At 68.1% G+C, this 57376-nt stretch carries 48 protein-coding genes and 1 tRNA gene (1 of these 49 cut by a window edge); 17 read left to right on the top strand and 32 right to left on the bottom strand.

What is annotated here, in order from left to right; all coding sequences use genetic code 11:
* Positions 1-154: 154 nt before the first annotated feature.
* Positions 155-526, bottom strand: a complete 372-nt coding sequence (locus AB6807_RS24645; protein WP_371086589.1) for a hypothetical protein — start codon at positions 524-526, stop codon at positions 155-157.
* Positions 472-3054: an excinuclease ABC subunit A gene (locus tag AB6807_RS24640; protein ID WP_371086588.1), complete on the bottom strand. Its 2583-nt coding sequence runs from the start codon at positions 3052-3054 to the stop codon at positions 472-474. Before AB6807_RS24640 ends, AB6807_RS24645 begins: the two co-directional genes overlap by 55 nt.
* Positions 3055-3212: 158 nt before the next feature.
* Between AB6807_RS24640 and AB6807_RS24635 the strand changes: the two genes are divergently transcribed.
* On the top strand, positions 3213-3419 hold the full coding sequence (locus tag AB6807_RS24635; protein ID WP_116907133.1) for a hypothetical protein: 207 nt from the start codon (positions 3213-3215) through the stop codon (positions 3417-3419).
* A gap of 69 nt (positions 3420-3488) precedes the next feature.
* On the opposite strand, the gene AB6807_RS24630 is transcribed toward AB6807_RS24635, so the two are convergent.
* The 9 genes from AB6807_RS24630 to AB6807_RS24590 all read right to left on the bottom strand — a co-directional run bounded on the left by AB6807_RS24630 (position 3489) and on the right by AB6807_RS24590 (position 21889).
* Positions 3489-3812: a cell envelope biogenesis protein TolA gene (locus tag AB6807_RS24630; protein WP_371086587.1), complete on the bottom strand. Its 324-nt coding sequence runs from the start codon at positions 3810-3812 to the stop codon at positions 3489-3491.
* Between the two features lie 142 nt (positions 3813-3954).
* Complete coding sequence (locus AB6807_RS24625) at positions 3955-9180, bottom strand: malto-oligosyltrehalose synthase (protein ID WP_371086586.1); 5226 nt, start codon at positions 9178-9180, stop codon at positions 3955-3957.
* On the bottom strand, positions 9173-11077 hold the full coding sequence (treZ, locus tag AB6807_RS24620; protein WP_371086585.1) for a malto-oligosyltrehalose trehalohydrolase: 1905 nt from the start codon (positions 11075-11077) through the stop codon (positions 9173-9175). The genes AB6807_RS24625 and treZ overlap by 8 nt, the downstream gene beginning before the upstream one ends.
* Positions 11074-13236, bottom strand: coding sequence for a glycogen debranching protein GlgX (glgX, locus tag AB6807_RS24615; protein ID WP_371086584.1), 2163 nt, complete (start codon positions 13234-13236; stop codon positions 11074-11076). The genes treZ and glgX overlap by 4 nt, the downstream gene beginning before the upstream one ends.
* Positions 13237-13300: 64 nt before the next feature.
* Positions 13301-14071, bottom strand: coding sequence for a hypothetical protein (locus tag AB6807_RS24610; protein ID WP_116907129.1), 771 nt, complete (start codon positions 14069-14071; stop codon positions 13301-13303).
* Positions 14072-14098: 27 nt separating this feature from the next.
* Positions 14099-17464, bottom strand: coding sequence for a maltose alpha-D-glucosyltransferase (treS, locus tag AB6807_RS24605; protein WP_371086583.1), 3366 nt, complete (start codon positions 17462-17464; stop codon positions 14099-14101).
* 14 nt (positions 17465-17478) lie between these two features.
* Positions 17479-19530 carry an alpha-1,4-glucan--maltose-1-phosphate maltosyltransferase gene (locus AB6807_RS24600; RefSeq protein WP_371086582.1) on the bottom strand — a complete coding sequence of 684 codons (2052 nt, stop codon included), beginning with the start codon at positions 19528-19530 and terminating at the stop codon, positions 17479-17481.
* On the bottom strand, positions 19527-21443 hold the full coding sequence (gene glgB, locus AB6807_RS24595; RefSeq protein ID WP_371086581.1) for a 1,4-alpha-glucan branching protein GlgB: 1917 nt from the start codon (positions 21441-21443) through the stop codon (positions 19527-19529). The genes AB6807_RS24600 and glgB overlap by 4 nt, the downstream gene beginning before the upstream one ends.
* Positions 21444-21622: 179 nt before the next feature.
* Positions 21623-21889, bottom strand: coding sequence for a hypothetical protein (locus tag AB6807_RS24590; RefSeq protein ID WP_116907125.1), 267 nt, complete (start codon positions 21887-21889; stop codon positions 21623-21625).
* 300 nt (positions 21890-22189) lie between these two features.
* On the opposite strand from AB6807_RS24590, the gene AB6807_RS24585 reads away from it, so the two are divergent.
* Positions 22190-23842, top strand: a complete 1653-nt coding sequence (locus AB6807_RS24585; RefSeq protein ID WP_371086580.1) for a hypothetical protein — start codon at positions 22190-22192, stop codon at positions 23840-23842.
* Between the two features lie 103 nt (positions 23843-23945).
* On the top strand, positions 23946-24575 hold the full coding sequence (locus tag AB6807_RS24580; RefSeq protein ID WP_371086579.1) for a LysE family translocator: 630 nt from the start codon (positions 23946-23948) through the stop codon (positions 24573-24575).
* On the opposite strand, the gene AB6807_RS24575 is transcribed toward AB6807_RS24580, so the two are convergent.
* Positions 24576-24779: a hypothetical protein gene (locus AB6807_RS24575; RefSeq protein WP_132748687.1), complete on the bottom strand. Its 204-nt coding sequence runs from the start codon at positions 24777-24779 to the stop codon at positions 24576-24578.
* Positions 24780-25239: 460 nt separating this feature from the next.
* Between AB6807_RS24575 and AB6807_RS24570 the strand changes: the two genes are divergently transcribed.
* A complete protein-coding gene (locus AB6807_RS24570; RefSeq protein ID WP_116907121.1) occupies positions 25240-25740 on the top strand; it encodes a pyridoxamine 5'-phosphate oxidase family protein in 501 nt (166 codons plus the stop codon).
* A gap of 17 nt (positions 25741-25757) precedes the next feature.
* On the top strand, positions 25758-28064 hold the full coding sequence (locus tag AB6807_RS24565; RefSeq protein WP_371086578.1) for a hypothetical protein: 2307 nt from the start codon (positions 25758-25760) through the stop codon (positions 28062-28064).
* Here AB6807_RS24565 and AB6807_RS24560 read toward each other — a convergent pair.
* Both AB6807_RS24560 and AB6807_RS24555 read right to left on the bottom strand, forming a co-directional pair.
* Positions 28024-28245 carry a hypothetical protein gene (locus AB6807_RS24560; RefSeq protein WP_371086577.1) on the bottom strand — a complete coding sequence of 74 codons (222 nt, stop codon included), beginning with the start codon at positions 28243-28245 and terminating at the stop codon, positions 28024-28026. The two genes, AB6807_RS24565 and AB6807_RS24560, sit on opposite strands and share 41 nt — an antisense overlap.
* A gap of 187 nt (positions 28246-28432) precedes the next feature.
* Positions 28433-28666: a hypothetical protein gene (locus tag AB6807_RS24555; RefSeq protein WP_371086576.1), complete on the bottom strand. Its 234-nt coding sequence runs from the start codon at positions 28664-28666 to the stop codon at positions 28433-28435.
* Positions 28667-28920: 254 nt separating this feature from the next.
* On the opposite strand from AB6807_RS24555, the gene AB6807_RS24550 reads away from it, so the two are divergent.
* The 6 genes from AB6807_RS24550 to AB6807_RS24525 all read left to right on the top strand — a co-directional run bounded on the left by AB6807_RS24550 (position 28921) and on the right by AB6807_RS24525 (position 33097).
* Positions 28921-29193, top strand: coding sequence for a hypothetical protein (locus tag AB6807_RS24550; protein WP_116907119.1), 273 nt, complete (start codon positions 28921-28923; stop codon positions 29191-29193).
* 67 nt (positions 29194-29260) lie between these two features.
* Positions 29261-29794: a hypothetical protein gene (locus AB6807_RS24545; protein WP_371086575.1), complete on the top strand. Its 534-nt coding sequence runs from the start codon at positions 29261-29263 to the stop codon at positions 29792-29794.
* A 58-nt stretch (positions 29795-29852) separates the two neighbouring features.
* Positions 29853-30698 (top strand): 3-deoxy-8-phosphooctulonate synthase, encoded by an 846-nt coding sequence (gene kdsA / locus AB6807_RS24540; RefSeq protein WP_116907117.1) that lies wholly within the window; start codon positions 29853-29855, stop codon positions 30696-30698.
* Positions 30699-30847: 149 nt separating this feature from the next.
* Positions 30848-31225: a hypothetical protein gene (locus tag AB6807_RS24535; RefSeq protein ID WP_371086574.1), complete on the top strand. Its 378-nt coding sequence runs from the start codon at positions 30848-30850 to the stop codon at positions 31223-31225.
* 80 nt (positions 31226-31305) lie between these two features.
* Entirely contained in the window at positions 31306-32274 is a 969-nt protein-coding gene (locus AB6807_RS24530; protein ID WP_371086573.1) for a S1C family serine protease, read from the top strand.
* A gap of 193 nt (positions 32275-32467) precedes the next feature.
* The gene (locus AB6807_RS24525; RefSeq protein WP_116907114.1) at positions 32468-33097 is read left to right on the top strand and encodes a DUF4337 domain-containing protein; all 630 of its coding nucleotides are present in this window, start codon (positions 32468-32470) and stop codon (positions 33095-33097) included.
* A gap of 75 nt (positions 33098-33172) precedes the next feature.
* Here the strand turns inward: AB6807_RS24525 and AB6807_RS24520 are convergent, their stop codons facing one another.
* Together AB6807_RS24520 and AB6807_RS24515 are read right to left on the bottom strand one after the other, a co-directional pair.
* A complete protein-coding gene (locus tag AB6807_RS24520; protein ID WP_116907113.1) occupies positions 33173-33757 on the bottom strand; it encodes a lipocalin family protein in 585 nt (194 codons plus the stop codon).
* Positions 33758-33887: 130 nt separating this feature from the next.
* Complete coding sequence (locus AB6807_RS24515) at positions 33888-35450, bottom strand: diguanylate cyclase domain-containing protein (RefSeq protein ID WP_371086572.1); 1563 nt, start codon at positions 35448-35450, stop codon at positions 33888-33890.
* 286 nt (positions 35451-35736) lie between these two features.
* Between AB6807_RS24515 and AB6807_RS24510 the strand changes: the two genes are divergently transcribed.
* Complete coding sequence (locus AB6807_RS24510) at positions 35737-36303, top strand: thioredoxin family protein (protein WP_371086571.1); 567 nt, start codon at positions 35737-35739, stop codon at positions 36301-36303.
* 171 nt (positions 36304-36474) lie between these two features.
* On the opposite strand, the gene AB6807_RS24505 is transcribed toward AB6807_RS24510, so the two are convergent.
* Entirely contained in the window at positions 36475-37215 is a 741-nt protein-coding gene (locus AB6807_RS24505) for a response regulator (protein ID WP_116907111.1), read from the bottom strand.
* 256 nt (positions 37216-37471) lie between these two features.
* On the opposite strand from AB6807_RS24505, the gene AB6807_RS24500 reads away from it, so the two are divergent.
* Positions 37472-38851, top strand: coding sequence for an ATP-binding protein (locus AB6807_RS24500; protein ID WP_371086570.1), 1380 nt, complete (start codon positions 37472-37474; stop codon positions 38849-38851).
* 159 nt (positions 38852-39010) lie between these two features.
* On the top strand, positions 39011-40798 hold the full coding sequence (locus tag AB6807_RS24495; RefSeq protein WP_371086569.1) for a cytochrome c biogenesis protein DipZ: 1788 nt from the start codon (positions 39011-39013) through the stop codon (positions 40796-40798).
* Between the two features lie 30 nt (positions 40799-40828).
* Here the strand turns inward: AB6807_RS24495 and AB6807_RS24490 are convergent, their stop codons facing one another.
* The 14 genes from AB6807_RS24490 to AB6807_RS24425 form a co-directional block, all read right to left on the bottom strand.
* Positions 40829-42298, bottom strand: a complete 1470-nt coding sequence (locus AB6807_RS24490) for an HD domain-containing phosphohydrolase (protein WP_371086568.1) — start codon at positions 42296-42298, stop codon at positions 40829-40831.
* A 77-nt stretch (positions 42299-42375) separates the two neighbouring features.
* Positions 42376-43167, bottom strand: coding sequence for an alpha/beta fold hydrolase (locus AB6807_RS24485; protein WP_371086567.1), 792 nt, complete (start codon positions 43165-43167; stop codon positions 42376-42378).
* 879 nt (positions 43168-44046) lie between these two features.
* Entirely contained in the window at positions 44047-44355 is a 309-nt protein-coding gene (locus AB6807_RS24480) for a hypothetical protein (protein ID WP_371086566.1), read from the bottom strand.
* Between the two features lie 53 nt (positions 44356-44408).
* Positions 44409-44485, bottom strand: a tRNA-Pro gene (locus tag AB6807_RS24475).
* Between the two features lie 20 nt (positions 44486-44505).
* On the bottom strand, positions 44506-44976 hold the full coding sequence (locus AB6807_RS24470; protein ID WP_371086565.1) for a MerR family transcriptional regulator: 471 nt from the start codon (positions 44974-44976) through the stop codon (positions 44506-44508).
* Positions 44977-45040: 64 nt separating this feature from the next.
* Complete coding sequence (locus tag AB6807_RS24465; RefSeq protein WP_116907106.1) at positions 45041-45412, bottom strand: integration host factor subunit alpha; 372 nt, start codon at positions 45410-45412, stop codon at positions 45041-45043.
* A 5-nt stretch (positions 45413-45417) separates the two neighbouring features.
* Positions 45418-47859, bottom strand: a complete 2442-nt coding sequence (gene pheT, locus AB6807_RS24460) for a phenylalanine--tRNA ligase subunit beta (RefSeq protein ID WP_371086564.1) — start codon at positions 47857-47859, stop codon at positions 45418-45420.
* A 38-nt stretch (positions 47860-47897) separates the two neighbouring features.
* Positions 47898-48974 carry a phenylalanine--tRNA ligase subunit alpha gene (gene pheS, locus AB6807_RS24455; RefSeq protein ID WP_116907104.1) on the bottom strand — a complete coding sequence of 359 codons (1077 nt, stop codon included), beginning with the start codon at positions 48972-48974 and terminating at the stop codon, positions 47898-47900.
* A gap of 112 nt (positions 48975-49086) precedes the next feature.
* A complete protein-coding gene (gene rplT, locus AB6807_RS24450) occupies positions 49087-49446 on the bottom strand; it encodes a 50S ribosomal protein L20 (protein ID WP_007832499.1) in 360 nt (119 codons plus the stop codon).
* A gap of 24 nt (positions 49447-49470) precedes the next feature.
* On the bottom strand, positions 49471-49674 hold the full coding sequence (gene rpmI / locus AB6807_RS24445) for a 50S ribosomal protein L35 (RefSeq protein WP_007832497.1): 204 nt from the start codon (positions 49672-49674) through the stop codon (positions 49471-49473).
* Between the two features lie 155 nt (positions 49675-49829).
* Positions 49830-50453, bottom strand: a complete 624-nt coding sequence (gene infC / locus AB6807_RS24440; RefSeq protein ID WP_116907103.1) for a translation initiation factor IF-3 — start codon at positions 50451-50453, stop codon at positions 49830-49832.
* A gap of 101 nt (positions 50454-50554) precedes the next feature.
* Positions 50555-52462, bottom strand: coding sequence for a threonine--tRNA ligase (thrS, locus tag AB6807_RS24435; RefSeq protein ID WP_116907102.1), 1908 nt, complete (start codon positions 52460-52462; stop codon positions 50555-50557).
* Positions 52463-52820: 358 nt separating this feature from the next.
* Positions 52821-54152 (bottom strand): isocitrate lyase, encoded by a 1332-nt coding sequence (gene aceA / locus AB6807_RS24430; RefSeq protein WP_116907807.1) that lies wholly within the window; start codon positions 54150-54152, stop codon positions 52821-52823.
* A 206-nt stretch (positions 54153-54358) separates the two neighbouring features.
* Positions 54359-54775: a gamma-glutamylcyclotransferase gene (locus tag AB6807_RS24425; RefSeq protein WP_371086563.1), complete on the bottom strand. Its 417-nt coding sequence runs from the start codon at positions 54773-54775 to the stop codon at positions 54359-54361.
* Positions 54776-54814: 39 nt separating this feature from the next.
* Here AB6807_RS24425 and AB6807_RS24420 point away from each other — a divergent pair, with 39 nt between their 5' ends.
* Both AB6807_RS24420 and AB6807_RS24415 read left to right on the top strand, forming a co-directional pair.
* The gene (locus AB6807_RS24420) at positions 54815-55747 is read left to right on the top strand and encodes a DMT family transporter (protein ID WP_371086562.1); all 933 of its coding nucleotides are present in this window, start codon (positions 54815-54817) and stop codon (positions 55745-55747) included.
* Positions 55748-55902: 155 nt separating this feature from the next.
* A complete protein-coding gene (locus tag AB6807_RS24415) occupies positions 55903-56370 on the top strand; it encodes an SWIB/MDM2 domain-containing protein (protein WP_116907099.1) in 468 nt (155 codons plus the stop codon).
* Between the two features lie 76 nt (positions 56371-56446).
* Here AB6807_RS24415 and AB6807_RS24410 read toward each other — a convergent pair whose 3' ends face one another.
* The gene (locus AB6807_RS24410) at positions 56447-57190 is read right to left on the bottom strand and encodes a helix-turn-helix transcriptional regulator (protein WP_371086561.1); all 744 of its coding nucleotides are present in this window, start codon (positions 57188-57190) and stop codon (positions 56447-56449) included.
* Between the two features lie 103 nt (positions 57191-57293).
* Between AB6807_RS24410 and AB6807_RS24405 the strand changes: the two genes are divergently transcribed.
* A protein-coding gene (locus AB6807_RS24405) for a hypothetical protein (protein ID WP_116907097.1) crosses the window boundary here: on the top strand, positions 57294-57376 show its start. 199 nt of this gene lie beyond the right edge of the window; only the first 83 of its 282 coding nucleotides appear in the window; it begins with the start codon at positions 57294-57296; the stop codon falls past the right edge of the window.

Genomic DNA, 57376 nt, shown 5'->3' with positions numbered 1-57376 from the left:
CAGCCAATACCGCCTATTGAAAAACCAAACTCGCACCGCCGCTTGCGGATTGGAGAAGTCCCGGTAAAAGGAGGAGGCCGCAGGCCGGGGGACATTCGCGGAGGGGAGTACCCGGCGGCCTGTTCACACGCCCTGAACAGCCCCGCAAAACACATCAACCAGCAGTGCCCTCGGTCCCTCCAGCAGGAGACGAACACCCCTCCGTCCCGTTCGCCCCATTCGCCCCATTCGCGCGCTTGTCGAGCGCATAGCGCAGCGCCGCCTGCAGCGCAGGCCACCCCGCGAACGCGAGCGCGTTGTTGAAAGAGTCCCACCGCGCGCCCAGCGCTTTCATGCGTTGCGACAGCTCGGGGTCGCAGCCCACCAGCGCGGGGCGTGCGTGGCCGTGTCGGGGCACGGCCTCCACCAGCGTGCAGCCCAGTTGGCTCGCCAGTTGTGCGGTTGCTTCGTTGCCTTGACGAGGTCGGCGGATCATCGGTTTTCCTTTCGCAAGAGGGTTGAAGAAGGTCGGTTCGGTTCTGTCCATTCGCGCAGGTAGGGCGCGGTGCGGCTGCCCGCGGCCCTTGCCACCTCGCGCGGCGTGCCCGCCGCCACGATGCGGCCGCCCTCGCCGCCCGCGCCCGGGCCCATGTCGATCACCCAGTCGCACGCGGCCACCCAGCGCATCTCGTGTTCCACCACGATCACCGTGTTGCCCGCGTCGACCAGGCCGTTGAGTTGCACCATCAGCTTGTCCATGTCGGCCGGGTGCAGGCCCGTGGTCGGCTCGTCGAGCACGTACAGCGTGTCGCCACGCTGCGCGCGCTGCAGCTCGGTGGCCAGCTTGATGCGCTGCGCCTCGCCGCCCGACAGCTCCGTGGCCGGCTGCCCCAGCCGCAGGTAGCCCAGGCCGATGGCGCGCAGCAGGCGCAGCGGCCGCTCGATGGCGTCGTCGGTCTCGAAGAAGGCATGCGCCTCGTCGACGGTCAGCCCCAGCACGTCGGCGATCGTCTTGCCGCGCAAGCTCACCTTCAGTGTCTGCGGGTTGAAGCGCGACCCATGGCACGTGGGGCACGGCGCGTACACGCTCGGCATGAACAACAGCTCCACGCTCACGAAGCCCTCGCCCTCGCAGGCCGGGCAACGCCCCTTGGCCACGTTGAACGAGAAGCGCCCGGCGTCGAACTTCTTCGCGCGCGCCGCCGGCGTCTGCGCGAACAGCTTGCGCACATGGTCGAACAGGCCCGTGTAGGTTGCCAGGTTGGAGCGCGGCGTGCGGCCAATGGGCTTCTGGTCGACGCGCACCAGGCGGCGGATGCCGTCCATGCCCTGCACGATGCGCCCCGCCGTGCGCTGCGCCACCACCGGCGCCGACGATGCTTCCTCTTCAGCCGCCTCGGCCTCGGGCGGCTCGTGTCCCAGGTGCGCCGACACCAGCTCCACCAGCGCCTGCGTCACCAGGCTCGACTTGCCCGAGCCCGACACACCGGTCACGGCCGTCAGCACGCCGAGCGGAAACGCCGCGGCCAGCCTGTCGAGGTTGTTGCGCGAAATGCCCGCCAGCTTCAACCAGCCGGTGGGCGAGCGCGGCGCGGCCGAAGGCGGCACCGCCTCGCCGAACAGGTAGTTCGCCGTGTGCGACCCCTTCACCCCGCGCAGCCCCTCGGGCGGCCCGCTGTAGAGCACCACGCCGCCCTTCTCGCCCGCCTCGGGCCCCACGTCGACCAGCCAGTCGGCGCGCCGCATCAGCGACAGGTCGTGCTCCACCACGAACAGCGAATTGCCCGAGCGCTTGAGCATTTCCAGCGCCACCACCAGCGCTTCGCCGTCGGCCGGGTGCAGCCCGGCGGAAGGTTCGTCGAGCACGTACACCACGCCGAAGAGGTTGGAGCGGATCTGCGTGGCCAGCCGCAGGCGCTGCAGCTCGCCCGGCGACAAGGTGGGCGTGCGCCGGTCGAGCGACAGGTAGCCCAGCCCCAGGTCGAGCAGCGTGCCCACGCGCTCCAGGAAGTCGTGCGTCAGGCGCTGCGCGGCGATGCGTTTTTCTTCCGACTGGCGCGGCAGCTTGCCGGCCGCGATGGGCGCCAGCACGCGCGACAGCTCGCCCAACGGCATCTGCGCGATCTCGCCGATGTCGTGGCCGGCCACGCGCACCGACAGCGCCTCTTTTTTCAGCCGCTTGCCCTTGCACGACGGGCACAGCGCGCCCACCATGAAGCGCGACACGCGGTTCTTCATGAGCGCGCTCTGCGTGGTCGCGAAGGTGTGCAGCACGTACTTGCGCGCGCCGGTGAAGGTGCCCTGGTAGCTGGGCTCCATCTTGCTGCGCAGCGCGGCGCGCGTCTCGGCGGGCGTGAAGCCTGCATACACCGGCACCGTCGGCTGCTCGTCGGTGAACAGGATCCAGTCGCGGGTTTTCTTCGGCAGCTCGCGCCAGGGCTTGTCGACGTCGTGGCCCAGCGTGACCAGGATGTCGCGCAGGTTCTGCCCGTGCCATGCCGGCGGCCATGCGGCCACGGCGCGCTCGCGGATGCTGAGCGAGTCGTCTGGCACCATCGATTGCTCGGTCACCTCGAAGACGCGGCCCAGCCCGTGGCAGGCCGGGCATGCGCCCTGCGGCGTGTTGGGAGAAAAGTCTTCCGCGTACAGCAAGGGCTGCCGCGCCGGATAGTCGCCAGCGCGCGAATAGAGCATGCGCAACAGGTTCGACAGCGTGGTCACGCTGCCCACCGACGAGCGAGCGCTCGGCGTGCCGCGCTGCTGCTGCAGCGCCACCGCGGGCGGCAGGCCCTCGATGCTGTCGAAGGCCGGCACGCCGACCTGGTCGATGAGCCGGCGCGCATACGGCGCCACCGATTCGAAGTAGCGCCGCTGCGCCTCGGCATACAGCGTGCCGAACGCCAGCGACGATTTGCCCGAGCCCGAGATGCCGCTGAATACCACCAGCGCATCGCGCGGAATGTCGACGTCCACGCCCTTCAGGTTGTGCTCGCGCGCCCCGCGCACGCGCACGAAGCGGTGGATGGAGTGGCTGTCTTCCTGCTTGTGTGTGTTGTGTGTGTCGCTGGCGCCCATGGTCGGGGCAGCGTAGGTGAGCGGGCGCTGCGCAACGGTCGTCTTGCAGCACGGCGCGCTGTAGGAAAGAACGAAAGATGAAAAGAGGGAAGGCCACGGCAGCGTGCCGTCGCTGCGGGCCTACAGACAAGCGGCCCGCTTTGCGCCATGTTGAAGCCATGACACACCCCATCGAACTCACCATCGAGGAGCCGCTGCCGGGAGCCTTTGTCTGGCAGCTGCTCGAAACCGACGAACAGGGCACGCACCCGCGCGTGCTCAACAAGGCGTACGACGCGGCGGAGAGCTACGAGCTCGCGCTGTCGGCGGGCCAGCGCGCGCTGAAAAGCGCGATACGCGACCGCGCCCCTTCCAACCGAGGTTGACGCCCGCGGCCCGCGCCGCGAACGTCCACCACCGTCAAAGCAGCGGAAGAGCCTCCGGAAGAGCCCCGATCACTTGGGCGTGCCGCCGGGCACCGGCTTCGGCTTGCCGGGGCGGCGCTCGTCGCGCGTCTCGGCGCGGGCTTCGCCGGCCACGGCAGCGCGGTCGTTGCCGATGGCGCCGCCTTCAGGCGTCTTGCCTTCGTCGCCGGCCTGCGGCTTCACCATGCCGGGTGCGCGGCGGTCCTTGCGGGCCTCGCCTGCGCGCTCGGACTTGCCGGTCGCGTAGCCCGGCGTGTTGGGCGGCACGTTGGCACCGGGTGGGTTCGACTGGGCGAAGGCGCCGGTGGCGGCCATGAGGCCGGTGACGATCAGTGCGGGCACAAGTTTCTTCATCGAAAGCTCCTGGGTAGATAGAGAGGGGGCAGGGAGGGGTGGGTTGGAGAAACGAAAGCAGACCTCGCAGGGTCACTGCGCCCACCTCCGCGCTACGTAGGAGATCGTCGCGTCCGCATAGGCGCAAATCACGACGTCAGCTTCACGACGCGGGCTTCACCACGCTGAACGCGGCCCACGGCACATGGCGCAGCGCGGTGGCCAGTTCCAGCCCACCAGCGCCCGCGGTGAAGCGCTCGCCGGTCAGCACGTTCTCCAGCACCGCACCTTCCAGCCCCGCGGGCAAGCGCACCGTGGTGCCGCGCCAGGCATCGCCTTGCGGCAGGACCGGCGCCGGGCTTTCGCCCGGGCACAGGCCGACGAACAGCCGCCCCGCCACCACCACCAGCGCCTGGTCCTCGTGCTGCCGCGCGAAGGCCACCACGTGCCGCGCCAGCGCGCCTTCGGCCGCCAGCCCTTCGTAGCTGCCTTCGCGGAACAGCGCGGGCTGCGCGCGCCGCAGCGACAGCAGCCGCCAGATGAACCACAGCTTCGCGCGGCCGTCGTGCGGCGCCGCGGCCAGGGCGCGGACCTGCGCGGCAAGGCCTTCAGGATCACCATGGCCACCCTGGCCACTCTTTCCAGTCCGATCGGCCATGTGCTTCAACGCATGCAGCTGCCCCTGCCGCAGCGCGTAGTCCACCGGCCGCCGGTTGTCGGGGTCGACCAGGCTCAGCTCGATCAGCTCGCTGCCCTGGTACAGGTCGGGCACGCCCGGCGAGGCGTACTTCAGCAGCGTGAGCGTGAGCCCGTTCCACGCACCGAACCACGAAAGCCGGTCGGCCAGCCGCTGGATGTCCGACAGGCAGGCGCCCTCTTCCATGTTGGCGACGATGGCGCGCACGTAGCCTTCCAGCGCGGCCTCGTACTCGGCGTCGGGCTGGGTCCAGCGGGTGCGCAGCTTGGCCTCGCGCGCGGCCTTCTGCATGTACTCCCAGATGCGGTCGGCAAAGGCGGGCGCGGTGGCTTCGTCGAGCCCGCCTGAACCGCCGGACCCCGTGAAGGGCAGCGTGCCCAGCAGCGTCTGGTACAGCAGGTACTCGTCGGCGCGCGAGGGCGCGTCGTCGCACTCCAGCTTGCGGCGCGTGTCGCGGCACAGGCCGTGCCAGCGCGTGAGCGCCAGCACCCATTCGTTGGGCATTTCGGAGAGCACGTCGATGCGGTTGCGCACGTCTTCCGAGCGCTTGTTGTCATGCGTCGAAGTCGCCAGCATGGTGTGCGGCCAGCGCAGCGCGCGGTCGGTGCTCAGCGCATGGAACTCGTCCACGCCGATGCCGAAGCGGTCGGGCTCGCCGCCCACCTCGTTGAGCGAGCTGAGCGGAAAGTAGCGGTAGAAGGCCGTGTCTTCCACGCCCTTGGCCGTGACCGGCGCGCTGAACTGCTGGAAGCGCACCGCAAAGCGGCGCACCCGCTCGGCCAGCGCCGGTGGCGCGCCCTCCACCGCCACGCCGCGCAGCGCGCGCCGCAGGAAGCCGAAGACCGAGCGGTCGGCGTCGCTGCTCTGGCGCTCTGCCGCGGCCGTGGCCTCGTCGATGAAGCGCTCGTCCTGCGCGGAAGGCGCATCGATGATGTAGGTGCGGTACACCGGCATGCAGGCCGCGACGTCGGCCAGCGCGCGGCGCAGCGCATTCAGCGTGTAGTCGCGCGTGCGGCGGTCGGCGCGCGCAATGCGCAGCAGCTCGCTCGACAGCATGTTCAGCTCCGACGACAGCGCGTTGCGCATCACCTCGCGCCGCCCCGCCTGCGACAGCGCATGAAAGCTCTGCACCTCGCCCGTGAACCGGCGCCACGCATGGCCGATGGTCTCTTCGGCCGTGGTGTCGACCAGCACGCCGTTGGCCACGTTGGCGAACCGGTAGCCGGTGGTGCCGTGCACGTGCCAGCCCTCGGGCACCTCCTCGTCGTTGGCCGCGATCTTCTCGGCGACCACGTACAGCGGGCGCGCCGGCCGGCCCTGCGCGTCGTGCGCGGGCAGCACCAGCCCGGCGCGGCGCGCGTAGCCCTGCTGCAGCTTCTCGAAGTAGCGCGCGGGGTCGTACAGGCCGTCGGGGTGGTCGATGCGCAGGCCGTCCACCTTGCCCGCGGCGGCCAGGTCGAGCGCGAACGACTGCGTGGCCTCGAACACGTCGTCGCGCTCCATGCGCACCGCCGCCAGGTCGTTGATGTCGAAGAAGCGCCGGTAGTTGATTTCGTCGGCCGCCACGCGCCAGTACGCCAGCCGGTACGCCTGCGCCTCGACGAGCGCATGCAGTGCATCTCGCGCCGCCGGCGTGGCCAGGTTGAACTCGGCCACGGCCGCGGCCAGCGCCCCGGCGACCGTGGGGTGCCGCTGCGCGAGCCGCGCCAGCCGGGCCTTGAGCAGTTCCTTGTCGCGCGCGCGCTCGGCCCGCGCCTCGGGCTCGGTGGCGTCGCGCCCCGGCAGGTGGCCGAAGGCGGTGGCCACGCTCGCGAGGCTGGCGGCGGCGTCGGTCGATTCGTCGAGCTGCGCCAGCGCGCGCGCCAGCACCGCCGGATAGCGCTCGGGCGCCAGCGGAAAACGGTGGTCGAAGTACATCAGCGCGAAGCCGCCGGCCTCGGGCTCGAAGTGCAGCACCAGCTCGCCGCTGGCCAGCACCTCGCCGTAGTGGCCGCCCAGAACGGGCAGCAGCACCTTGCCGGTGAGCTCGACGTTCAGCGGCTGCCAGTCGATGTCGAAGTGCTGCGCGTAGAGCGAGGCCGGGCCGTTTTCCAGCACGTCCATCCACCACGCGTTGTCGGCGCCGAACACGCCCATGTGGTTGGGCACCATGTCCAGCAGCTGGCCCATGCCGTGCGACTGCAGCGCATCGACGAAGCGCGCAAAGCCTTCTTCGCCGCCCAGCTCGGGGTTGACCTCGTCGTGCGCCACCACGTCGTAGCCGTGCATGCTGCCGGCGCGGGCGCGCTGGATGGGCGAGCAGTACACGTGGCTCACGCCCAGCTCGGCCAGGTAAGGGAGCACGCGAATGGCGTCGTCGAAGCCGAAGTCCTTGTGGAACTGCAGCCGGTAGGTGGCGCGCGGCACGGTGGCCTGCACGTCTTGCGGCGCGAGCACACCGGTGGCCGAGCGCAGCCCCGGGCGCACCGCGCGCAGCTTCGCGGCAATGCCCTGCATGCGCTCGCCCTCGGCCAGCGCACGCGACGCCACTGGCAGCTTGCGCCGCCAGTTGGGCTGCTCGCTCACGGTGCCGGGCATGTTGGCCTGCTCGACCACGCCGGCGGCGTCTTCGAGCTGCACCATCATCAGCGCCGAGGGCGCGGCGCCCAGGTAGGCGTGCACCGCTTCAACGATGCGGGTCGAAGGCAGCGCCTGCCCCGCGGCCGCGGCCACCTCCTCGCGGCTGAGCAGCCCGCCGCGCTCGGCCGCGAGCATCAGCTGGATGCGCTCCTGCGCGCGGTCGAGCAGCTGCTTGTCGAACACGCGCTCGTCGGGGAACAGGCCCAGCTCGAGCCGCACGCGCAGGTCGTGGGCGGCCCACCAGCCCGCGAAGGTGGCCAGGTCGTGCGTGCTCACCGCCACCAGCGCGGCCGGCGGGTAGGCCTCGGGCGGCTTGAAGCCGCCGGCGTGGTGCTCGTGGTGCTGGCCGTCGAACTTCTCGAAGTACAGCAGACGGTAGGAGAGCACGTCGGCCTTGGCCAGCGCCTCGCGCACGGCGTCTTCCACCGTGCCCAGGTCTTCGCCCACCACCATGCAGCGGTGGCGGTGGCTTTCGATGGCGACGATGGCCAGCATCTCGTCCAGCGGGTAGTACACGTAGGCACCGTCGTGCGCGCCGCGGCCCGGCGGAATCCAGAACAGGCGCATGAGCCCCATCACGTGGTCGATGCGCAAGGCGCCCGCGCCGCGCATGCCGGCGCGCAGCGTGTGCATGAAGAAGCGGTAGCCGTCGGCGCGCAGGCTGTCGGGCCGCAGCGGCGGCAGGCCCCAGTTCTGGCCGGCGGGGTTGAACTCGTCGGGCGGCGCGCCGATGCTGGCGCCCGGCGCGAGCACGCCCTGCGCGGTCCAGGCGTCGGAGCCGGCGCGGTCGACCGACACCGCCAAATCCACGTACAGGCCGATGCCCATGCCCACCGCCTCGCAGCGCGCCGAGGCCTGCGCCAGCTGGCGCGCGGCCTGCCACTGCAGGAACTGGTGGAACTGCAGGCGCTGCGCATGCTGCACGGCAAAGGCCGTGACTTCGGCCGAGTCGGGGTCGCGGTACGCCACGGGCCACACGGGCCAGCCCCACAGGCCGCTGTCGGTGGCCAGGAAGTGCGCGTGCAGCGTTTCGAACAGCGCGTGCTGGCGCAACCCCTCGCCGCGCTCTGCCACGAAGGCCAAAAACGCCAGCCCGTCTTCGTCGGGCGCGGCCAGCTCGGGCAGGTGCGCTTCGCGAAAGTGCTCGAAGAGCAGCTCCAGCACCTCGAACTTGGCCGCCGCCACGCCGGGCAGGTCCACCAGCGCCTCGGCGCGCAGCGCGGCCAGGCGCGCCTGGAACGCGGGCGAGCGCACCAGGTGGCGCGCGGGCTCGCAATCGGCGAAGCCGTCGACCGCTTCCACGTCGATGTACAGCACGTTGAGCTGCTCGCGCGACGACGGGCTGTACGGGCTCGCATGCGCCGGGTTGGCCGGGAACAGCGCATGCAGCGGGTTGAGCCCGACGATGTCCGCGCCCTGCGCGGCCATGAGCGTGACCAGTTCGTCGAGGTCGCCGAAGTCGCCGATGCCCCAGTTGCGCGGCGAGCGCAGGCTGTAGAGCTGCACCGCCGGGCCCCACACGCGGCGGCCGTCGCGCACGGCCGGCGGGCGGTAGCAATGCCCCGGCGTGGCCAGCACCAGCGTCTCGCCGGGCAGGCCGTCGATGTGCAGGCGGTGGTAGCCGGCGGCCAGCGGCAGGCTCATGGGCAGCGTGCGTTCGCACAGCCATGCGCCGCCGTGCTCGGTGCGCGCGGTTTCGTGCAGCGCGTGCGCATCGGCCTCGCCCTGCTGCGTGAGGCCGGCTTCGTCGGTCAGTTGCCAGCGCAGCGTGCGCGTGGCCAGCGGCAGGCGCAACGGCACCTGCCAGTGCGCGTTGCCCGCGGGCACCACCGCCACCGGCGGCAATGCCTGCGCCCAGCGCGCGCGGTGCACGGCCTCGAGCGCACGGTGCGCGTCGGCGGCGCTGTCGATGCGCACGCCGAACTCCGCCAGCAGCGCGCGCAGGCTCTGCGTGCTGGCCTCGCGGCGGGTGCCGAAGGCGTCGTTGTAGGCGGTGGCGATGCCGTGGTGCTCGCACAGCGCCACCAGCGCGCCGGCCGCGTCGCGCAGGAAGGTTTCGTTCACGTCATTCACCGCGCGCGTCCTCCAGCGTGACGAACACAGCGCCGTGGTCGAGGCGCAGCGCAGCGTTGCCCTCACCGCTTTCTTCATGCACGCCGTGGCGGTAGACCACCGCGCCCGGCGAGCCGGCCAGCGGCGCGGTCTGCTGCCTGCCGAAATGCGCCAGCATGTGCAGGCGGGCCGAACCTGCACCTGCACTTGCACCTCCGGCCTGCGGGCCCAGGTCCCAATGCACGCGCAGCGTGTCGTTCTCGCAGAAGAACACGCCCGCGCCGGTCGAGCCGGCCAGCCGCGGCACGATCATCTTGTGGCGCAGCGCCAGCAGCTGCTGCACTTCGCTGAACTGCTCGAAGTGCGCGCGCGCGCCGCGCTCGCGCCAGTTGAGCTTGGACGCGAGAAAGGTCGCCTCCGCGTTCGGGTCGGGGATGCGCGCGCGCGCCGCCTCGTCCTTGAAGGCCGCGAAGCCGCCGAACTCCGAGCGCCGCCCGTTGGACACCGCCTCGGCCAGCTCGGGCCCGAAGTCGCAGAAGTACAGGAACGGCGTGGACGCCGCGAACTCGTCGCCCATGAACAGCATGGGCACGTGCGGCGACAGCAGCAGGCAGGCCATGGCCGCGCGCACGCGCACCGGGTCGCCCAGCGCATGGATGCGCTCGCCGAAGGCACGGTTGCCCACCTGGTCGTGCGTCTGCAGGAAAGAGACGAAGGCCTGCGACGGCAGCCGCGTGCTGGGCTCGCCGCGCCGCTCGCCGTTGCGGAACGCCGAGGGCTGCCCCTGGTAGATGAAGCCTTCGGCCAGCGACAGCGCCAGGCTGCACACGGGGTTGTCGGCGTAGTCGGCGTAGTAGCCGTCGCGCTCGCCGGTGGCCAGCACGTGCACCGCGTGGTGCAGGTCGTCGTTCCATTGCGCGGTGCCCGCCACGGGCAGGCCGTGGCCGTCGCGCGCGAGCATCGAGGCCTGGTTGGTGTCGTTCTCCAGCACCAGGTGCACATGGCGCTCGCGGCCCGGCCCGGCCAGCACGGCCTCGCGAATCTCCTGCACGATGTGCGGGTGCGAGCTGTCGCGAATGGCGTGGATGGCGTCCATGCGCAGGCCGTCGAAGCGGAACTCCTCGATCCAGTAGAGCGCGTTGTGCACGAAAAAGTCGCGCACCGTGCGCGCGCCCGGCCCGTCGAAGTTGATGGCCGCGCCCCAGGGCGTGCGGTGCTCCGGGTTGAAGAACTCGGGGCAGTAGCCGTGCAGGTAGTTGCCTTCGGGCCCGAAGTGGTTGTAGACCACGTCGACCAGCATCATCAGCCCCAGGCCGTGCGCCGCGTCGACCAGCGCCTTCAGCTCGTCGGGCGTGCCGTAGGACGCATCGGGCGCGAACTGCAGCACGCCGTCGTAGCCCCAGTTGCGCTTGCCCGGAAAGTCCGCGAGCGGCATCAGCTCCACCGCGGTCACGCCCAGCTCGGCCAGTTCGCCCAGCCGCTCGCGCGCGGCGTTGAAGGTGCCTTCGGCCGTGAAGGCGCCGATGTGCAGCTCGTACACCACCGCCTCTTCCCACGGGCGGCCGCGCCAGGCGGCGTCTTTCCATGCGTAGCGGCGCGGGTCGATGACCACGCTGGGGCCGTGCACGTCTTCGGGGTTGAAGCGCGAGGCCGGGTCGGGCACGGCGGAGCCGTCGGGCAGCTCGAAGCGGTAGCTGTCGCCGTGCGCCGCGCCGGCCAGGTCGAGGCGGTGCCAGCCTTCAGCGTCTCGCGCCATGCGGTGCGCGGCATGCTCGCCACCCGACGCGTCCAGCGGCCGGTGCGCGAGCAGCACCCGTTCCTGCGAGGGCGCCCACAGGGCGAAGGCGACGCCGCCGTCGTGCGCGGTGGCGCCGAAGGGCATCGAATGGGCGTGATGAGGATGGATCGACATGGTCATGGCCGTACGTCCGGCCGACTCAGCACGACGAGCGAGCGGCATTGAAGCGGGTAAGTGGGCTCGGCCCAGGCGGGCGCGAGTGCGGAGGCGTCTTCGGTGGTGGGCGGCGGCGAGGTGCTGGCGGTGTCCACCAGCAGGCGCCACGCGCCGTGCGGCATCGGCGGCAGGGTGAAGGCGATCTCGTCGTGGTGCGCGTTGAACAGCAGCAGAAAGTCGTCGTCGTGCTGCGTTTCGCCGCGCGGCCCGCGGTCGGCGATGCCGCCGCCGGGGATGTACATCGCCATGCAGCGGGCGTTCGTGTCGCTCCAGTCTTCGGTGCGCATTTCTTCGCCGTCGGGCTTGAGCCAGTGCACGTCGGTCACGGTCTCGCCCGCGGCCGGCTTGCCGGCGAAGAAGGTGCGCCGGCGGAACGACGGGTGCGCGCGGCGCAGCGCGATCATGCGTTCGACGAAGGTGGTGAGCGCAAGCCGCTCGGGCGTGGCCGACCAGTCGAGCCAGCCGAGCGCGTTGTCCTGGCAATACACGTTGTTGTTGCCCTGCTGCGTGTGGCCGCGCTCGTCGCCGGCCAGCAGCATGGGCACGCCCTGCGACAGCAGCAGCGTGGCCAGCAGGTTGCGCTTCTGGCGCTCGCGCAGGGTGACGACTTCGGGGTCTTCGGTGGGGCCTTCCACGCCGCAGTTCCACGACACGTTGTGGCTGTTGCCGTCGCGGTTGTCCTCGCCGTTGGCCTCGTTGTGCTTGTCGTTGTAGGACACCAGGTCGTGCAGCGTGAAGCCGTCGTGCGCCGTGACGAAGTTGATGCTGGCGCTGGGCTGCTTGCCCGACCAGCCGTACAGGTCCTCGGAGCCGGTCACGCGCTTGGCCATTTCGCCGATGAGGCCGCCGTCGCCCTTCCAGAAGCCGCGCATGCCGTCGCGGTACTGGTCGTTCCACTCGGCCCAGCCCAGCGGAAAGTTGCCCACCTGGTAGCCGCCGTGGCCCAGGTCCCACGGCTCGGCGATGAGCTTCACGCGGTTGAGCGTCGGGTCTTGCCGGATGGCGTCGAAGAAGCCGCCCAGGTTTTCCACCTTGCCGGCCTCGCGCGCCAGGGCCGAGGCCAGGTCGAAGCGGAAGCCGTCGACGTGCATTTCCTCGGCCCAGTAGCGCAGCGAGTCCATCACCAGCTGCAGCGCATGCGGGTGCTCCAGGTTCACGGTGTTGCCGCAGCCGGTGAAGTCGTCGTAGTAGCGGCGGTTGTCTGCGTTGGCGATGTAGTACGAGGCGTTGTCCACTCCGCGCATCGACAGCGTGGGCCCGAGCTGGTTGCCTTCGCAGGTGTGGTTGTAGACCACGTCCAGGATCACCTCGATGCCCGCGGAGTGCAGCGTCTTCACCATGGTCTTGAACTCCTTCACCTTGCCCGAGGCGCTGTAGCGCATCTCGGGAGCGAAGTAGGCCAGCGTGTTGTAGCCCCAGTAGTTCTGCAGCCCCTTCTCGGCCAGGTGGCGGTCGTTGAGGAAGCTGTGCACCGGCAGCAGCTCCACCGTGGTCACGCCCAGGCGCTTCAGGTAGTCGACCACCGGCGCGCAGCCCAGCGCGGCGTAGGTGCCGCGCAGCTCGGGCGGCACGTCGGGGTGGGTCATGGTGAAGCCGCGCACGTGCATCTCGTAGATGACCATGTCCTGCCACGGCACCGAGGGGCGGCGGTCGTCGCCCCAGGTGAAGGCGGTTTCGAGCACGCGGCCCTTGGGCATCAGCGGGGCGCTGTCGCGGCGGTCGAACGACAGGTCTTCGCGCTTGCTGCCCACGGTGTAGCCGTACAGCGCGTCGCCCCAGCGCAGGTCGCCCACCAGGTCCTTCGCATACGGGTCGACCAGCAGCTTGTGCGGGTTGAAGCGGTGCCCCTCCTCGGGCTTGTAGGGGCCGTGCACGCGGTAGCCGTAGGCCTGGCCGGGCCGGGCCTCGGGCAGGTAGCAGTGCCACACGCCGTCGGTGCGCTCGCGCAGCACGATGCGCTGCAGTTCGTGTCGCCCGCGCTCGTCGAACAGGCACAGCTCCACCTTCTGGGCGTGCTGGGAAAACAGCGCGAAGTTGACGCCCTCCCCGTCCCAGGTGGCGCCGCGGGGGTAAGGCTTGCCGGGCCAGATGGCCGTGATCGTCGGATTGGTTTTTCGTGTCATTCAGTGGCCAGGGCAATCACAGGCAGGCAGGCAGGCAAGGCAATCGGGGCGACGGTCGCCGCGCTCAGCGCGGCGGCCGGTCGTCGTAGCGCGGCGGTGGCGACACGGTGTTCGGCGCCACCGGGGGAACCACGGGCGTCTCCTTGACGACCCGCGTGTCCTTCACCACCACCTGGCGCGGCCACCAACGCTCGATCTGCGCCTTCGCCCAGTCCTTGCCGGCCAGGCCGAAGGCCAAAGCCAACGCAAAAACCACGCCCGCCAATATCACCAGGAAGCTTTCGCGCACGATGTCGCCGCCCACCTTGATCTGGTCGAGCGCAATGAGGATCACGAAGGCCATCACCGCGTACTGCGCCATCTTGGCGAACAGCATGGCGTCCTGCATCTTCACGCCGCGAAAGTAGCTGCCCACCGCGTCGCCCACGAACTTGGCGAAGTACGAGCCGAAGGCCAGCACCAGCAGGGCCACCGCCACGTTCGGCACGAACCACACGATGCGCCCCAGCAGGTCGGCGATGTAGCTCAGCCCCATGCCGTTGAAGGCGATGAGCAGCGACGCCAATATCACCAGCCAGTACGCCAGCACGCCGAACACGCTGCTGGTGTCGCCCTGCCAGCCGCCCTGGCGCAGGAAGTTGTCCAGCCCCGCGCGCTCGGTGAGCACGTTGAAGTTGATGGCGCGCAGCGCCTTGGTCACCGCGAAGCGCACCGCCTTGGCGATGACCCAGCCCACGACCACCACCACCAGCGCGATGAGCAGGCGCGGAATGAATGCCCCGACCTGGTAGAGGATGGCGCGCAGCGGCTCCAGGTGAATGCCGAAGTTTTCCATGATGAGTCTCTTCCGGTAAGTGGGGTATCAAGCGCGCGCGGGGCGAATCAGCGCCAGCACGCCGTGCAGCGGCACCTGCACCCAGTCGGTGCGGTTGTTCAGTTCGTAGCGCAGTTCGTACAGCGCCTTTTCCAGCTCGAACAGCGAGAGCAGTTCAGCGTCGAGCGGCGAGCCGCCGGCCGCATCGCCTGGCGCGGCGATGGCCTCGGCGTAGCCCTTCAGGAAGGCGTCGCGCGTGGCCTGCTCCCAGGCGATGGCCGGCGCGGCCAGCTTCTCGGCCTCGTCGGGGCTTTGCGCCACGCGCCGCAGCGCCGACCAGCGCGCGTAGTTGAACGAGCGCAGCATGCCCGCCACGTCGCGCAGCGGCGAGCTCTTGGCGCGCCGCTCCTCGAAGCTGCGCGCGGGCTCGCCCTCGAAGTCGATGATGATGAAGTCGTTGTCCTTCACCAGCACCTGGCCCAGGTGGTAGTCGCCGTGGTAGCGGCTCTTCAGCGCCGCCGCGCCACCGCCCTTGCCCTCGCCTTCCCCGACGAAGCGCCGCTCCGCGATGTTCGCGTGCAGCGCCTCGCCGGCCGCGAGCAGCGTGTGGGCGTCGGCCTGCGCGCCGGCCGGCAGCACGTCGATGCGATCGCGCAGCAGCGCCAGCGTGGCCGTGGCGTCGGTGGTGGCGTGCGTGCGGTAGCCCGCCACGTCGGTGGCCGACAGCGGCTCGGGATCGAAGGCGGCGGCACCGGTGCGGGTGGCCAGCGCGCGGTGCAGCTCGCCGGTGCGCCGGCCCAGCGTGGCCATCAGCGCGAGAAAGCCGCCGTGCACTGCCAGCACGTCGGGCGCCGCCGTGGCGCCGTCGGTGGTGGCCACGTCGCGCAGGAAGCGCTCCAGGTAGCCCAGCGTGTAGTCCCAGCCGTCGCCCTGGTTGGCGACGTAGCTCTGCACCATGGCCAGCGTCATGGTGCGGCCGTCGTTGCCGATGTACTCCAGCGCGCCCAGCACGGGCACGCAGTTGGGGTACTCCACCTCGGTGAGGAAGCGGCCCATTTCCAGCTCGGGGTTGATGCCCTGGCGCACGTGGCGGTAGCCCTTGAGGAACAGGGTTTCGTCCAGCGTCACGGCCGTGTTGCTGCTCACGCCGCTGGGGCGGCCGACCGGCAGTGCGCCGATGTCGATGTTCAGCGTGCCGAACGCGGCCGTGGGCTTGAACACCAGCTTGCCGTTGCCCGTGGCCAGCTCGGCCCCTTGCGAGATGGCGCGCACCAGTTCGCGGCAGAAGGCCTCGTCGTAGAAGGCGTCGCCCATCAGCCCGACCTGCGCCTGCTGGCGCACCTTGGCGAGCGCAGCCTGCGCCACGCCGGCCATGCGCTCCTCGTCGCGCTCTTCCCAGGCCAGCGCCAGCGGCATGAAGTAGGTGGCGCCGCCGGGCGGGCCGTCGAGCGCCAGCAGCGGCAGCATCCAGCTCTGGCCGTTGGCCTCCCACACGGCGTGGTCGACCATGCGCGCCCGCGCGATCGGCACGCCCTTGGAGGCGTACCAGCGCTGGATCTCGATGTGGCGCGGCAGCGTGTCCAGCTCGAACTGGTTGCGCATGCGCTCGGCCATGCCGATGCGCCACGGCATCACGCGGTCGCGGAAGAAGCTGGTCCAGCCGTCGAACAGCACCAGCGTGGGCCAGTCCTGCAGCGCCACGCCCTGGTCGTGCCAGCTGGGCGCGTCGGCCTCGGCCGTGAGCTTGAACCAGTAGAAGCCGTACGAAGACAGCGTGAGCAGGTAAGGCAGCTCGCCGATGGGCGGGAACGGCGCGCGCCCCAGCATCTCGATGGGCACGTGGCCCTTGAACTCCGACAGGTCGAGCTCCACCGGCTGCGCGGCGCGCGACAGATTGAACACCGCCAAAATCACGTCGCCGTCGTGCTCGCTCAGGTAGGCCAGGATCTTGCGGTTGCCCGGCTTCAGGAAGCGCCGCTTGCCGCGCCCGAAGGCGTGGCTGGTCTTGCGCACGGCCAGCATGCGCTTGGTCCAGTTCAGCAGCGAGCTGGCGTCGCGCGCCTGCGTTTCCACGTTGAGCGCCTCGTAGCCGTACATGGCGTCCATGATGGGCTGCAGGTACAGGCGCTGCGGGTCGGCGCGCGAGAAGCCGGCGTTGCGGTCGGGGCTCCACTGCATGGGCGTGCGCACGCCGTTGCGGTCGCCCACGAACACGTTGTCGCCCATGCCGATCTCGTCGCCGTAGTAGATGATGGGCGAGCCCGGCATCGACAGCAGCATGCCGTTCATGAGCTTCACGCGGTCGAGGTCGTTTTCCATCAGCGGCGCCAGCCGCCGCCGAATGCCCAGGTTGATGCGCGCGCGCGTGTCGGCCGCGTACATGGTGTACATGTAGTCGCGCTCCTTGCTGGTCACCATCTCGAGCGTGAGCTCGTCGTGGTTGCGCAGGAAGATGGCCCACTGGCAGCCTTCGGGAATGTCGGGCGTCTGCGCCATGATTTCCACGATGGGGTGGCGGTCTTCCTGCGCGATGGCCATGTACATGCGCGGCATGAGCGGAAAGTGATACGCCATGTGGCACTCGTCGCCGTCGCCGAAATACTCGCGCACGTCTTCGGGCCACATGTTGGCCTCGGCCAGCAGGAAGCGGTTCTTGTATTGCGCGTCGATGGCCGCGCGCAGCCGCTTGATGACCGCGTGCGTTTCCGGCAGGTTCTCGTTGCTGGTGCCGTCGCGCTCCACCAGGTAGGGAATGGCGTCGAGCCGGAAGCCGTCCACGCCCATGTCGAGCCAGAACTTCATCGTCTTCAGGATGGCTTCCATCACCGCCGGGTTGTCGAAGTTCAGGTCGGGCTGGTGGCTGAAGAAGCGGTGCCAGTAGTACTGCTTGGCCACCGGGTCCCAGGTCCAGTTCGACGTCTCGGTGTCGGTGAAGATGATGCGCGTGCCCTGGTAGATCTGGTCGGTGTCGCTCCACACGTAGAAGTTGCGCTCCGGCGAGCCGGGCGGCGCCAGCCGCGCGGCCTTGAACCACGGGTGGTCGCTCGACGTGTGGTTGATGACCAGCTCGGTGATCACGCGCAGGCCGCGCTTGTGGGCCTCGGCCATCATTTCGCGGAAGTCGGCCAGCGTGCCGTACTGCGGGTGCACGTCTTCGTACTCGGCGATGTCGTAGCCGTCGTCGCGCAGCGGAGACGGGTAGAAGGGCATCAGCCAGATGGTGTTGACGCCCAGGTCCTTCACGTAGTCGAGCTTGGCGGTCACCCCCTGAAAGTCGCCCATGCCGTCGTTGTTGGAGTCGAAGAAGGCCTTGACGTTGAGCTGGTAGATCACCGCATCGCGGTACCACAGCGGATCGTCGCTGTTGTCGATCTCGACGGTTTCAAGGGCAATGTGCGAGACGGGTGCATTCATGGGCGGGCGACCTCTCAAAGAAAGTAGTCGAAGTCGCGCTCGTCGCCATGGCGCCGACGGACCACGAAGATGTGCGCGGGTGCGGTGTGCGGGTCGAGCCGCACGTAATGCCAGTCGCCCTGCCAGATGAAGCGCTGACCGCTGAGCAGGTCGTGCATCTGGAAGGAACGCGAGGCCGGGCTCACGCCCACGCTGCCGGGCTCCAGCCCGACCCAGCCCGACTGCGGCGTGTGGGGGTCGAGGTTGACCACCGTGACCACCACGTTGCTGCCGTCGGCCGAGGTCTTGGCGTAGGCCAGCAGCTGCGGGTTGTCCACGTGCAGGAAGCGCAGCGTGCGGTCCCACTGCAGCGCGGGGTTCTCGCGGCGTATGCGGTTCACCCGCGCGATGAAGGGCGCCAGGCTCTCGGGGTCGTCGTGGTTCCAATGGCGCAGCTGGTACTTCTCGGAGTCGAGGTACTCCTCGCTGCCGTGCTCGCGCGGCAGGTGCTCGCGCAGCTCGTAGGCCGGCCCGTAGATGCCGTAGCTCGCCGACAGCGTGGCCGCCAGCACCAGCCGCGACATATACACCGACGCCTCGCCGCCCTGCAGCTGCTCGTGAAGGATGTCGGGCGTGTTGGGCCACACGTTGGGCCGGAAGTAGTCGATGCCGGGCGTGGTCGACAGCTCGGTGAAGTACTCGACCAGTTCCTCTTTGGTGTTGCGCCAGGTGAAGTAGGTGTAGCTCTGCGAGAAGCCGCCCTTGGCCAGCCGGTGCATCACCTTGGGCCGCGTGAAGGCCTCGGCCAGGAAGATGACCTCGGGGTGCGTGCGCTTGATTTCGGCGATCACCCACTCCCAGAACGGAAAGGCCTTGGTGTGCGGGTTGTCCACGCGGAAGATGCGCACGCCCTCGCCCACCCAGTGCTCGAACACGCTCTTCAGCTCGTTCCAGAGCCCGCGCCAGTCGTCGCTCTCGAAGTTGAAGGGGTAGATGTCCTGGTACTTCTTGGGCGGGTTCTCGGCGTACTGCACGCTGCCGTCGGGCCGCCATCGGAACCAGTCGGGGTGTTCCTTCACGTACGGGTGGTCGGGCGCGCACTGGAAGGCGATGTCCAGCGCGATCTCCAGGCCGTGCTCGGCCGCGCGCGCCAGCAGCTGGCGAAAGTCTTCGGGCGTGCCCAGCGCGGGCAGGATGTGCTTGTGGCCGCCTTCGGCCGCGCCGATGGCCCAGGGGCTGCCCACGTCGTCGGGTCCGCTCACCAGCTTGTTGTTCGGGCCCTTGCGCTGCACGCGGCCCACGGGGTGGATGGGCGGAAAGTACAGCACGTCGAAACCCATGGCGGCAATGGCCGGCAGGCGGGCTTCCACGTCCTTGAAGGTGCCGTGCACGCCGGGCTCGGAGCCGGCCGAGCGCGGGAACAACTCGTACCAGGTGCTGAAGCGCGCGCGCTCGCGGTCGGCCACCAGCGGCAGCTCGACCGGGTAGTGCGCCTCGTGGCGCCGGTCGGGGTGGCGGCGCGCGGTGTCGGCCAGCTCTTCGTCGAGCGCCAGGGCCTTGAGCGCCACGGCGTCGGCGCCGGGCGTGGCGGCCACGGCGTCGAGCTCGGTGGCCCAGCGCTGCAGCGCGGTCTTGTCGACGCCGTCGGCACGCCCGGCGGCCGCGGCGATTTCGAGCGCGCCCACCTGCGAGGCGATGCGCACGTCGTCGGGGTCGACGCGACGCGTCATCTCGCTGCGCCACGACTCGAAGGGGTCGACCCACGCCACCGCGGTGTACACGTAGCGCCCGAGCGCGGGCGGCGAAAACGCGGCCTCCCACACGTCGTTGCCCAGCGGCTTCATGGGCACTTCGCGGAACTCGGGCTGGTCGTGCGCGCGCCAGCGCAGCTGCACGCGCAGCACGTCGTGGCCGTCGGTGAAGCAGTGCGCGCGCACGCGCACGCGCTCGCCGGCCACGCACTTCACTGGGAAGCGGCCGTTGTCCACGGCGGGCAGCACGGCGTCGATCACGGCGCGCACGTTGCCGTGGTCGTCTGCGATGTCGGTCGCCACGGGGGCGTGGCGGGTGGCAAAGATGTTCTTCATGGTGTGGGCCGTTGCTCCAGGATCAGCGTCGAAAGGGGCGGCAGGGTCAGGCTCACCGACTGCATGCGGCCGTGCGATCGCACGGGAGCGGCCTCCACGCCGCCCAGGTTGCCCCAGCCCGCGCCACCGAATTCGGCCGCGTCGGTGTTGATGACTTCGCGCCAGAAGTTGCCGCCCAGCGTGCCTTTCAGCCCACCGGGCACGCCCAGCACGTAATTGGTGCGCGGCACCGGCGTCATGTTGCTCACCACCAGCAGCGGCGGGCTGCCGTCGGCGGACTTGCGCAGGAAGGCGAACACGCTCTTCTCTTCATCGTCCGCGGTGAGCCACTCGAAGCCCGCCGCGGAAAAGTCGAGCTGGTGCAGCGCGGGCTGCTCGCGGTACACGCGGTTGAGCTGCGCCACCAGCCGCTGCAGGCCGCCGTGGCCCGCCTGCTCGGTGACGAACCACTCGAGCTCGCCGTCGTGCGTCCACTCGCGCCGCTGGCCGAACTCGCCGCCCATGAACAGCAGCTTCTTGCCCGGGTGCGCCCACATGAAGCCGAACAGAGCGCGCAGGTTGGCGAACTGCTGCCAGTTGTCGCCCGGCATCTTGTTGACCAGCGAGCCCTTGCCGTGAACCACCTCGTCGTGCGAGAGCGGCAGCACGAAGTTCTCGTGAAAGGCGTACACCAGCGAGAAGGTCAGCTTGTGGTGGTGGTACTTGCGATTGACCGGGTCTTCCTTCATGTAGGCCAGGGTGTCGTGCATCCAGCCCATGTTCCATTTCTCGCCGAAGCCCAGGCCGTCCATGTCGGTGGGGCGGGACACGCGCGGCCACGCGGTCGACTCTTCGGCCACCGTGACGGTGTCGGGAAACTCGCGGTACACGGCGCGGTTGAGCGTCTGCAGGAAGTCGATGGCCTCCAGGTTCTCGCGCCCGCCGTGGCGGTTGGGAATCCACTCGCCGTGCTTGCGCGCGTAGTCGAGGTAGAGCATGGAGGCCACCGCGTCCACGCGCAGGCCGTCCAGGTGGTACAGGTCGAGCCAGAACAGGCCCGACGACACCAGGAAGCTGCGCACCTCGGGGCGGCCGTAGTTGAAGATGGCCGAACTCCACTCGGGGTGGAAGCCCTGGCGCGGGTCGGCATGCTCGTACAGGTGCGTGCCGTCGAAGTAGCCCAGCCCGTGCTCGTCGACCGGAAAGTGCGAGGGCACCCAGTCGAGCAGCACGCCGATGCCCTGCTGGTGCAGGTAGTCGACCATGTACATGAAGTCTTGCGGCGAGCCGTAGCGCGCGGTGGGCGCGAAGTAGCCGGTGGTCTGGTAGCCCCAGGAGCCGTAGAACGGGTGCTCGGTCACGGGCATGAGCTCCACATGCGTGAAGCCCATCTTCGTGACGTAGGCGCCGAGTTCGTGCGCCAGCTCGCGGTAGCTCAGGAACTGGCCGTCGTGCCGACGCCAGGAGCCCAGGTGCACTTCATAGACCGACTGCGGCGCGTCGAGCGCGTTGTGCGCGCCGCGCCGCGCCATCCACTCGTCATCGTTCCACTGGTACGACAGTTCGCAGATGCGCGACCCTGTGGCCGGCGGCAGCTCGGCGCTGAAGGCGACCGGGTCGGCCTTGTCGACGGCGTAGCCGCCGAAGCGCGAGCGAATGCGGTATTTGTAGGTCTGCCCGAGCGCGGCTTGCGGCACATGGCCTTGCCAGATGCCCGTGTGGTCGGGGCTGGGCGAGAGCGGGTCGGCGTCGCCGGACCAGTAGTTCCAGTCGCCCACCACCGAGACCGACTCGGCATTGGGCGCCCACACCGCAAAGTTCACGCCGCCACCCGGCTGCGGGTGCGCCCCGAGCAGGTCGTACAGGCGTGAATGGGTTCCTTCGTGGAAAAGGTAGGCGTCTCGCTCGCCTTGGAGTGAATGGTTCAGAGGCACCGGCGTTCCTTGATGTGAAGGCCAGCGACACGGCTGTTCAAGGAACGACTGCGTTGTTCGTCTGGCGGTGTCTCAATCTGCGGCGACACCGCGTGCCGTGGTTACGGTCTGCACCGACTTGGCTTGTCGGAGAGTTGCCCGAATGTCGGCTTCGGCTTCCTCGGCTTCTGGTGGCGGCCTCAGGCGTGCAGCGCGAAATCGTCGACCGTGAGCGTGATTGCCCGGCCCGGCTCGGCCCGGTAGCGCGCGATGGCCGCGGGCTCGATCACCGGGAAATGCCGGCGGCACACGTCCAGCAGGCGCTCGCCGACCTCGCGTTCGCCGAAACCGTCGTGCAGCGTGTGCTCGGAAATCTGCGCGATCACGCGCGGGCCGCCCGGGCCTTCGGGGTAGACGGCGAAGCGCACGCTCGCCGTGTCGAAGCAGTAGATGCCTTCGAAGTTCATCTGTCTTGTCTCCTGGCTTGTCGTGGTGTCATCCGCATGTCATTCGCATGTCATTCGCAGGTTCGGGGCGCTGTCGATGGGTTGGCAAATGGGTTGACATCGACCCGAACCGGGTCGGATTGAGCACGCGCGCCGCACCATTTGAGAGTGGACATTCGCGCATGCGCGTGCAGGAAATTTCCTACAGCCGACAGCGCCTGCGCTTGCACGCACAAGGCGTGTTGGCTTTGGTTACGCGGTGTGAATGCGGCGAAGATCGGGCCTCCAGATTTCCTGCTCTTCACCGGAGCCACCGTCTTGATGACTGAAGCGATCACGCGCGCCGCACTCCCCCTGGTCGCCGCGCTCCTGCTCGGCGCCTGCGCCTCGGGCACCACCGAGGCCCAGCGCCAGGCCGCGGCCAGCAAGCCCCCGCCCACCGACTGCACCGCCTGGGTGGGCACCGACCGCAACGCGAACATGGGGGGCTACCTGCTAGGGCAAGGTCCGAAGGGAACCGGCGCCAAGGTCTGCGTGCCGGTGCTCATGACGGCCAACCCCACGCCGGCCGGCTACGCGGGCGGCGACTACCACGTGAGCGAGTTCAGCGACGAGAAGCTCAAGGCCCGCTGGCGCGCCTGCAAGGAAGACGCGGCCTGCTTCAAGCGCATCGACGCGCAGATGCAGCGCTGGCTGCCGCCCAACAAGGAGCGCGCCACGCGCTCCACCGGCGTGGTCGACCCGTCGGGCAGGATCGACCCGGACGGCCAGGTCGACCTGAAGAAAATCCGCCGCCCCGCCTTCTTCGCCAAGGCGCCCTACCGCGAAGGCATCGCGGAGACCGACGCGCGCACCTCCATCGTCGAGTTCACCGTGCCGCGCGACACCTTCGAGCGCATCGACCTGAAGATGACCGGCGACATCAAGCTGCGCGGCTGGTACATCGAGGGCGCGGGCGTGAGCGACGGCAAGGGGAAGAAGACGCGCGCGCTGGTCATCATGGCGCCGGGCGGCGGCGGGCAGCTCACGGCCATCCAGCACCCCGACGAGGTGGCCTACCGCACCGACGCGAAGACGGGCAAGACCGTGCCCGTGAGCTTTCCCAACGCCACCACCGAGACCATGGGCCAGCGCTGGTGGCGCGAGAACCTGTACGCGCTGAACCAGGCCGGCTACGACGTGCTGGCCTACGACCGCCGCGGCGAGGGGCTGTCGGGCGGCTTCAGCGACACCAACACGCTGGAGCAAGGCGAGGACGTGTTCCGCGCGCTCACCGCGCTGGACACCGGGCGCGGGCTGCGCATTCTCACGCCGCAGGGCGAGCTGCTCGCGGGCGACGCCACGCGCGGCCGGCTGCTCGCGGGCATGCCGGCCAGCGAGATTCCGCTGGTGCTGGGCGGCTATTCGCGCGGCTCCATGTCCACCGCCTGGGCCATGACGCGCAACTACGTGGCGCAATGCAGTTTCGACATGCCCCAGCCCAGCTGCACGCCGCCCAAGGGGCTGCGCAACATTCGCGGCGCCATCCTGCTGTCGTCGTTCGCCAGCGGCGCGGGCTACGTGGGCGATTCGCCCGACCTGGCCGACCGCAACCTGTTCCTGGGCGGCATGGCGGCCGACCACCACATCGTTTTCTATCCCAACTCGTCGACGCTCGCGGGCATGGACCGCTGGCCCGCCGCCTTCTTCGGCAAGGGCCTGTGGGACCGCGCCGAGACGCTGGAGGGCACCGTGGCCGCCTACAACCGCATCCGCGGGCTGAAGGAGATCGTGGTGGCGCGCGGGCCGCATTCGATAGAGACCTGGCCCGAGTCCGACCGCGCCTACCTGCGCGAGCGCATGGTGGCGTACGCCAAGGCGCTGATCGTGGGCGGGCGCACCATTCCCGGCGCCAGGCCGTGGAAGGACTTCAGGTCGCTGGTGGCGACCACGCCGGATTCGTGGGAGGCGTCTTCGAAGCCCAAGGCGCCTTGAGCGGCATCCAGGAGGCCGGCTGGTGCATTCGGGCGGCGGCTTGCGTATCCTTGCGCACCCTGCTCCTGCCTTGTTGCTTCCATTGACTTGAAGGTCCGCCGCCATGTTTCCCACCGACGTACTCCTCGCCTACCTCGCCGCCTGCCTCGTGGTGGTGCTCGCGCCCGGTCCCGACAACATCCTGGCGATCAGCCGCGGGCTGAGCCAGGGCAAGGCGGCCGCGGCGCTGTCGTCCATCGGGGCGGGGCTGGGCATCATGTGCCACACCGTGGCCGCGGCGCTCGGGCTGTCGCTGGTCATCCAGGCGTCGCCGGTGGCGTTCTGGGCCGTCAAGGCCGTGGGTGGGGTGTACCTGCTGTGGCTGGGCTACAAGGCGCTGCGCTCGCGCAACCTGATTTCTTTCGAGCCGGGCGCGCACCAGTCGCTGCGCAAGGTGTTCTTCACCGGCCTGCTGTCGAACGTGCTCAACCCGAAGCCGGGCCTGTTCGTGCTGGCCTTCCTGCCGCAGTTCGTGAGCGCGGCCCGCGGCCCGGTGGCGGTGCAGATGCTGGTGTACGGCGCCATCTTCGCCGTGCTGACCGCGCTCATCTTCAGCGTGCTGGGCGCCTTCGCGTTCAGGCTGTCGGGCTGGCTGAAGCGCCACCCGCGCGTGGGCACCGGGCTGAACGTGGGCGCGGGGCTCACCTTCATCGGCGCCGGGCTGTCGGTGCTGGCGCTGCGGCAGCGCGCCTGATCAGTACTTTCTCGGGTTGTCGGGGCGGCGGTCGTAGCGGTCGGGTATGCCGTCGCCATCGCTGTCGCGGTTGACATCGCGGTTTCGCTCGTAGCGGTCCGGAATGCCGTTGTGGTCGCGGTCGCGGTTGCGCCGGTGGTCGTCGTGGCCGCAGCCCACCGCGAGGGTGGCGACGGCGATCATCAGGAAAAGGTGCTTCTTCAAGGTAAGGGCCGCGCGTGCGGCTGGGTGTGTCGGGCCGTCCAGTCTGCGGCGCGCGGCTGAAGGATCGCTGAGGGTTTGCTGAAGCCTTCGTGAACTGAATCGAACCGGTAGCGCGCAAAAAAGAACCCGGCGCCAAGCCGGGTTCAAGCCTCGTCGCTGTCACGCTCCGAGGCCCTCGCAAAAGGAAGAGGAACAAATACGAGGAACGGATGACCGTCGACCTCCAAGTTAACGCGCGCGCCGCACGCCGATGACATGGGATGCCGACTCCGCCGGACGGACAAGACCTACGGCAGCACGGGCCGTTGCGCGACCCGATGCACGCACAGGCCGCACCCCACCGCCGAACCTGTCGGCGCCGGACGACACGCCAGCGCGGTGTGTGTCCTCAAGCCCCTCGCGGACCTGCCCTTACGGTGAAACCTTCATCGCCAACCTCAACGCATCAGGAGCACCCGACATGACCGCCACCACCACCGACCAAAGCAAGCTCTGGGACCTCATCAAGGACACCCGCTTCGGCATGCTCACGCACCGCCACGACGACGGCCAGCTGCACAGCCACCCGCTGACCACGCAGAACAAGAACGGCGACGAGGCCGGCACGCTGTACTTCTTCGTGCCCAAGAACGGCGACATCGCGCGCCACGTGGCCACCGACCCGGTCGTGAACATCGCCTATGCCAACACCGACGACGACAGCTACGTGTCGGTATCGGGCCGCGCCGCGCTGCTGGAAGACCAGGCGAAGAAGGAAGCGCTGTTCACCAAGGCCGCGCAGGCCTGGTTCCCCAACGGCGCCACCGACCCCAACCTGGGCCTGCTGGCCGTGAGCGTGCTCGGCGCCGAGTACTGGGACGTGGACGACAGCAAGATGGTGCAGCTCTACAAGATGGCCAAGGCCGCCATCACCGGCGAGCCGCCCAAGAACCTGGGCGAGCACAAGAAGGTCGCGGTCTGAGCGGAGGGCCGCCGACGATGACGCAAGCGCCGAGCACCGCAACCCCACCGAAGGTCGCCGACCGCCGCCCGCTTCCCTCCACACCCTCCACACCTCCCCACCGCTGGCAGTTCATTCGCGCGGGCGGCACCGACCAGGTCGTGTTCCGCTCGGGCGAGGACATCGCCCGCATCGGTGAACTTGACCAGAAGCTGTGGGTGGCGCTCGCCTGCCCCACGCGCGGCATCGATTTCGATCCGCGCACGCTCGACCTGATCGACGCCGACCGCGACGGCCGCGTGCGGCCGCCCGAGGTGGTGGCGGCGTGCGAGTGGGTGTGCGCGCGGCTGCGCAACCCCGACGTGCTGCTCGAGGGCAGCGACGTGCTCACGCTGGACGAACTCGACGACGGCAACCCCGACGGCGCCCGGCTCCGCGAAGAAGCGCGCCGGCTGCTGCAGATACAGGGCAAGCCCGACGCAGCGACTCTGACGCTGGCCGACATCGCCGACCGCGGCGAGCTGCTGGCCGCCATGCGCTTCAACGGCGACGGCATCGTCACGCCCGACACCGCGCAGGACGACGCGGTGCGCGCCACCGTGGAGCAGGTCATGCACACGCACGGCAGCGTGCCCGACCGCCACAAGGCCACGCCCGGCATCGACCGCGCGCGGGCCGAAGCCTTCTTCGCCGAAGTGCAGGTCGCGCGCGACTGGCATGCGCAGGCCGACGCGGGCAACACCACGTTGATGCCGCTGGGCGACCCCACGCTGGCGGCGGCCGACGCCACGAACAAGGTGCAGGCCAAGCTCGACGACTTTTTCGCGCGCTGCCGCGTGGCGGCCTTCGACGTGCAGGCCGTGACCGCGCTCAACCCCTCGCCCAAGGCGTACGACGAGCTGGGCGCCAACAAGCTCGACCTGCAGGCCCAGCCCATTGCCGACCTGCCGCTGGCACCGGTGACGCCGCGCTGCGTGCTGCCGCTGCACGGCACCAGCCTGAACCCCGCCTGGGCCGACGCCATCGAGGCCTTCACCTTGCGCGCTGTGGAGCCGTTGCTGGGCGCGGGCGCACCTGCCGAGCTGGCCGAAGCCGACTGGCTCGCCATCAAGCGCATGCTCGCGCCGCTGCAGGCGCTGATGGCCAAGCGCCCCGACAACTGGGCCGCCGCGCTGCCGCTGGACAAGCTCGACGCCCTGCTGCAAACGCGCGAGCCGCTGCTGGCGCTCATCAAGGACGACGAGGCGGCCGAAGAACACAACGCGCTGCTGGTCGACCTGGAAAAACTCATTCGCCTGCAGCGCGACCTGGTGGTGCTGCTGAACAACTTCGTGTCGTTCAAGGCCTTCTACCGGCGCGAGGGCGCCATCTTCCAGGCCGGCACGCTGTACCTGGACGCCCGCAGCTGCGAGCTCACGGTGCAGGTGCAGGACACGGCCAAGCACGCCGTGCTCGCGGGCCTGGCCAAGACCTGCCTGGCGTACTGCGACTGCACGCGCCAGGGCGCGAAGATGAGCATCGTCGCGGCCTTCACCGCGGGCGATGTCGACTTTCTGTTCGTGGGCCGCAACGGCGTGTTCTACGACCGCCAGGGCCGCGACTGGGACGCCACCATCACCAAGCTGATCGAGAACCCGACCAGCGTGGCGCAGGCTTTTTTCGCGCCCTACAAGAAGTTCGTGCGCGTCATCGAGGAGCAGGTGGCCAAGCGCGCCGCCGCGCAGGAGGCCGCGGGCCAGGGCAGCCTCACCAGCCTGGCCACCAAGCTGACCACCGCCGACCAGGCCGCGGCGGCCGACGCCGCCAAGGTGCCGACCGCCGTGCCCCGCCCCGCGGGCCGTGTCGACGTGGGCACCGTCGCCGCCATCGGCGTGGCGCTGGGGAGCATCAGCGCGGTGCTGGTGGCCATCTTCGGAAAGTTCATCGACCTGGGGCAATGGATACCGGTGGCGCTGCTGGGCATCGTGCTGGCCATCTCGGGGCCGAGCATGCTCATTGCGTGGCTCAAGCTGCGCCAGCGCAGCCTGGGGCCGATCCTGGACGCGAGCGGCTGGGCCATCAACGGGCGCATGAAGGTGAATGTGCGGCTGGGCGGCATGCTCTCGCAGATGGCGCACGTGCCGCCGGGCGCCCGGCGCATCGCGCCCGACCCGTACCGCGACCGGCACGGCGCGACCGGCTTTGCCGCTGCGGCCGTGCTGGTGCTTGCGATGGCGGTGCTGGCGTGGCGCATGGACTGGCTGGACGATAGGCTGCCGACGGCGCTGCAGCATGGGCCTACGGCGGCGCTGTCTGCAACCGGCGCTAGCCATGCAGCAGCAATTCGGCCCGTCCCCGGGGCGTGATGAGCTTGACGACGGCGGGCAGGCGCCCTTCCGCGGCGTCGTCGTCGGTCAAGGCGGGCGGCAACACCGCCTCCACCATGCCCGCCGCCACCAGCACGGCGATGCTGTTGATCTCGCTCCTGTCGTTTACCAGCAAAGGAAGGCCGGCGTGTTCGATTTTGCGAAGGTAGTCGAGTGGCATACGGGCCTTTTTTGCATGCATGCCCCGAGGGCGCCCACCGAAACCCGGCGAGCAAGCCTTCCGGACTGCAACGACCAACGGCGCGCACCTTACGCCCCGAGCGGCCGTCGCTCGGTGCGTTAACGCACGTACCGCAAGCGAGCGTCGCGGAGCCGCTTTGTATTCGGGAAAGCACTGCGGCGTGCTGTCACAGCGACGCCTTCACCAGCGCGGCCCATTGCTCGAAGCTGTCGGCGGGCCAGTTGTTGTCCACCTTCAGCCGCTCCACCGCATAGGGGCGCGGCTTGCCGCCGTACCAGTTGAACCATGCGCTTCCCTCACCCGCCTCGCCCCTGGGCACGCAGGCGAGCGGCACATCGAACTCGTAGATCACGAATTCGGTGCCCGCAGGGAAGTCGGATCGCTCGGGGAGCTTGGCCATGTGCAGGGACGCCTTGTTCAATGGGTTGATGGGCTGATGGACTGATGGGTTGAGGTCGAAGGTAGCAGCACGCAGTCGCGCGGCGGGGATGTTTTCGGCATCTCTTCCGACAGGGCGCGCATGCGAAGCGCACTACATTTTTTACGAACCATTTGACCTTTGTTTCACCTTCGTTGCACACCCCGCGCATGAACTCATTTCGCTCGGCATCCCTCCTGAGATCCATCGCCCGTCCATCGCGACGCGAGCGCGTGATGGCTACCAAGGCCTTGCCCGATGCGCTCGCCCATTCGGAGCTGCACCACGGCGGTTGGGAAATTCACTACCGCGTGGAACCGGCCAGCGAAAAGTTCGCGGGCAGCGCGCGCATTCATTCGGGTGGCCATCCCGAGCCGCATTGCGAGCTGTCGATCTTCGAGCCGCAGTCGAACGCGCTGGCCTCCTTCGACCTGCTGCGCGAGCAGTGCCTGGCGTGGATCGAGGGGCGCGCTGAAAGCCCTTCGGCCCGATCGCTCTCGGCGGACTGAAGCACCGCCCAGGCAGGCTGCCCCGGCGCGTTTTCGGGGCGGACGCCAAAGGCGTGGAGAATGCGAGATGACTCCCTCCTCCCCCGCCTTTCTTTCCCCGGACCATATTGCGGTGCTGCGCGCCGTGGCCCGCATGGACCTGTCGCTCGGCACCGTCATCGGTCAGAGCCTGGGTCGGCCGGTGTCCGACGACCTGGCGGAGTTGCGGCTCCAGGGTCACGTCCGCGAGGTTTCCAGCCCGCGGCACGACGGCACGCCCGGCCACCTGTACACCATCACCACCAAGGGCCGCGACGCGCTGCAAGGCCGCGACGCGCTGCAAGGCCGCGACGAAGCACCGAGCAACGCCGCGCCCACCCCCACCCTGGGCCCCCGCCCGCCCCTGCGCCGCGAGACCTACACCGGCAGCGAGATGCGCCCCTTCACCGGCCGCGCGGGCTCGATGGACGCGCTGAAGTACCCCAGCCGGGTCGGCAACCAGCTGCGCTACCGCGACGACGGCACGCCACCGGCGAACACCGATGGCAAGGATGCCAAGGACGCCACGGACGACAGGGCCGGCAAGGACAAGAAAAACGAGCCGCCGCGCCGCAAAGGCTGAGCCGGCCGGGGGCTGCTGAAGCGGACGGACAATAGGGCCAAACAGCCTGGAGAAAACCTTGTCTACCGTCACCATCAGCCCCAACGTCAGCGTCAGCAACACAAGCCCCTTCGTTCTCTTCGGCGGGGTCAACGTGCTGGAGTCCCGCGACCTGGCCCTGCGCAGCGCCGAGGAATATGTGCGCGTCACGCAGAAGCTGGGCATTCCCTATGTCTTCAAGGGCAGCTTCGACAAGGCCAACCGCTCGTCGATCCACTCGTACCGCGGCCCGGGGCTGGACGAGGGCCTGAAGATCCTGCAGGCCGTGAAAGACAGCTTCGGCGTGCCGGTGCTCACCGACGTGCACGAAATTGCCCAGGCCGCCCCCGTGGCCGAGGTGGTCGACGTGCTGCAGCTGCCCGCCTTCCTGGCGCGCCAGACCGACCTGGTGGTGGCACTGGCCAAGACCGGCCGCGTCATCAACATCAAGAAGCCGCAGTTCCTGAGCCCCTCGCAAATGCTCAACATCGTCGAGAAGTTCAAGGAAGCGGGCAACGACCGGCTCATTCTTTGCGACCGCGGCACCTGCTTCGGCTACGACAACCTGGTGGTCGACATGCTGGGCTTCGGCGTGATGAAGAAGATCACGCAAGACCTGCCGGTGATCTTCGACGTGACCCACGCGCTGCAGCAGCGCGAAGCCGGCGCCGCGGCCTCCGGCGGGCGCCGCGAGCAGGTGGCCGACCTGGCGCGCGCCGGCATGGCCGTAGGCCTGGGCGGCCTCTTTCTGGAGGCCCACCCCGACCCGGCACAGGCCAAGTGCGACGGCCCCAGCGCCCTGCCGCTGGACAAGCTGGAACCCTTCCTGACCCAGCTGAAGGCGCTGGACGACCTGGTCAAGTCGTTCCCGGCATTGAAGATTTGAGCCGGTAGCCAAAAAAAGAATGGCTTCGTACTAAACATCTGGCCGGACTTTCCGATAGATCACTCAGGCGCCAAAACCCCGACACACAGCGGGACCGGCGCAGGCACCGCCCTCACGGCGCGGACGATCGAACAACGGAAAGGCCCGGCATGAACAGAGAAGCTTCGGCACTCGGACACGACTTCTCCAGGTGGGCGCGCCTGACCGAGAGCTACGCCAAGGAGGTCGAGGCGCTGCGCCGCGAGGAGCCCGGCGCGTCGATGCGGCTCATGCGCATCGCCCACGCGCTGATGCAGCACCAGGACCCGTTCAGCGCCAACCCGCCGGACTCCGAGCACATGCCGCTGCCGCTGCGCTTTGCACCGCCGAGGCCGCCCCGGTCTTCAGGGGCTGCCCGGCCCGGCGCCCCCGCGTGGAGCGGCCCGCTGCGCAAGGCGCTGAGCGGCTTCAGGGAGCGCCTGCGCAGCCGCGGGGAGGGCTCCGGACACGCAGACGCACAGGGCTCCCCCCCGTCACCACTGGCTTGAAAAGCCCGCGCGCCGCCGCCATTTCCCTGGAAACATTTCCCTGAAATCTTCTTCGGGACCCGGCGACTGAAAGGTGCTCCATGGGCGCGCGCGACGAATTCCTTCTCGACTCTTACTCGGCCACCGTCACACAGGTGGCCCACACGGCCAGCGCGGCGGTCGCGCACATCAAGGTCAAGAAACCGGGCCAGCGGGGTGCTGCCTCCGCCCAGGGCGCGGTGCACGGCAGCGGCTCGGGCTTTCTGTTCACGCCCGACGGCTTCACCCTCACCAACGCCCACGTGGTCGAAGGCGCGAGCGAGCTGCGCGCCGCCTTTGCCGACGGCACCGAAAGCATCGCGCGGCTGGTGGGCATCGACGCCTCCACCGACATCGCGGTGCTGCGCATCGAGTCGCACCCTGCGGCCTTCCTGCCGCTGGGCAGCTCGGCGGCGCTGCAGCCCGGCCAGGTGGCCGTGGCGGTGGGCAACCCGCTGGGCTTCGACTTCACCGTGACGGCCGGCATCGTCAGCGCGCTGGGCCGCAGCCTGCCCTCGCGCGGCGGCCGGATGATCGAGGATGTGATCCAGACCGACGTGGCGCTCAACCCCGGCAACTCCGGCGGCCCGCTGCTGGACAGCGCGGCCAACGTCATCGGCGTGAACACCGCCGTCATTCCCTCGGCCCAGGGCCTGAGCTTTGCCGTGGCCATCGACACCGCGCGCTGGGTGGCCGGCGAGCTGATGCGCCACGGCGCCGTGCGCCGTGGCAAGCTGGGCGTGCAGTGCGCCGCCGTGGCCCTGCCCCGGCGCTGGGTGCGCGAAAACGATTGGCCCGTGGCCACCGGCGTGCGGGTGGTCGAGGTGGTGGCCGGCTCGGCCGCCGCGCGCGACGGACTGCGCAGCGGCGACATCCTCGTGGGCTGCGACGGCACGCCGCTGGCGCAGCTGTCCGACCTGTTGAAGCGGCTGGCGGGCGAAGGCTATGGAAAGCCGCTGCTGCTGAAGCTGCTGCGGCCCGTGGCGGGCACGCTGACGCCGTTCTACCTGACGGTCACGCCCGGGGGCTGAGCTCTAAAGCAAAGAGGAAAGAGCGACCGAAGAGCGAGGGAAGACCGAGGGAAAGCGCTTAGGAGAACCCGCGCCGCGCTGTAGGCGCCTGGGTGTCGGCGAACGTTCATGAAGACCGGGCATGCTCACGCGCGCCCGACGCTTTTCTCCAGAGAGTCTGTCGACTCGCCCCTCCCGCTACCCAAAGGATTTCATGTCAGGACACGGCTTTCACGTGCACGGCCCGCACGACCACGAACTCGAACACGCCGCATCGGGCGGCCACGGCAACGACCACGGGCACGGCTCGGAAGACGCCGCGGCGCAGGGCGGCGGCATGAGCATGACCAGCAAGATCGCGGTGTGCACCGCGGTGATCGCCACCGTGGGCGCCATCTTCTCGTACATGGGCGGGGCCACGCAGGCCAACGCCGGCCTCTACAAGAACAACGCCGCCATCAAGAAGACCGAGGCGTCGAACCAGTGGAATTACTTCCAGTCGAAGAGCACCAAGCAGGCGCTGGCCGAGTTCGCGCGCGACACCGCCACCGACGACACCCGCCGCCAGGGCTGGCAGGTGAAGGTGGCGCGCTACGAGCAGGAAAAGACCGACATCCAGACCGCCGCGCGCAAGCTGGAAGACGAGTCGAACCGCTGGGACGCGCAGTCTGAAGAGCAGATGCACCAGCACCACCGCTGGGCGCAGGCGACCACCGTGCTGCAGGTGTCCATCGCGCTGGCCGCCATGGCGCTGCTCACCAAGAAGAAGTGGCTGGAGCGCGGCATGTTCGGCGTGGCCGCGGCCGGGCTGGCCATCGGCGTGCTGGCGGCGCTGCACATCTAGCACGGGCTGCGCGCAGCCACGCGAGAAGACGGACGCGCGGAGACGGACGCGAGCAGACGGACGCGGGGCTGCTTCCTACTTCCTGGCTGCGTCCGCGTCTTCCGGCCACTGCTGCGGCACGCGGCGCAGCTTGTCGACCGCGTAGCCCAGCGTCTTCAGCTGCGTGACCGCGGCCTGGTACACCGGCTCCGACACTGTCGGCGTGCGCGCCATGATCCAGGCGTAGTCGCGGTCGCTGCGGCCGATGATGGTCAGCTGGTAGTCGCGGTCGATGTCCACGATCACGTACTCCGCCTTGATGGGCCAGATGAACTGCATGCCCCATACCGCATTGCTGGTGCCGGGCACCACGGTGCCGGTGGGGTTCATGGTTTTCAGCGGGCCGTCGAAGCCGCCTTCGCGGTAGCGAAAGCGCGTGTCGATGCTGCCGTCGGGCTTCAGGCTGTACGACTCCACCGCGTTGAAGGCATCGCGCTCGGGCCGCGTGGGAATGTTGCCGATGACGTACCAGTCGCCCATGAAGCGTTGCAGGTCGACCTGCTTCACCGGCGTGATGGTGGGCGGCGACACGGCGCAGCCGGTCATCATGAAAGCGGCCGCCACGCCCAGCACCATGTGCAGCGGGGGGCTGGCAAGAAGGGTTCGCAGGGTACGGGTCATGTCCTCGGCTCCGGTGTTTTGAAAAGCCACCCTAGCGCGCCGACCCGCCGCGCCGCGTCGGACGGGACGCCTTGGAGCCGCTGCCAATACACCGGCCACGACCGGCCATTGCCCGCACCGACCGGCAACGCTACAGCGTCTGCCACCCCGACATCAACCGCCTGGCCGATCGCTCGCCCGCGACCACGTAGCTGCCGCGCCCGCCCTGCTTGGCCTGGTACATGGCCTTGTCGGCGGCGCCGAGCAGGGCCTGCGGGGTTTCGTCGCCGCTGCCCAGCGCGATGCCGATCGACACGCCGATGGAAATGCGCGAGTCGCGCAGCTGCAGCGGCACGGCAATGGCTTCGATGCAGCGCTGCGCCAGCGTCAGCGCGGCGCCCTGGGCCGGGTCTTCGAAGTCGGCGGCCAGCAGAACGAACTCGTCGCCGCCCATGCGCGCCACGGTGTCCGTCTCGCGCACCAGGCCGAGCAGGCGGCGCGCAATTTCCTGCAGGGCCTGGTCGCCGGCCTCGTGGCCCAGCGTGTCGTTGAGGTTCTTGAAGCCGTCCAGGTCAAGGTACAGCAGCGCCACCTGGCTCACGTTGCGCTTGGCGCGCACCAGCGTCTGCTGCAGCCGGTCGTCCAGCAGCTTGCGGTTGGGCAGGCCGGTGAGGCTGTCGTGGTGGGCCATGCGCGCCAGCGCCGCCTGGTTGTCGACCAGCTTGGCCAGCAGGCGGTTGAAGGCCTGCGTGAGGTGGCCGATTTCGTCGTTGCGCACCACCCGCAGCGGCGTGAGCGCGAGCTCGCCGCGGGTCATGCGGTCGGCCTGGTCGGCCGCGCGCAGCAGGGGCCGCAAGAGCCACACCAGCACCAGGCCGATCACCGCCAGCACGACCAGCACCGCGGGCGCGCGCTGCTGCAGGATGAAGCGCTGCATGCGCCCCACCGGCGCCAGCGCCTCCGCCACGGGCAGCCGCGCCACCACGAACCAGCCGGCGATGGGCACCGAGGCGATGGCCGAGATTTCGTCGATGCCCTTGGCGTTGCGCGTGGTGCCGCTGCCGCGGTAGCCCTCCATGGCGCGGTCGTGCAGCAGGTTCACGCCCACGGGCGGGGTCGAGGTGAGCGACATCGAGGTGTCCGTCGAGGCCACGAAGAGCCGGTCGCGCGGCGACACCACCAGGATGCCGCCGGCATGGCCGACGCGTCCGCGCTGCAGGTGTTCGAGCAGGCCGTCGGCGTCGAGGTCGGCGGTGCCGGCGAGCACGGCCATCACCTGGCCGTCGCCGCTGCGCACGGGCACGGCCATGGGCAGCACCGAATGGCCCGACACGGGCACCGCCTGCGGGCGCCCCAGGCTGGAGCGCCCGGCGAGCGCGCCGGCGAATTCCGAGCCGTCCACGGGCACGCGCCCTTGCCCGTCGAGCCGGTTGCCGGCCGCGTCGGTCACCTGCAGGCCAAGGGGGAACACGGGGCTGAGCGAACTGCGTTCCTCCAGCCAGGCGCGCAACGGCTCGGGCTGCGACAGCAGGCCCCGCGGCAGCGTGGCGGCCAGCCGGTCCAGGAAGAGCAGGCGTTCGCCCAGGTAGTTGTCGACGTCGCGGGCCACGTAGTCGGCCAGGGCCGTCTGTTGGGTGGCGACGGACTGCGTGAGGTCCGAGCGAAGGAAGCGGGTGAGCTGGAAGTAGCTCAGGGCCGTTCCCACCAACGCCATGAGAAGGCCCATCAGCATTAACCGAGCAACCAGGCTGTTGGCAGTTTTTCTGAATTTCACTCGGTTGAAACGTGGTGAGCCGGACAGGATGCGAACTTTAGCTTAACTGTCTGTCAGCCGGGGCGTCGGACCGGGATCCGGCTGTTTCGTGAAACGTAGTGTTCGCCCGGCGCCGCGCGGATACACAGGCATACGCAGTTCGCGCCGCGAGGGGGGCGTGCGTCGAAGAATCGGCCACGTTCACGCACCGATGAACACCCCCCACTCTTCTTCCGAAGGAACCCCCATGCGCTTTCGCTCCCCTGCCCTTTTCTTCGCCGTCGTGCTCACGGCGTCCGCCGCGGCCTTGACGATGTCGTTCGCCGCATCGCCGTGGGGTGGCGACATTGCCGCGGCCGACGCGCAGCCCGCGCCCGAGTTCCAGAACATCGACACGTGGCTCAACTCGCAGCCGCTGAAACTGCAGGAGCTGCGCGGCAAGGTGGTGCTGGTCGACTTCTGGACCTACACCTGCATCAACTGCCTCAACCACCTGCCCTACGTGAAAGACTGGAACGAAAAGTACAAGGACCAGGGGCTGGTCGTCGTCGGCGTGCACACGCCGGAGTTCGCGTACGAGAAGTCGACAAGGAACGTGAAGGACGCCATCCAGCGCCTGCAGATCAAGCATGCGGTCGCGCAGGACAACAGCTACGGCACATGGAAGGCGTTCAAGAACCAGTACTGGCCGGCGGTGTACCTGATCGACAAGCAGGGAAAGATCGTCTATTCGCACTTTGGCGAGGGCAGCTACGCCGCGACCGAGAAGAAGATCCAGGCGTTGCTTGCGGCGCCTTCTTCGAGCGGGTCTTGACGATGCATGGGCTGCTGTTCACACGCCCTGAGCAACAGCAACAACAGCAACAGCAAACGAAATGAAGAAACTCTGGTTCGCCCTGCTCTTCTTCGCAGGCGGAATCGCGCACGAAGTGCGCAACCCTGTCAGCTGCCAATGCATCACGACGCGCGCCAACGCGCGCCCGCGTCAGTCCAACGCTTCGACGGAAGACGCGAACACATAGCCCTCGCTGCGCACCGTCTTGATGTAGCGCGGCTCGCGCGCATCGTCGCGCAGGCGCTGGCGCAGCCGGCTCACCAGCAGGTCGATCGACCGCTCGAACAGCTCCGCCTCGCGGCCCTGCGTCAGGCTTAGCAACTGGTCGCGGCTCAACACCTTCTGCGGATGGTCGAGAAACACGCGCAGCAGCCGGTATTCGGCGCCGCTCAACGCCACCATCACGCCGCTGTCGTCCAGCAGGTGGCGCGCGGTGGTGTCCACCTGCCAGTCGCCGAAGGCCAGCATCGTGGCCGACTCGGTCGCGTGCATGTTCGGCGGCAGCATGCGCGTGCGACGCAGCACCGAACGCATGCGCGCCAGCAGCTCGCGGGCCGAGAACGGCTTGGCCAGGTAGTCGTCGGCGCCCATTTCCAGGCCCAGGATGCGATCGGCCTCCTCGCTGCGCGCCGTGAGCATCAGGATGGGCGTGGCCTTGTACTTGCCGGTGCGCAGGTCGCGGCACAGCGTGAGGCCGTCTTCGCCCGGCAGCATCAGGTCGAGGATGATGAGATCGAACGGGCCCGACTCTTCCAGCGCCGCGCGCATGTGCCGCCCCGTGGGCACCGCCACCACGCGCAGGCCGTTCTTGACCAGGTAGGTGGTGAGCAGCTCGCGGATTTCCCGGTCGTCGTCGACGATGAGGATGTGGTCGGAATTCTTGGGGATCATGGCCGTGCGGTGAGGCTGTTGCTTGTGTGCGGAAGCCGCAATGTAGCCCGGCCGCCGGGCGGGACAAGCGGGTTTGTATGCCTGTGTATCCCGCGGGGCGAGCGGCCACAGTACGTTGCTTGGGGCGGACGTGCGCAAGGCCGATGCAGGCCGGCACGGGCCGTGGCAGGTAATGTTGTATGTCCCGCCCGGCTGCCCGACACACTGCCATACAAACAACCGCGCCCCCGGCGGCGGCGGGTCTATAAACCAGCCCATGCCTACCTCCGCAAGCCTTTCCGCGAACACCGCTTCCGCCCCGGTTGCGCCCCCCGGCCCCGGCCCCCGCCTGCGCCGGCTGGTGCCGCGCACGCTGTTCGCCCGCGTGACGCTGATCATCGTCATCGGCCTGGCCATCGCGCAGCTGCTGACCTTCGCCTCGATCCGCTACGAGCGCGGCATCGCGATGCGCGAGCTGATGATGACGGGCATCGAGCGCGACATCGCCAGCTCGGTCGCCATCCTCGACCGGCTGCCGGCCGGCGAGCGCGAAGGCTGGCTGGCGCGGCTGGAGCGGCGCAACTACCGCTTCGTGCTGGGCGGCACGGCGCAGGGCACCGCGCCCGACACGCCGATGTCGCAGCAGTTCGCCACGGCCATCGCCGAGGCGATGCGGCCGTTTCAGATCGTCAAGGTGGCGCAGGTGGCCAACCCGCCGCAGGGGCTGCAGATTCAGGTGCGGCTGTCCGACGGAGCCAGCGTGATCGTGCATGCGCGCCGGGTCGACATGCCGGTGTCGAGCTGGGTGATGTGGCTGCTGTGGGTGCAGCTGCTGGTGCTGGCGGTGTGCGCCTGGTACGCGGTGCGGCTGGTGACGCGGCCGCTGGCGCAGCTGGCCCATGCGGCCGACGAGCTGGGCCCCGACCTGAAGGGCCAGCCGCTGGCCGAAGAGGGCCCGACCGAGGTGCGGCACGCCGCGCGCGCCTTCAACGCCATGCAGAAGCGCATCGCAGGCTACATGGCCGAACGGGTGGAAATCCTGGCGGCCATTTCACACGACCTGCAGACGCCCATCACCCGCATGCGCCTGCGCACCGACCTGATGGACAGCGAACCCGACCGCCACAAGTTTCGCCAGGACCTGGACGAGATGCACGCGCTGGTGCGCGAAGGCGTGACCTATGCGCGCACGCTGCACGGCGCCACCGAGCCGCCGCTGCGCGTGGACGCCGACGCGCTGTTCGAAAGCATGCTGGCCGACTACGAAGACGCGGGCCAGCAGGTGCGGCTGGAAGGCCGCATGGGCGCGCCCATCGTCACGCGGCCGAACGCGCTGCGCCGCATCGTGATGAACCTGATCGACAACGCGCTGAAGTTCGGCGACGACGTGCGCCTGCAGGTGCATGCCGAGGCAGGCCAGCTGGTGGTGGCCGTGGTCGACAACGGCCCGGGCATTCCGCCCGACGAACTGCAGCAGGTGCTCAAGCCCTTCTACCGCGTGGAAAGCTCGCGCAACCGCAGCACCGGCGGCACCGGCCTGGGCCTGGCGATCGCGCACCAGCTGGCGACGGCCATGGGCGCGGAGCTGGCGCTGCGCAACCGCAGCGAAGGCGGGCTGGAGGCGCGGCTGACGCTGGACATTCGCGCCGCGCCCTAGCGTCCTAGCGTCCTAGCGCCCTAGCGCGCGATCGCACCGCGACTCGTCGCCGCACCCGTTCCCTGACCTTCCCTGCAAGCGGCTCGCATGGCGAGACCGTGAAGCCGCTGCTCGCTCTTTTTTTCACCCTTGCCATCGACCCTTCACCGGACCCGCACCATGTTCCTCCTCGTCGTTGCCTACCTGGGTGGTGTGCTCACCATCCTGAGCCCGTGCATCCTGCCGGTGCTGCCCTTCGTGTTCGCGCGGGCCGACCGGCCCTTCCGCTCGCACGGCCTGCCGATGCTGCTGGGCATGGCGCTGGCGTTCGCGGCCATTGCCACGCTGGCGGCGGTGGGCGGCGGCTGGGTGATCACGCTGAACCAGTACGGGCGCTACGCGGCCATCGCGATGCTGGCGCTGTTCGGCGTGACGCTGCTGTTTCCGTCGGTGGCCGACCGGCTGAGCCGGCCGCTGGTGGCGCTGGGGCTGCGCCTGTCGGAGGCGGACCGGGCGCGCGCGTCGGTGTTCTCGCCGCTGCTGCTGGGCGTGGGCACGGGGCTGCTGTGGGCGCCGTGCGCGGGGCCGATCCTGGGGCTCATCCTGACGGGTGCGGCGCTGAACGGTGCGAGCATCGGCACCTCGCTGCTGCTGCTGGCCTATGCGGCGGGCGCGTGCACGTCGCTTGCGGCGGCGCTGCTGTTCGGCGGGCGGCTGTTCGCGCTGATGAAGGGGTCGCTGCGCACCGGCGAATGGATGCGGCGCGTGGCGGGCGTGGCCGTGCTGGCCGGCGTGGGCGCGATCGCGCTGGGGCTGGACACGGGGCTGTTGAGCCAGGTGTCTTTCGGCACCACGTCGGCGCTGGAGAAGGTGCTGGTGGACAAGGTCGATACGAAGCGGCCCCAGCCGCTGTCGCAATCAGGCGTTGACCGCACCGGCCTCATGCTGACCGCCACCGCTCCCGAATCGGCCAAGCCCGCGCAAGCCCTGCCCGACGAAGGCCGCTTCGCGCCGCTCGCCGGCGCCACCGAGTGGATCAACTCCGCCCCGCTCACGCCCGAAGCCTTGCGCGGCAAGGTGGTGCTGGTCGACTTCTGGACCTACTCGTGCATCAACTGCCTGCGCGCCCTGCCCTACGTTCGCGCCTGGGCCGAGAAGTACAAGGACGCTGGCCTGGTGGTGGTCGGCGTGCACACGCCGGAGTTCGCCTTCGAGAAGCAGCCGGCCAACGTGCGCCGCGCCACCCAGGACCTGGGCGTGGGCTTTCCGGTGGCGGTGGACAGCAACTACGCCATCTGGCGCGCGTTCGACAACCAGTACTGGCCGGCGCTGTACTTCGTCGATGCGCAGGGGCGCATTCGCCATCACCAGTTCGGCGAGGGCAAGTACGCGCAGTCGGAGCAGGTCATCCAGCAACTGCTGGCGGAGGCCGGGCGGCCGGTCTCCGCATCCATCGGCGCCGGCACGCTCGTGGCGCCCGAGGGCCAGGGCACGCAGGCCGCCGCGGCCGCGGTGCCTGCGCTCTCGGGCGAGACCTACCTGGGCTACGAACGCGCGAACAGCTTCGCCTCGCCCGGCGGCATCGCGAGCGACCGGGCACGCGCGTACCAGGCGCCGGCGTCGCTGCGCACCAACCAGTGGGCACTCGACGGCGAATGGACGGTCGGCAGCGAGCGCGCGGTGCTCGGCCGTGCGAACGGGCGCATCGCCTACCGCTTTCATGCGCGCGACCTGCACCTGGTGCTCGGGCCGTCGGCCGACGGCAAGCCGGTGCGCTTTCGCGTGCGTGTCGACGGCAAGCCGCCGCTGGCGGACCACGGCACGGACACCGACGCGCAAGGCAACGGCACCATCGACGCGCAGCGGCTGTACCAGCTGGTGCGGCAGCAGTCGAACGGGCCGGACCGGCTCTTCGAGATCGAGTTTCTCGATGCGGGTGCGCAGGCCTACGTGTTCACGTTCGGCTGAAGATCGTGTTCTTGCGCGGCGCCGGACGGGTCAGAGCAGCCCGAGCGTCAGCGCCTTGAGCGTGGCCGCGGCGCGCGTGGTGCAGCCGAGCTTGCGGAAGATGTTCTCCAGATGCGCGCGCACGGTGCTCGGGCTGATGCCCAGCGAGCGCGCCGCCTCCTTGTTGCTTTCGCCGAGGCTGATGCGGCCCAGCACTTCGACCTCGCGGCCCGAGAGCAATGCGGCGTCGTTCGACGACGGCACCGCAGCGGCCGCCCGGGGATGGCCGGTGAGCGCGGCGACGGCCTGGGCGTCGAGCCGGCCGGCGTCGGCCTCGGCGCGCAGGGCGCTGGCCGCGTCGGCGTCGGGCAGCGCGGCCCTGCCCGGTCGGCCGGTGCACAGCGCCACCCAGTGCGCGGCCGCGGCGAGCACGCGGCATTCGGTGTCGATGGCCGGCCCCTTCACGCCGCGAAAGAAGCCCGAGCCGTCGAGGCGCTCGTCCACGAAGGAAGCAAGTTCGGCTTCGGCGCGCAATGTGTCGATGCGGCGCGCGGCGCGCTCCGTCCAGTAGGGCACGAGGCGCAGCCGCTCGGCGTCGGCCTCGCTGCGCACGCCGGGCGTGTCCCACACGCTGTTGGGCACCGACGCACGGCCGATGCCATGGATGAGCCCCGCGCGGTACACGCGCTGCTGCTGCGCCGCGTCCAGCCCTAGCTCGGCGGCGCAACGCCGCGCGGCCTCGGCCACTCGGCGCGAAAAACCGGTCATCCAGGGCAGCTTGAGGTCGATGACGTCGGCGATGAGCTCCAGCGGCGCGGTCGCGCCCTGCAAGGTACCGGGCGACGGCAGCGCCTCGGTCGCGGCGCCCTGCTCCAGCCCGTGCAGCCAGTCGACCGCGTGGCGCTGTACGGCGTCGACCAGGAAGGCGGGGTAGCGGGCATCGGCGCGCTCGGCGATGTAGCGCAGCGCATTGCTCAGGCCGTGCACGCGCGAGAGGATCTCGAGGTCGCCCGCGATGCTGACCAGGAACACCTCGCCGGGAATGCGCGAAGCGTCGAGCCCGTTCGGCTTGCCGCGGCCGTCGTAGGTTTCGAAGATGTGGCGCAGTGGCAATTCCACCGCCGCGGGCATGCCCAGCGTGCGCGCGATGTCGCCCGACACCTCGCAGTGGATTTCCGCGAGCGGCCCCACGGAGCCCGCGAAGTCGGCCGCCGCGCGCGCCGAGCCGGTGGCGAGCATGGTGCGGCGCCCGCCCACGTCGTCGCCCAGCAGGTCGGAGAACTCGGGCGCGTTGGCCGTGCAGCCCGACCAGCGCAGCAAGGACACGCAGGCCGCGTGGCCCTGCGTGGCTTCGCCCTGCCCGGTGGCCGCCGCGAGCTGCGAAGCCAGCCACGCGGTGCGCGTCGAATGGTCGACGGGTTGGCCCATGCTGAGATCGCCGACGAAGGCGAGCGCGCGGATGGCGTCGAAGACCTGGATGGGGGAAGAAGGCGGAGCGGAAGACAAAACGAAAGACGGCACGAAAAACGGCACGGAGGACGAAGAAAGCCGAGGGCGGCGTGCCGACGCCGCATGGCGCCGCGCCGGCACGCGCGAACTTACTTGGATTGGCGCACGGCGTCCAGGATCACTTCGGCCACCTTGGCAGGCTGCGATTGCTGCGGCACGTGGCTGCTGTTCACGCGCGTGAGGTGCGCGCCGATCTTCTTGGCCATGTCGAGTTGCAGCGCGGGCTGGATCATGTGGTCGGCGCCGGTGGCGAGGTACCACGAGGGCTTGGTCTTCCAGGCGGCCACCGAGATCTTCTGCTCGAACGACTTGCCCAGGATGGGGCCTTGCGTGGCCGTCATCACGGCGGTGGCGGAGGCCGGCAGGTCTTGCGCGAAGTGCTTGCTCATGCCCTCTTTGGTGAGCGACAGGAAGCCGCTCTTGTCGGCCACGATGTGCGCGAAGCCGGGCGCCGGCGGGTAGTCCTTGCCGAGCTCGGCGCTGGTCTGGCCGGCGTCGGGCGCGAACGCGGCCACGTAGACCAGCGAGCTCACCTTGTCGTCGGCGCCGGCTTCGGTGATGACCGAGCCGCCCCACGAATGGCCCACCAGCACCACCTTGCCGGGCTGCGCGTCGATGGCGCGCTTGGCGGCGGCCACGTCGTCTTCCAGCGAGGTGAGCGGGTTCTGCACGGCCACCACGTGCAGCCCCTTGGCCTGCAGCAGCGGAATGACCTTGGCCCAGTCGGAGCCATCGGCGAAGGCGCCGTGGACGATCACGACGCTGGGCTTGGCGGTGTCTTGCGCGGCCGACGGCGCGGCCGGCGTGGCAGCCATGGTGGAGAACGACAGGCCGATCACGGATGCGGCGGCGGCGAGCTTGAAGCGTTGGGCGATTTTCATGACGGGGTCCAGTGACGGGGAGTGACGGAAAAGGAAGAGATGAAGGGAGAACCCGTACTGTCCGCTTCGGGCGATGGCCGCGCCATTGGACGAATGTCCGATCGGGGCCTGACCGAATACCGTGAATTGGGGAGTGCGAAGAAAGTAGTCAATTGCAACAATTGCTGCAAATGCACCGCGGGATGCCGAAGGCCGAAAGAGCCAGGTTTGGTAGGTCAACGTGCGCAACCGGACGACTTGATGGCCAAACTTTTTTCACTCTGCGCATGCGGCTCGGAGTATCTGCAGCGGATTCCACGACGCCCATGGATGCGCCTGTTTCCGGGCCGGCTGCACTACCGGTGCTCGGTCTGCAAGCAGCACCACCTGGTTTCGGCACACAAGGTGGACGAGGCCCGCGCCTCGCACGCGAGCAAGGGCGCGTACCGGAAGGAGTAGTCGAAACCGACGCTCCCCATGTAAAAAGTCGTAAACCGATGGCGAGGTTGCGGCGTTGCTACGAAATGGCCATACCTCAGCCTTCCTTCGTAGCCTTCGCGTTCCTCGTGGGCGTTGCCGCAGGCGCGATCCTCATGAGCATGCTCGCAGTCGTTCGACATGAACGCGATCGCGCCGTGAAGGCGTTCGACGCGGGCCCCACGCCCAAGCCGTGCCTGCGACCTGCACGCAGGTCGCGGCGCTATGCGAAGCGGCGGACTTTTCCTCTGGCTCTGTCGACGTGGTCGCCGCAGAAGAACGCGCAAGCGCGCAGATGCGGCTGGCCTGTTGCACGATCGGCGAAGTCTTAGACAGAAATCGCGGGGGCATATCGAAAACCCCTGCTATACTCGCCGCTTCGCTCAAAGATCCTGAGCGTTGCCTGGCCAGGCAAGCCGAATCTCATACCGGCGCGTCGAAGTTACTACGACGAGAAAAACAACAAGTGACTTCCGCAATTGAATATTTGCCGTAGCGTGGACCGCGTAAGAGTTCACGACCAAATTCAAAAGCCTGCCTTGTGCAGGCTTTTTCGTTGGTGTCTGAGTCGTGGATTGTTGAAGGCGATTGAGCTTTGGCCTGCGCTCGCTCTTCCGTGATTTTCTCGACACGGAAGAATGCAGGAAGCCGCTCGACGAACATTCCAGTCCACCCCTCGCCTCGATGGCGAACCCGGCGCGGATGGCTCGCGCCTTGAAATGCTTCGGACAAAGAAAAACGGCTTACGCCTTGTGAGCGTAAGCCGTCGTTCTATCTACTGATTTTGGTCGGTGTGAAAGGATTCGAACCTTCGACCCCTTGCACCCCATGCAAGTGCGCTACCAGGCTGCGCCACACACCGAAGCTCTCGATTATAGCTGTCTAAATTGGGTGTCCGACAGTCAACAGCTCACGAATTTCAAAGAGTTCGCGGCGAAGGTGCAACAACTGCGAAAGATCGACCGTTTTTGCAGCCACGGCAGCAGACGCTGGCGTGTCCTGAACCACGGCGGCATCGAATTCTTCCTGGTCGATCTCGATGGCTTCCATGCCTTCGAGCGGCACCTCGCCCGCCTTGCGGCGGTCGCGTTCGCCCTGCACCAGTTCTTGCAGCTTGTTGCGTGCACCGCTGATGGTGAAGCCCTGGTCATAGAGCAGGTCGCGGATGCGGCGAATCATGAGCACCTCGTGGTGCTGGTAGTAGCGGCGGTTGCCGCGCCGCTTCATGGGCCGCAGTTGCGTGAACTCCTGCTCCCAATAGCGCAGCACGTGCGGCTTCACGCCACAGAGTTCGCCCACTTCACCGATGGTGAAGTAGCGTTTGACAGGAATCGGCGGGAGCGTTTTCTCCATTGAAATCAAGACTGTGCGCGGGAAACCTTAGAGATTACTCCACGCAGGCGCACAGCACCAAGCACTATTCGGCGCCCAGGCTCCACTCGACCTCGGACGCGCTGCCCTGGTCGATGCTGCCGTGAATCTGCTCCTTCAATTTCGCGCTTGCGTGGAAGGTCGCGACGCGGCGCTCGCCGATGGGAATGGCCTCGCCGGTGCGCGGGTTGCGGCCCGGCCGTGGCGCCTTCACGCGGATCTGGAAGTTGCCGAAGCCCGAGATCTTCACGTCCGTGCCCTCGATGAGGCTGTTGGCCACGAGCTCGAAGAATGCTTCGACCATGTCCTTGGACTCACGCTTGTTCAGCCCGATCTGTTCGAACAGCAGATCGGCCAGGTGCGCCTTGGTGAGCGCCGGCGTTTCGAGGGCCTCGAGCGTGAATTCGGCAGCGTTCATTCTCATCAACCCCTCAAGCGGCCGCCAAGCTTGGCGCCCAGTTGTTCGACGATGGCGCGCACGGCCGGCTCGACCTGCTCGTCCGTCAAGGTGGCGCTGTCGCTCTGGAAGCTCAGGCGAACCGCCATGCTCTTCTCCCCTTGCGCCAAGGCACCAGGCGCAGCCACCGCGCCGTCGCGCAAAGGTTGTGGGCGGTAGATGTCGAACAGCGTGGCGTCGCGCAGCAGTCCTTGCGCCGCAGTGGCCGCGCGAATGGCCTGCATCAACGCATCGTGCGTCACGGCTTCGGCCACCACGACGGCAATGTCGCGCTCCACGGCCTGGTGCTTGGGCACAGGCTGCGCCACCGGCACGGGCCGCGCAGTAACGGCGTCGAGATCGAGCTCGAACAACACCGGTGCCTGCGAGAAGTCCCACTTCTGGCGCCAGCGCGGATGCAACTCGCCGACGAAGCCGATGGCCTTGCCGTCGACGAGCACGCGAGCCGAACGGCCCGGGTGCAGCGCCGGATGCTCCGCCACTTCGAAGGTCGGAATCACGGGTGCAAGCACGGCCTCGACGTCGCCCTTCATGTCGTAGAAGTCGACGCGCTGCGACTTGCCGTCCCAGCGCGATTCGTCGGCATCACCCCAGGCCAGGCCTGCCACGCGCATCGGCTGGTTCACGCCGCGCACGGTGCTGTCGGTGGTGGCCACGCTGTCGTCGCGCAGGAACACGCGGCCCGCTTCGAACACGCGCACGCGCGGGGCCTTGCGGTCGAGGTTGAACTTGAGCACCTGCATCAGCGAGCCGAGCAGCGACGAGCGCATCACGCTCATCTGGCTGGCGATGGGGTTCAGCAGCTTGATCGGGTTGGCGTTGCCCGCAAGGTCATGCTCCCAATGCGCTTCGACGAAGCTGAAGTTGATCGTCTCTTGATAACCCAGCGCGGCCAGGCTGCGGCGCACGGCAAAGCGGCTGCGCTGCGCCTCGGGCCGCACGCGGGCGGTGATGGGTGCGAGCGGCGCGGTGGTCGGCAGGTTGTTGAAGCCGATGAGGCGCGCCACTTCTTCGATCAGGTCTTCTTCGATCAGCAGGTCGAAGCGATGCGGCGGCGGAGTCACGGTCAACGTGCCCTCGCCTTCGGCTATAGAGAAGCCGAGGCGGTTCAGCGCGTCGGCGCACTGTGCCTGGGTCAGCGGCATGCCGATCACGCGCGCCGCACGCGCCACGCGCAGCGTGACGGGCACGGCCGCGGGCACTTGCAAGGTCTGGTCGTCGATGGCGCCGGCCTCGCCGCCGCAGATCTCGACGATCAGTTGCGTGATGCGCTCGATGATCTGCACGGTGCGGCTCGGATCGACGCCGCGCTCGAAGCGGTGGCCCGCGTCGGTCGAGAAGTTGAAGCGGCGCGAACGGCCTTGCACGGCCTCGGGCCACCAGAACGCGGCCTCCACGTAGATGTTGCGCGTGGCGTCGGACACCGAGGTGGCATCGCCGCCCATGATGCCGGCGAGCGACTCGACCTCGCGGTCGTCGGCAATCACGCCGACCTTGTCGTCGACGCTGATGGTGGTGCCGTTCAGCAGCTTGAGCTGTTCGCCCGCCTTGCCCCAGCGCACCGTCAGGCCGCCGTGGATCTTGTCGAGGTCGAAGATGTGGGTGGGCTGGCCGTACTCGAACATCACGTAGTTCGAGATGTCGACCAGCGGTGTCACGCTGCGCTGGCCGCAGCGCGCGAGGCGCTCGACCATCCATGCCGGCGTGCTCACCTGGGTGTTCACGCCGCGCATGATGCGGCCCGAGAAGCGGCCGCAGAGTTCGGGGGCTTCGACCTTGACGGGGAGCACGTCGGTGAACGACGTGGCGACCGCGGCGATGGCCGGGGTCTTCAGCGGCGCGCCGGTGAGCGCGGAAAGTTCGCGCGCCACGCCATACACGCTCAGGCCGTGCGCCAGGTTCGGCGTGAGCTTGAGCGTGAGCAGCGCGTCGTCGAGCTTGAGCACCTCGCGCACATCGGCGCCGATGGGCGCGTCGGCCGCGAGCTCGAGCAGGCCGCCGTGGTCTTCGCTCAGCTTCAGTTCGCGCGCCGAGCACAGCATGCCCTGGCTCTCGACACCGCGCAGCTTGCCGAGCTTGATGAGGAAAGGCTTGCCGTCTTCACCGGGCGGCAGTTCGGCGCCGACCAGTGCGCACGGCACCTTGATGCCGACGCGCGCATTGGGCGCGCCGCACACGATGTTGAGCAGCTCGCCCTGCCCCACGTCCACCTGGCACACGCGCAGGCGATCGGCGTTGGGGTGCTGCACCGCTTCCTTGATTTCGCCGACCACGATGCGCGTGAAAGGCGGCGCCACCGGACGGCGCTCTTCGACCTCGAAGCCGCCCATGGTGAGCGTTTCGGCCAGTGTGGCGCTGTCGAGGGGCGGGTTGCAGAACTCGCGCAGCCAGGATTCCGGGAATTGCATCTCTTCGATCTCGATCTGGTTTTTCTATGGATGGGTGCTTACTGGAACTGCGAGAGAAAACGCAGGTCGCCGTCGAAGAAGAGGCGCAGGTCGTTCACGCCGTAGCGCAGCATCGTGAGCCGGTCGGGGCCCATGCCGAAGGCAAAGCCGATGTAGCGCTCGGGGTCGAGGCCCATGTTGCGCACGACGTTCGGGTGCACTTGGCCGGAGCCCGACACCTCGAGCCAGCGGCCGGCGAGCGGGCCGCTCGCGAACTGGATGTCGATCTCGGCGCTGGGCTCGGTGAACGGGAAGAAGCTCGGGCGGAAGCGCAGCACGAGGTCGTCGCGTTCGAAGAAGGTGCGGCAGAAGTCGGTGAAGACGACCTTCAGGTCCTTGAAGCTCACGTTCTCGCCGAGCCACAGGCCTTCGCACTGGTGGAACATGGGCGAGTGGGTGGCGTCGCTGTCGACGCGGTAGGTGCGGCCGGGCGCGATCACGCGAATTTCGGGCGCCTTCACGGTGCCGGTGGTGTCGGCCGCAGCCGCTGCGAATTCGGCGGCGTACTTCTTGATGTGCTGATGCGCATAGCGCACCTGCATCGGGCTGGTGTGCGGACGCAGGTTGTAGGGAATGCCGTCGTCGCCGTTCATGTCGACGTAGAAGGTGTCCTGCATCGAGCGCGCCGGGTGGTTCGGCGGATTGTTCAGCGAGGTGAAGCTGTGCCAGTCGCTTTCGATTTCGGGGCCGTCGGCCACATCGAAACCCATGCTCGAGAAGATCTCCTCGATGCGCTCCAGCGTACGGCTCACCGGGTGCAGGCCGCCGGGAATGCGGCGGCGACCGGGCAGGCTCACGTCCAGCGATTCGGCGCGCAGTTGCAGCGAGAGTTCTTCGTCCGCGAGTTGCTGGCGGCGCTCGGTCAAGGCGGCCTCGATGGCCTGCTTGCCCACGTTGATCGCGGCGCCGCGGGACTTCTTCTCTTCGACACTCAGCGCGGCCATGCCCTTCATCAGCTCGGTGATGCGGCCCGACTTGCCGAGGAACTGGGCCTTGGCGTTTTCGAGCTCGGCGGGCGTCTTCGCTTCGGCGAAGGCGGCGCGTGCGGTGGCGACCAGGGAGTCCAACTCGTTCATAGCAACAAAAATCTTCGAGGGGAAATAAAAAAGAGCTGGAGCCTTTTCAAGCGCCAGCCCTTGAGCCGTGGGCGCAGGAAGCTGCCCGGAGGCAGCAGCCTGCTGTGCAAAATCAAGCAGCCAGCTTGGCCTTGACCTGCTCCACGATGCCGGCAAAAGCGGCCTTGTCGTGCACGGCGATGTCCGCAAGCATCTTGCGGTCGATCTCGATACCGGCCTTGCGGATGCCGTTGGCGAACTGGCTGTAGGTCAGGCCCAGTTCACGCGAGGCGGCGTTGATACGCGCGATCCACAGCTGACGGAACACGCGCTTCTTGGTACGGCGGTCACGGTAGGCGTATTGGCCTGCCTTCATCACCGCCTGTTTGGCGACGCGGAAGACATTGCCGCGGCGACCGCGGAAACCCTTGGCGAGTGCGAGAACTTTCTTGTGGCGGGCGCGAGCCGTTACACCACGTTTGACGCGAGGCATGTGTGTACTCCTTGTTCGTCTGAGTTAAATGCCACGGCCGGGCAGCATGGCGGCGACAGAAACCATGTTGGTCTCATGCACTGCGACTGCACCACGGAGGTGACGCTTGTTCTTGGTGGTCTTCTTCGTCAAGATGTGACGCTTGAAGGCTTGACCGCGCTTGACGGTGCCACCGGGACGAACGCGGAAACGTTTTTTCGCGCTGCTCTTGGTCTTCATTTTGGGCATGTGAATGCTCCTTTAGTTTGTGCTCGTGAGGCGCCGCGGAAACTCCACGGACTTGTTGGCCCCGAGACACTTCTTTATCCCGCCCCTGCCTGCGCTCCTTGCGAAACGCCGGCAATGGCGAAATTCTTCAAACCACCTCTACTGCAACGCCAGATTCAGGCCGTTGCGGGCGATGCCGCCGGCGCCGCGGCATCTGCCGCCGGCTTCGGTGCACCGCCACCGGCCTTCTTGCGGCCCGGCGCGATCATCATGATCATCTGCCGGCCTTCGAGCTTCGGAAACTGCTCGACCATGATCAGGTCGCCCAGCTCGTCGCGAATGCGCTGCAACAGCGCCAGACCGAGCTCCTGGTGCGTGATCTCGCGGCCGCGGAAGCGCAGCGTGATCTTGCACTTGTCACCTTCATCGAGAAAACGCTTGATGTTGCGCATCTTGATGTTGTAGTCGCCGTCGTCGGTACCGGGCCGGAACTTGATTTCCTTGACCTCGATGACCTTCTGCTTCGACTTCGCCTCGGCTGCCTTCTTCTGCTCGTGGTACTTGAACTTGCCGTACTCGATCAGGCGGCACACCGGCGGGTTGGCCGCCGCGACGACCTCCACCAGGTCCACGTCGGCCTCACCGGCCAGGCGCAAGGCCTCGGAAAGGCTCATGACACCCAATGGCTCGTTTTCCGGGCCGACCAGGCGGACTTCCGGGGCCATGATTTCCCGGTTCAGGCGGTGTTGGCGTTCCTCGCGGTGGCGGCGGTCGCGAAATGCAGTAGCGATGGTCAGAATCCTTCAAAAATTGCTACAAAATCTGTAGCGAACGCCGCTCAGCCCTCGCGGACAAACGGCACGATTTGGCAAGGAAACATATGGGGTGTTTCGCGGTCAAATCAACGCTTGTCGGCAACGTCCTGAACGAGCCGTTGCTGGAACGATTCGAGGGACATTGCACCGAGGTCTTGATTGCCCCGAGCGCGCACTGCGACGGCACCAGCTTCCTTCTCTTTGTCGCCTACGACAATGATGTAAGGGAGCTTTTGCAACGAATGCTTCCGTATTTTATACGTAATCTTTTCGTTGTGCAGGTCAAGCTGAACCCTAAGCCCTTGATTTTGCAGCGCTTTCGCCACGTCCCGGGCGTAATCGGCCTGTCCTTCGCTGATATTTAGCACCGCAACCTGCACCGGAGCGAGCCATGCGGGCAGTGCGCCGGAGTGGTGTTCGATGAGCATGCCGATGAAGCGCTCCAGGCTGCCGACGATCGCGCGGTGCAGCATCACGGGGTGCGCACGGCCGCTCGATTCCGTCACGTACTCGCCGCCCAGGCGCTCCGCCGTGTTGAAGTCGACCTGCATCGTGCCGCACTGCCACTGGCGCCCGATGGCGTCGCGCAGCGTGTACTCGATCTTGGGGCCGTAGAACGCGCCGTCGCCGGGAGCGATGACAAAGTCGACACCCGAGCGGCGCAGCGATTCCATCACCGCATGCTCGGCCTTGTCCCACAGTTCGTCGGAGCCCACGCGGTTCTCGGGACGCGTCGCGACCTTGTAGAGGATGTCCGTGAATCCGAAGTCGGCGTAGACCTTCTGCAGCTGCTCCGTGTACGCGATGCACTCGTCGAGGATCTGGTCTTCCGTGCAGAAGATGTGGCCGTCGTCCTGCGTGAAGCCGCGCACGCGCATGATGCCGTGCAGCGCGCCGCTGGGCTCGTTGCGGTGGCACTGGCCGAACTCGCCGTAGCGCAGCGGCAGGTCGCGGTAGCTGCGCAGGTCGCTCTTGAAGATCAGCACATGGCCCGGGCAGTTCATCGGCTTGAGCGCGTACTCGCGCTTTTCCGACTCCGTCGTGAACATGTTGTCGCGGTAGTTCTGCCAGTGGCCCGTTTTCTCCCACAGGCTCTTGTCGAGGATCTGCGGGCCCTTCACTTCCCAGTAGCCCGTGTCGCGGTAGATGCCGCGCATGTACTGCTCGACCTGCTGCCACACCGCCCAGCCCTTCGGGTGCCAGAACACCACGCCCGGCGCCACTTCGTCGATGTGGAACAGGTCGAGCTCCTTGCCGAGCTTGCGGTGGTCGCGCTTCTCGGCTTCCTCGATGCGCTGGATGTACTGGTCGAGCTGCTTCTTGTCGGCCCAGGCCGTGCCGTAGATGCGCTGCAGCTGCTCGTTCTTGGCGTCGCCGCGCCAGTAGGCACCGGCCAGCTTCGTGAGCTTGAAGACCTTCAGGAAACGCGTGTTCGGCACGTGCGGGCCGCGGCACATGTCGACGTATTCCTGGTGGTAGTACAGGCCCATGGCCTGCTCGTCGGGCATGTCCTCGACCAGGCGCAGCTTGTATTCCTCGCCCCGCGACTTGAACACCTCGATGACTTCGGCACGCGGCGTCATCTTTTTCACGACGTCGTAGTCCTGCGCAATCAGCTCGCGCATGCGCGCCTCGATGGCGGCCATGTCTTCTGGCGTGAACGGGCGCTCGTACGAGATGTCGTAGTAGAAGCCTTCGTCGATCACCGGCCCGATGACCATCTTGGCCGTCGGATACAGCTGCTTCACCGCATGGCCTACCAGGTGGGCCGTCGAGTGGCGAATGATTTCCAGGCCCTCGTCGTCCTTGGGCGTGATGATCTGCAGCTTGGCGTCATGGTCGATGACGTCGCTGGCATCGACGAGCCGGCCGTCGACCTTGCCGGCCACCGTCATCTTGGCGAGGCCGGGGCCAATGGACTGGGCCACTTCGGCCACCGAAACCGGGCCGGGGAACTCGCGGCGCGAGTTGTCGGGGAGCGTGATCTGAATCATGTGAAAACCTCGGGGAGAAAAACAAAAAAGCGCGGTGGAAGACCGCGCTTTGCTTGGCTGTAGAGCTGGAACAAACCAGCGTGCGCGGGGCTACCGGCCTTTTCCTTCAGTGAAGAAAAAGCCGTTGGATCCTTGCGGAGTAGTTCGCGGTGTCATAACCAAGGTGCCTTTCTCGCTCTTGTTGAGTGCAGAGTCCGCGATTCTAGCCTTTGCCCGCCCAGGCTGTGCGCACGGCATTCTTCGCCCTGCACGCAAGCCGGAACGCCGCCAAGCCACGGTGCGAACACAAAAAAGCCCGGCACGCGGCCGGGCTTGAAGGTGACAGCGAAACCGCTGTCCATGAACCGATCCGAGCGGATCAGTGGAACTGTTCTTCTTCGGTCGAGCCCGATAGCGCCTTCACGCTGGACGAGCCGCCCTGGATCACGGTGGTCACGTCGTCGAAGTAGCCGGCGCCGACTTCCTGCTGATGCGACACGAAGGTGTAGCCCTTGTCGCGTGCGGCGAACTCGGGCTCCTGCACCATGTTCACGTAGTGCTTCATGCCTTCGCCGCGGGCGTAGGCGTGGGCGAACTGGAAGGTGTTGAACCAGTTGATGTGGATGCCGGCCAGCGTGATGAACTGGTACTTGTAGCCCAGCGCCGACAGGTCTTCCTGGAACGAGGCGATCTGCTTGTCGTCGAGGTTCTTCTTCCAGTTGAACGAAGGCGAGCAGTTGTACGACAGCAGCTTGCCGGGGCAGGCGGCGTGCACGGCTTGCGCGAACTCGCGGGCGAAGCCGATGTCCGGTACGCCGGTTTCGCACCACACCAGGTCGGCGTACGGGGCGTAGGCCACGCCTCGGCTGATCGCTTGCTCCAGGCCGTTCTTGACGCGATAGAAGCCTTCTTGCGTGCGCTCGCCGGTCAGGAAGGGCTTGTCGTTGGCGTCGTGGTCGGACGTGATCAGGTTGGCGGCTTCCGCGTCGGTACGGGCCAGCACGATGGTGGGCACGCCCATGACGTCAGCGGCGAAACGTGCCGAGATCAGCTTCTCGCAGGCTTCCTGCGTGGGAACGAGCACCTTGCCGCCCATGTGGCCGCACTTCTTCACGGCAGCCAGCTGGTCTTCGAAGTGCACGCCGGCAGCACCGGAGGCAATCATGTTCTTCATCAGCTCGAAGGCGTTCAGCACGCCGCCGAAGCCGGCTTCCGCGTCGGCCACGACCGGCAGGAAGTAGTCGATGAATTCCTTGTCGCCCGGGTTGATGCCGCGGCCCCACTGGATTTCGTCTGCGCGACGGAAGGTGTTGTTGATGCGACGGACCATCGTCGGCACCGAGTCGTAGGCGTACAGCGACTGGTCGGGGTACATCGTCTCGGAGGTGTTGCCGTCGGCAGCGACTTGCCAGCCCGACAGGTACACGGCTTCGAGACCGGCCTTGGCTTGCTGCATGGCCTGGCCGGCGGAGATGGCGCCGAAGGCGTTCACGTAGCCCTTCTTGGCGCCGCCGTTGATCTTGTCCCAGAGCTTTTCAGCGCCGCGCTTGGCCAGCGTGTGCTCGATGGGGAACGAACCACGCAGACGCACCACGTCGGCCGCGCTGTAGCCGCGCTTGACGCCCTTCCAGCGGGGGTCGGTGGCCCACTCTTTTTCGAGGGCGGCGATTTGTTGTTCGCGGCTGAGTTGTTCTGTGAGGGTCTGGGGCATGGTCACTCCGTGAGGTTGATTGAAGGTTGGGCGCTGCGGCCGTGGAGTTACTTTAATCCGACGGCAGACTCTTATGTCTTATAGAAGACATATTTTTCAATCAACAAAATCAACTAGTTACGTCGATATTTCTCAATGCAAAATTATTTTTCTCATATTGAGAAAAAATATTGCGCCGCAGCAGCCGCGGATTTCGTAATGCGCAATCAATCTTTCGGTGGTGAAAACGGCGAGCCGCTTTGCAGTGCCGCATGCGCAATCCAGTCGCCACTGCCGATCACCTGCCGCCCCGCAATGCGCGACGGATGGATCTCGTAGACCAGGCAATCGACCTGCTCCCCGCCGACCCCCACGCGCACCCGCCGCTTGATGTATTCACCCGAATCGTCGTCGGCCACTTCCTCGAGCACATCAAGCGCCGCCTCGACCGCAGGCTCGACGACGTACACCTCGCCCTTCACGCGCCCTGACCCGCCCAGCACCACGCCCGGATACGCGCCCAGGTCGTACAGCGTGCCGGCAATGCTGGCCTCGCCCACACACACAGGCTGCGGCCGGTAGCGCGCGATGTCGTTGCGCCCGCTGCGGCGCAGCGTGCCGTAAACAAAAACGTGGGGCATCATCGAAACCGCTTTCCTCGCAACAACAAGAACTTCAGTCTATTGAACTCCACCGCCCCCGCATCAGGCCGCCTCGTGGCCTACGGCTGCCTGGCACTGAGCATGTCGCTCGTCGGCGGCTACGTCGCACTCTCCAAACCGCTCGTTGCCGCCTTCCCGGTGCTGCTGCTCGCATGGCTGCGCTTCGGCATTGCGGCGCTGGCCATGCCGCACTGGCTCAAGCGCGCCCCCGACGAACCGCCGATGACCGCGCGCACGCGCTGGCTGGTGTTTCTCGAGTCGTTCCTCGGCAACTTCCTGTTCTCGATCTGCATGCTGTTCGGCGTCAGCATGACCAGCGCGGTGTCGGCGGGCGTGATCATGGCGTCGATCCCCGCGTGCGTGGCGGTCGCGAGCTGGCTCTTCCTGCGCGAGCGCATCACCGTGCGCATCGGCGCGGCCATCGTCTGCGCCGCGTTCGGCATCGGCCTGCTGGCGCTTTCTCCCGCTTCTGGAGCGCATGCATCGGCAACGCCCGCGGCCACGCAATCGTCGATGCCGTGGCTGGGCAACCTGCTGGTGTTCTGCGCGGTGCTCTGCGAGACGGCCTATGCGGTGATCGGCAAGTCGCTCACCGGGCGCCTGGGGCCCAAGCGCATCGCCTCGCTCATCAACCTCTGGGGCTTCATGCTCTCGATGCCCTTCGGCATCTGGTTCGCGCTGCAGTTCGATTTCACCGCCGTGCGCTTCGGCACCTGGGCACTGCTGGTGGCGTATGCGCTCGCCGCGAGCATCTGGACAGTGTGGCTCTGGATGACCGGACTTCGCAACGTACCAGCCGCACAAGCGGGTGTTTTCGCCGTGCTGTTGCCGGTGAGCGCGGCCCTCGTGGGCGTGCTCGTGCTCGGCGAAAACCTGTCTTCGCCACAGCTGCTTGCGTTCGTGATCGCACTGGTGGGCGTGATGCTCGCGACATGGCCGGCGCGCCGAACGTGAAAAACGAGGCTTCTCCCCTCTGAAAAAACAACAGCCCCCAATGAAAAAAGCGCTTTTTCCCTTGGAAACGCGTTTTTTCTCCTTTAGCATCCGCAATGCCACTGGAGACGCAAGTTTTTCATTGGTGAACGTTCAACCAAAAAAGGAAATCAACCATGGCAACTGCAAAGAAAGCTCCGGCAAAGAAAGCCGCCGCTCCCGCGAAGAAGGCTGCTGCTCCGGCAAAGAAGGCCGCCGCACCGGCGAAGAAGGCTGCTGCTCCGGCAAAGAAGGCCGCTGCTCCCGCGAAGAAGGCTGCGGCTCCTGCAAAGAAGGCTGCTGCACCGGCGAAGAAGGCTGCTGCTCCCGCAAAGAAGGCTGCTCCCGCCAAGAAGCGCACGCCCAACGCCGCGTTCATGAAGGCCCTGACCCCCAGCCCCGCGCTGGCCGCCGTGGTCGGCTCGACGCCGCTGCCGCGTACCGCCGTCGTGAGCAAGCTGTGGGACTACATCAAGAAGAACAACCTTCAAGACAAGGCCAACAAGCGCAACATCAACGCCGACGCCAAGCTGAAGGAAATCTTCGGCAAGGCCCAAGTGTCGATGTTCGAACTGGCCGCGCTGATCGGCAAGCACGTCAAGTAAGCACTCGGGGGCCCCGCGCTCCTGAATCAAAAAGCCCGCTTCATGCGGGCTTTTTTTTCGCCTGCCGCCGGGGCCCCTACCCCTCGAAGAAGCGCGCCGGCGTGCGGCCGAAGTGCTTGCGGAAGGCCTCGATGAAAGCGCTTACCGAGCTATAGCCCACCGTCAGCGCCACCGCCGTCACAGGCTCCTTCAGGCTCAACAACTCGACCGCCTTCAGCAACCGCGCCTGCTGGCGCCATTGCGCAAAGCTCAGGCCCGTCTCCGCCGCGAAGCGCCGCGTGAGCGTGCGGCGCGCCATGCCGATGCGATCGGCCCATGCGTCGATGCCATCCGCCAGCGCCGGATCGTCGGCCAGCGCGGCCGCCATCGCGACCAGGCGCTTGTCCTGCGGCATGGGCAGGTGCAGAGACGGCCTGTCGCCCGCGGCAAGCTCGTCGACCAGCACACCCACCAATCGCCCGCGGCGTGGCTCCAGCAGGGCATCGGATGCGTCCAGCGACGTCAGCCGGTCGACCAGCCCCTGCACCAGCGGCGTGACCGCGAACACATGCGGCGCCTTCGGCAACGCTGCAGCAGCCGTTGCATCGATGTGCAGGCTCCAACCCGCCGTGGCGCCGAAGCTCTGCGCCGCGTGGGCGCAGCGCGGCGCAATCCACCCGATCCAGCCCGGCGGCTGCACCCAGCGCCCCGAAGGCGTATCGATGAGCTGCAGGCCCTCGCGCAGCGCGAACAGCTGCCCGGTGTCATGCGAGTGATAGGCGGTGACGCGCGGCGCCCCGTGCACATCGAGCCAGAGCTTCGCCGGCGACTCAAAGGCCATGGCTGGCCCGCCGGCGGTATCGATTGGCCCCGCGGCGCAAGCCTGAAGCGCGCGGCCTGCCTAGCATCGAGTTCATCTTCACTCCCCCCTGAAAGGACCTCACATGCAAGCCCAAGACGTACTGCCCGACGGCCAGGACTTCACCGTCATCAACGGCACCACCCTGCGCAAGGGTTCGGTCGCGGC

Source organism: Variovorax sp. RCC_210 (genome assembly GCF_041355175.1).
Taxonomy (GTDB): domain Bacteria; phylum Pseudomonadota; class Gammaproteobacteria; order Burkholderiales; family Burkholderiaceae_C; genus Variovorax.
Note: the sequence above shows the minus strand (reverse complement) of the source record. Positions and strands in the feature narration are given on the sequence as shown.

What these genes read in the sequence shown, in the direction of transcription:
- AB6807_RS24415 (WP_116907099.1), top strand. Translation starts at nt 55,903, where the DNA reads ATGGCAACTGCAAAGAAAGCTCCGGCAAAGAAAGCCGCCGCTCCCGCG.
- AB6807_RS24640 (WP_371086588.1), bottom strand. Translation starts at nt 3,054, where the DNA reads ATGGGCGCCAGCGACACACACAACACACACAAGCAGGAAGACAGCCAC.
- AB6807_RS24465 (WP_116907106.1), bottom strand. Translation starts at nt 45,412, where the DNA reads ATGAACGCTGCCGAATTCACGCTCGAGGCCCTCGAAACGCCGGCGCTC.
- AB6807_RS24505 (WP_116907111.1), bottom strand. Translation starts at nt 37,215, where the DNA reads ATGATCCCCAAGAATTCCGACCACATCCTCATCGTCGACGACGACCGG.
- AB6807_RS24610 (WP_116907129.1), bottom strand. Translation starts at nt 14,071, where the DNA reads ATGGAAAACTTCGGCATTCACCTGGAGCCGCTGCGCGCCATCCTCTAC.
- AB6807_RS24545 (WP_371086575.1), top strand. Translation starts at nt 29,261, where the DNA reads ATGACTCCCTCCTCCCCCGCCTTTCTTTCCCCGGACCATATTGCGGTG.
- AB6807_RS24590 (WP_116907125.1), bottom strand. Translation starts at nt 21,889, where the DNA reads ATGAACTTCGAAGGCATCTACTGCTTCGACACGGCGAGCGTGCGCTTC.
- AB6807_RS24555 (WP_371086576.1), bottom strand. Translation starts at nt 28,666, where the DNA reads ATGGCCAAGCTCCCCGAGCGATCCGACTTCCCTGCGGGCACCGAATTC.
- AB6807_RS24470 (WP_371086565.1), bottom strand. Translation starts at nt 44,976, where the DNA reads ATGGAGAAAACGCTCCCGCCGATTCCTGTCAAACGCTACTTCACCATC.
- AB6807_RS24565 (WP_371086578.1), top strand. Translation starts at nt 25,758, where the DNA reads ATGACGCAAGCGCCGAGCACCGCAACCCCACCGAAGGTCGCCGACCGC.
- AB6807_RS24525 (WP_116907114.1), top strand. Translation starts at nt 32,468, where the DNA reads ATGTCAGGACACGGCTTTCACGTGCACGGCCCGCACGACCACGAACTC.
- glgX (WP_371086584.1), bottom strand. Translation starts at nt 13,236, where the DNA reads ATGACACGAAAAACCAATCCGACGATCACGGCCATCTGGCCCGGCAAG.
- AB6807_RS24520 (WP_116907113.1), bottom strand. Translation starts at nt 33,757, where the DNA reads ATGACCCGTACCCTGCGAACCCTTCTTGCCAGCCCCCCGCTGCACATG.
- AB6807_RS24500 (WP_371086570.1), top strand. Translation starts at nt 37,472, where the DNA reads ATGCCTACCTCCGCAAGCCTTTCCGCGAACACCGCTTCCGCCCCGGTT.
- AB6807_RS24570 (WP_116907121.1), top strand. Translation starts at nt 25,240, where the DNA reads ATGACCGCCACCACCACCGACCAAAGCAAGCTCTGGGACCTCATCAAG.
- AB6807_RS24535 (WP_371086574.1), top strand. Translation starts at nt 30,848, where the DNA reads ATGAACAGAGAAGCTTCGGCACTCGGACACGACTTCTCCAGGTGGGCG.
- AB6807_RS24630 (WP_371086587.1), bottom strand. Translation starts at nt 3,812, where the DNA reads ATGAAGAAACTTGTGCCCGCACTGATCGTCACCGGCCTCATGGCCGCC.
- pheT (WP_371086564.1), bottom strand. Translation starts at nt 47,859, where the DNA reads ATGCAATTCCCGGAATCCTGGCTGCGCGAGTTCTGCAACCCGCCCCTC.
- AB6807_RS24585 (WP_371086580.1), top strand. Translation starts at nt 22,190, where the DNA reads ATGACTGAAGCGATCACGCGCGCCGCACTCCCCCTGGTCGCCGCGCTC.
- AB6807_RS24485 (WP_371086567.1), bottom strand. Translation starts at nt 43,167, where the DNA reads ATGAAAATCGCCCAACGCTTCAAGCTCGCCGCCGCCGCATCCGTGATC.
- AB6807_RS24645 (WP_371086589.1), bottom strand. Translation starts at nt 526, where the DNA reads ATGGACAGAACCGAACCGACCTTCTTCAACCCTCTTGCGAAAGGAAAA.
- AB6807_RS24550 (WP_116907119.1), top strand. Translation starts at nt 28,921, where the DNA reads ATGGCTACCAAGGCCTTGCCCGATGCGCTCGCCCATTCGGAGCTGCAC.
- rplT (WP_007832499.1), bottom strand. Translation starts at nt 49,446, where the DNA reads ATGCCTCGCGTCAAACGTGGTGTAACGGCTCGCGCCCGCCACAAGAAA.
- aceA (WP_116907807.1), bottom strand. Translation starts at nt 54,152, where the DNA reads ATGCCCCAGACCCTCACAGAACAACTCAGCCGCGAACAACAAATCGCC.
- AB6807_RS24410 (WP_371086561.1), bottom strand. Translation starts at nt 57,190, where the DNA reads ATGGCCTTTGAGTCGCCGGCGAAGCTCTGGCTCGATGTGCACGGGGCG.
- rpmI (WP_007832497.1), bottom strand. Translation starts at nt 49,674, where the DNA reads ATGCCCAAAATGAAGACCAAGAGCAGCGCGAAAAAACGTTTCCGCGTT.
- AB6807_RS24560 (WP_371086577.1), bottom strand. Translation starts at nt 28,245, where the DNA reads ATGCCACTCGACTACCTTCGCAAAATCGAACACGCCGGCCTTCCTTTG.
- pheS (WP_116907104.1), bottom strand. Translation starts at nt 48,974, where the DNA reads ATGAACGAGTTGGACTCCCTGGTCGCCACCGCACGCGCCGCCTTCGCC.
- AB6807_RS24530 (WP_371086573.1), top strand. Translation starts at nt 31,306, where the DNA reads ATGGGCGCGCGCGACGAATTCCTTCTCGACTCTTACTCGGCCACCGTC.
- AB6807_RS24495 (WP_371086569.1), top strand. Translation starts at nt 39,011, where the DNA reads ATGTTCCTCCTCGTCGTTGCCTACCTGGGTGGTGTGCTCACCATCCTG.
- AB6807_RS24635 (WP_116907133.1), top strand. Translation starts at nt 3,213, where the DNA reads ATGACACACCCCATCGAACTCACCATCGAGGAGCCGCTGCCGGGAGCC.
- AB6807_RS24515 (WP_371086572.1), bottom strand. Translation starts at nt 35,450, where the DNA reads ATGGCGTTGGTGGGAACGGCCCTGAGCTACTTCCAGCTCACCCGCTTC.
- treS (WP_371086583.1), bottom strand. Translation starts at nt 17,464, where the DNA reads ATGAATGCACCCGTCTCGCACATTGCCCTTGAAACCGTCGAGATCGAC.
- AB6807_RS24580 (WP_371086579.1), top strand. Translation starts at nt 23,946, where the DNA reads ATGTTTCCCACCGACGTACTCCTCGCCTACCTCGCCGCCTGCCTCGTG.
- thrS (WP_116907102.1), bottom strand. Translation starts at nt 52,462, where the DNA reads ATGATTCAGATCACGCTCCCCGACAACTCGCGCCGCGAGTTCCCCGGC.
- AB6807_RS24600 (WP_371086582.1), bottom strand. Translation starts at nt 19,530, where the DNA reads ATGAAGAACATCTTTGCCACCCGCCACGCCCCCGTGGCGACCGACATC.
- treZ (WP_371086585.1), bottom strand. Translation starts at nt 11,077, where the DNA reads ATGACCATGTCGATCCATCCTCATCACGCCCATTCGATGCCCTTCGGC.
- AB6807_RS24510 (WP_371086571.1), top strand. Translation starts at nt 35,737, where the DNA reads ATGCGCTTTCGCTCCCCTGCCCTTTTCTTCGCCGTCGTGCTCACGGCG.
- AB6807_RS24425 (WP_371086563.1), bottom strand. Translation starts at nt 54,775, where the DNA reads ATGATGCCCCACGTTTTTGTTTACGGCACGCTGCGCCGCAGCGGGCGC.